Here is a 57,671-nt window from a genome sequence, read left to right on the forward strand (position 1 = left end):
TCTTTATTCTTTATTCTTTATTCTTTATTCCTTATTCTTTATTCTTTATTCTTTCAGCAAATTTCTAGAGATAACTAATTTTTGAATTTCAGTAGTTCCTTCTCCAATTGTACACAACTTAGAATCCCTGTAGAATTTCTCTACTGGAAAATCTTTTGTATAACCATAGCCACCGTGAATCTGCACTGCTTCATTTGCAATTTTAACGCACGCTTCTGAAGCATACATTTTTGCCATTGCACCCAATGTTGTTACCGGTTTATGCTGCTGTTTTAAATATGCCGCTTTGTGCAGTAATAATTCTGAAGCTTCGATTTCTGTTGCCATATCGGCCAGTTTAAATGAAATTCCCTGAAAACTACTGATTGGCTGACCAAACTGATGTCTTTCTTTTGAATATTTTAGTGCAGCTTCATAAGCGCCTTTTGAAATTCCTAATGATAAAGCTCCAATAGAAATTCGGCCTCCGTCTAAAATTTTCATTGCCTGAACAAATCCTTGTCCCACTTCGCCTAATCTGTTTGCATCTGGAACTCGGCAGCTGTCAAAAACCAATTCGGCAGTTTCACTTGCACGCATTCCTAATTTATTTTCTTTTTTACCAGATGAAAATCCTGCCATTCCTTTTTCTAAAACAAAAGCAGTCATTCCTTTAGAATCTCCTTTTTCTCCTGTTCTAACAATTACAACCGCTACATCTCCAGAAATGGCATGTGTAATAAAGTTTTTAGCACCATTAATAATCCACGAGTCCCCGTCTTTAACAGCTGTTGTATTCATTCCTCCTGCATCAGAACCTGTATTATGTTCTGTTAAACCCCAAGCTCCGATATATTCTGCTGTAGCTAGTTTTGGCAAATACTTTTTCTTTTGTTCTTCGTTTCCAAAGGTCAAAATATGGTTGGTACAAAGCGAATTATGCGCTGCAACTGATAAACCAATTGAAGGATCTACTTTTGAAATCTCTTCGATAACAGTAATATATTCGTGGTAACCTAATCCAGATCCTCCATATTCTTCGGGCACTAAAACTCCCATAAACCCCATTTCTCCCAATTTTTTAAATAAATCAACCGGAAAAATCTGGGCTTCATCCCACTCCATTATAAAGGGCTTAATATTTTTTTCTGCAAAGTCTTTTATAGATTGAGCAATCATCGACTGCATTTCGTTATAATCAAAATTCATTATGTACTATTTTTTTAGAACTCCAAATATAAACTAATTATTTTTGCTTTTTCAACAGGAAAACCTTTAATTTTTGACAAATCCTCAATATTATTAAAATTTCCGTTCATGCTTCGATAGGTGACAATTTGTTTTGCAAGTGTATATTTAAAGTACGGAAACTGTGATAATTCCTTTAATGTCGCGTCATTTATGGCTATCTTCTTAAAACCTGACGGCATAATTACTTTAAAATGGCTATTAAGTTGGGCTATAACTTCTGGAGAAAGTCCCCAAACTTCTTCAAGCTGTTCCATAGAAACGAAACCCCCTAAAACTTCTTTTTGTTTTAATATTCTTGAAGACAATGCTTCGCCAATACCATATATTGCAATTAAATCTTCCTGACTGGCTTGATTTATATCTTTAATTATTATGCTTTCTTTTTTGAAAGATGCTTTTTGAACGTACTCTTTTTTCTCTGTTTTAAAATCGTTTTTCTTTTGTGTCCAATCCGGAAATTTAAATAAGGGAGACATTACCTTTAATAATGAATCTGAAATTTGTGTTACTTTTTGAAATTCTTCGGCTGAGTTTACGTATTTATCTTGCTTTCGGAAAGCTAATAAACGATCTATTTCTTGAACAGACATTCCGAGTTTGTATCCTTTATAATCAGAAATAAAATTTGGGTTGAAAGTATACACTTTTTGTTTGTCCTTATATTTTGTCTCTTTCGCTGCATCTATTTCTTTTTGTAAGGAGAGCCATTTATTCTCTTCAGGAAAAGTTTTTTCATACTGGTTAAAATCGGCAAAGAAATAAATTAACTGTAGTGTAATGATAATTATAAAAAGTAAAAAAATACCGATTCTTTGCTGGCTTGTAAATTTAAAATATTGACTGAACATCTTGAAATTTGAGATTATTATAAATGTATTGCTATTATAAAAAGTATAAAATACGGGATAAAATTTATATTTATTAGGAAAAATACTAAAAATATTATTTGTAAATTTGATACTTTAAACTCAATCGATATAATAGAGATTAAAATAAACTCAGCTCTTACAGAACATTGCAAACAGAATAAATCAAAAATTTAAATATTTTATAACTTAAAATATCATAATTGTTTTTATTTTTTACAAAAAACGATACATTTGGAGCTTAATAACAATAAACCAATAAAATAGTATGTCAATTTGGAGAGTTAAACCAATATCTGCCTTTGAGGCCGATATGAAAAAAAGTGATTTAAAAAGAGTTCTTACAAGATGGGGTTTAACTTCATTAGGAATTGGGGCAATCATAGGTGGAGGAATTTTCACTTTAACAGGAATCGCAGCTCATGATTATGCGGGTCCAGCTTTGGCTCTATCCTTTGTTATTGCAGGTATAGGCTGTTTATTTGCTTCTCTTTGTTATGCTGAATTTGCTTCAGTATTACCGGTAGAAGGTTCTGCATATGCTTATGCATACGGAACAATCGGCGAAATTTTTGCCTGGTTCATTGGATGGAACTTAATTCTTGAGTACATGATGGGTGCCACCACCGTCGCCGTCGCCTGGAGCGGGTACTTTGTAAAACTTCTCCATTTATTTGGAATTAACATCCCAATCTGGCTCTGCAACGATTTGCATACTGCTACAGAAAAAATCATCGAACATAATAAAGAGTTTCCTCACGATTTAATCGATCTTCCAAATTTTGCTTTTAACTTACCTGCTTTTTTAATTACATGGGTTGTAACTGCGATTCTTGTAAAAGGAATTAAAGAGGCTGCAAGTACAAATAATATTATTGTAATAGTAAAAATTGCTGTAGTTCTTTTTGTAATTGTTTGTGGTGCTTTCTACATCAATACTGAAAACTGGCATCCATTTATTCCTACTGAAGTTCCTGCTCTTGATGCATTAGGAAATGCAACTGGGAAGATGAATTTCGGATTTGGAGGAGTATTAACGGCTGCAACAATTGTATTCTTTGCTTATATTGGTTTTGATGCTGTTTCGACTCAGGCCGGAGAAGCAATCAATCCTAAAAAAGATGTACCATTTGCTATTATCGCTTCTTTAATTATTTGTACAATTCTATATATTCTGGTTTCATTAGTATTAACCGGAATGGTTCACTACGATCAATTAGACAAAGCTGCTCCGGTTGCTTCTGCTTTTAGTGAAAATGGATTAACATGGGCTGTATTTATTATCACAATTGCTGCAACTGCAGGTTTAACATCTGTAATGCTTGTAATGATGCTTGGACAAACTCGTATTTTCTTAGGAATGTCTAGAGATGGTTTATTACCTCCATTTTTCAGCAAACTTCACACAACTTTCAAAACACCTTATAAGAGTACCTATTTAGTTGGAACAATTATTTCGATTGTTGCTGCACTTACTCCAATTGAAAAAGTGAGTGAAATGTGTAGTATGGGAACATTATTAGCATTTGGAATGGTATGTGTTGCCGTTATGATTTTAAGATATAAAAAACCAGAATTAGAAAGACATTACAAAACTCCGGCGGTTTATTTAGTTGGAACTTTAGGGGTATCTTTCAACTTATTCTTAATGACTCAGGTAAGACACGATACTTGGATCGCTTTTTTAAGCTGGGGAACTTTAGGTATTATTGTTTATTTTGCTTACAGTAAAAAACGAGCAAAACTTAACAATCCTCAAAACGAAACTGAAGAAATCTAAAAAGATTTATCATAAAAAAACCTGTTCAATTGAACAGGTTTTTTTATTTTTTATATCGTCAACTTTTGAATTATAAATCAAAAACAGAAGTCCTTTTTGCACGGATTAAATCTTTAAGGCGAATCCAAAAAGCTAATGTTAGGTAAACTCCAAAACCTAAACCAGCCGTTACAAACGAAATATAAATAAAAAATAACCTTACGCTTGTGACACGCATTCCCAGTTTATCAGCCAGTCTGGATGATACATGAAAACCGTATTTTTCAAAAAAGAATTTTAATTTTAAAATAGCAGACATTTTTTGATTTTAGATTTAAGACATTAGATTTTAGATTTCTTTGACTTGCTTAAGGCAAAAGTACAAATTATCTCATTATCACATTTTCTAATTATCTAATTATTTTTAAGCAGCTCCATTCCTATTGCGCATTTTAAACAAGCTTTATGGTTGCAATATTCATTTTTAAGTTCTAATAAAGTTTGGGTTTCGAATGCATTTTTAGATTTTATTCCGAAGGAAGTAAACTTGTCGATAATGGCATTTTTTTCTGGTGCGACCTCATTCAAAAAATCAATTAAATCTTCTGAAACAGAATCTCCCATTATGTTTGAATATGCAAACTGAATTGGAATTATAGTGTTTATGATTACTAAATCAACGAATGATTTGGATAATGTTTTCGCTTTCTTCGGGCTTTCTTTATCAAATTGATAATGATTCTGCCAATAGGAACTTGCAGAGACATTCAGCAAATCATACACGTTTTTAGCTGATTTTAGCGCAATTATTTTCGAAAACAAGTTTTGATGTTTGTGATATAAATTAGCAAGCTGAGAAAGCCGAATTGTTGGAAAATTATCTGGTCGAAGTTTAAAAAACTGAACGGGATCTATAAATGTTTTTTCTAACTGATATTTATGCAGCAGATAAAAATATCTAAACTTTAAATCTTTAAAATAAACATCTTCCTTTTCTCCATCTAATAAATTTAAAGTTCCTAAAAGTAAAGACTCCAGATTTTCTACTTCAAAACTTTCTTTTCTGATGATGGAAAAAGGAATTGATTTTGACATTTGAAGAAAGGCCGATCCGTTTGTATTTAAACCGAAGTTCTTCGCCAAAAGACAAAACAAAACCGCTTCCCAATCCTGATTAGTTTCTTCCAGCAATTCGTAAACAAACTTTGATTTGCGTTCTAATCGTTCAAAAAATAATCTTTCCTGCCAGTTTTTAAAAACAAAGCTGTCTATTTCATGTATTTGCTTTTCGCACGAAATCCATGTTTTAGGAGAAACCAATGCGTTGTAATTCTCTAAAACTTCTTTTTCGACATAATCTTTGAGAATCAAAACCGGAATTTCGGTATTATTTTCTCTAAAAATTGCGGTGTCGTTTTCCCAAACTACATGAAGAATTACATTTTCGTAAGCGGCATCTTTTTCATGATTATGCAGATACCAATCGGAAGATTTTACATGAATCTCTACATTTCCAGCCCATTTTTGATCACCGATTTTAATGTGCGCGTTAAAAAAATCAGGTCCTGAAAGTTCTAAATAATCACCTGTTTTAATAATGGTAATAGATTCATTTTGAGCAGTTACAAGATTCAAAGTATCGAACTTTTTGAATCTCCATAAGTAATGAAGAAAGTCTTCTTTCATTTTTAGATTTTATATATTTCAAAAATCTAAAAATAATAAATTTAATATTATTCTTACAAATAATACAATTTATTTACTGAAGCATATATAACTTAGCACAAGCTCTTGCATCCGAAAGTGCTTCGTGGTGATTTAACTGTATTTTCATTTCGCGACAGCAATCACTTAATTTTGTTGGCTTTAAACCTTTTGCCTTGTAAATTTTAACGGTACATTCCCATTTTGGAGCAATATTTAAATCTTCATAATTTAAACCGTGCAGCAGCATTGACTTCATTAAAACATTCCGGTCAAAACTTTCGTTGTGCGCCACCACAACTCTATTTTTTAATCTTTTCTCGATTTCAGGATACACCTGAAAAAAAGATTTTGCGTTAGCTGTGTCTCTTGGATAAATACCGTGAACTCGAATTGTAAACGGATTGTATTCGTTATTAGGCGGTTTAATTAAAGTAACGAATTCATCTACTATAATCCCGTTTTCAACAGTAACAATTCCCACAGAACACGGATGATGCCCCGTTGCTGTTTCAAAATCTATGGCGGTAAAAGTCATTCTTTAATCATTTTTAAAAGATAAAATCCATAAATCTAACTGTTCAAAAGCTAGATTTATGGATGAAAATTATTTTGATAAAGTTCTTATTTAATAGAACCTATAATGTCATATTTAGTAATAATATGATGGTTTCCGTTTCCTAAATCAATTAAAACGGCATCATTTTCTTTTGTAAATAATTTCGAAACTTCTTCGATTGGAGTTCCTAATTTTACAATTGGGAAAGGTTTTCCCATTACTTCTTTAATTGGTTTTTCGGCTACATTTTTATCGGCAACATAACTTCTAAACAAATCTGTTTCATCAACAGAACCCACAAATCCGTTGATATCAACAACCGGAATCTGTGAAATTTTATATTTACGCATACGTTCAATCGCGTGCGAAACTAATTCTTCTGTACGAACAACGATTAATTCTTTATCGATATGATCTTTAATAACATCTTCTGCTTTTGTAACGTTTTCTTCTAAGAATCCGCGTTCGCGCATCCAGTCGTCATTGAACATTTTACCTACATAACGGCTTCCAGAATCATGAAATAATACCACAACAACATCATCTGGCTTAAAGTGCTCTTTTAACTGCAATAAACCTTTGATACAAGCTCCGGCAGAGTTTCCAACAAAAATAGCTTCTTCCATCGCAATTTTTCTTGTGTAAACCGCTGCATCTTTATCGGTTACTTTTGTGAATCCGTCAATTAAAGAAAAGTCAACATTTTTTGGTAAAATATCTTCTCCAATTCCTTCTGTTATATATGAGTAAATTTCGTTTTCGTCAAAAATTCCGGTTTCGTGGTATTTTTTAAAAACAGAACCATACGTATCAATTCCCCAAATTTTAATGTTCGGGTTTTTCTCTTTTAAGTATTTTCCAACTCCGGAAATTGTTCCACCAGTTCCAACTCCCACCACAAAATGCGTGATTTTACCATCTGTCTGTTTCCAAATTTCTGGTCCCGTCTGCTCATAATGTGCCAATGAGTTTGACAAATTATCGTATTGGTTTACATACCATGAATTTGGAGTTTCCTCTGCCAAACGTTTTGAAACTGAATAATAAGAACGAGGATCTGTAGGTTCAACATCTGTAGGGCAAACGACTACTTTTGCGCCAACAGCACGCAGAATATCCATTTTTTCTTTAGACTGTTTGTCTGAGATTACACAAATCAATTTGTAACCTTTTATAATTGCAACAAGAGCAAGTCCCATTCCGGTATTTCCAGAAGTTCCTTCAATAATAGTTCCGCCTGGTTTAAGTCGTCCGTCAGCTTCGGCATCTTCAATCATTTTCACGGCCATTCTGTCTTTTACAGAATTTCCAGGATTAAAAGTTTCGACTTTTGCTAGTACTAACGCATCAATTTCAGCAACAATTTTGTTGAGTTTTACCAATGGCGTATTACCAATTGTTTCTAAAATATTATTTGAAAAGTCCATTTTTATTTAAGTTTAATATTTGGTTTTAAAGTAAAGTTACGTTTCGTTTCGTTTTCTATTGGAAGAAATTCCAGACTAACCCAAATCTGATTACAAAATCACGATACGGGCTATTTGGCGTAGAGTAATAATTACTGCTTGAAAATAAAGCGTTTAAATGTTCTCCTTTGATATAAAAACGCGTCTGGCGAATTCTTGCATTTATGAAAACATCAAAAGTGGCATAATTTCCAATTTCTTTTTTATCCTGCACAAAAAACTCCCCAATAACCGGGTTGTAATCATTAGCATAATATTTAGTAAAGTAATTAAATACAACACCTGCCTGAGCATATAATGCTTTTTTGAAATAATAATTTGAGTAATAAAGTGTATTTCTGGTTACGAAATCAGGTACATTTAAAATCAAATCTGATTGATCTACTTTTTGGTATAAAAGTGTATTGTCTAAAGCAAAGTTTCCAAATTTAAATTCTCTATTTGCTTTTATTTCTAAATAATTAATGGCGTTTCCGTATTGAGCCGGTTCTATGAGTTGAGTTCTTACTGCATCGTCATCAGCATCAGATTTATCTCTAAAATATAAATGATCATTTAAAACAGTATAATTAACTTCTGCATTTAACCAAGGCGTATAAATATTTGCTCCTAATGTATTGATCTTTTCATTTTTAAAATCATTCGACCAGTTGTAGGATACATAACTGCTTTGGTATAAATTATAGTTGTTGTTTGGCAGTTTATTGATATTTCTGTATCTAAAATCAAACTGAATCTTGTCGTTTAATGTATAACGTAATTTTGCATCAAGATCAGAAAGTGATTGATTCGTAATCGATCTTGTGTACAAGAATCGGCCATTCCATTTATTTTTTTGATATTCGTACTGTCCACCTACATTGTTAATCTGTAGAAATAAATTATCCTGAATAATTCTGCCATCTTTAAAAATAATAATTTTATCATATTGATAATTAGACCTGTAATCATCAATAAAGAAATTAAATTTTCCTAAAAGAGAATTTTCATAAGCAGCTCCAACTTTGTTGTAAAGTCTTTCAAAATGTGTTTGATCATTTATATTGCTAGTCACATACGATTCACCAAAACGTTTTACAGGATCTTCGATTCCATCAACTGCAGAAAGTACTGTTGGCTGGTTGTATTCGAAAAATTTATTCTCGTAATTTAATTGATGGTTTATATATAAATTATTGTCTCCATGTGTAGGATTTATTCTAAAAGCGTGATCAAAAAATAAACGTCTTCCTTTTAAAAATGACTTGGCATCGGTTAAATAAACTTGCAGACGCTGACGGTTTTTAAAATCGGGATCGTCGCTTTCAAAATCTTCCGGAGTTGTAATTCCTCCGTTTTCTTCATTCGAATTATCCTGATACGTATAATGTGCATTCAACGCATACCTTCTGTTCGTTGTCGCGTAACTTGTTGTAAATCTAAAATTTCCGGCGCTTACTAATTGGTTTATATAATCTCCTTCTGAACGTAAACCTCGGTATGCAATAGAAAAATTAAGGTTTTTAGACACGTTTAGCGTAATGAACGAATCAACATTTTGTCCTTTATTAATCGTTGTATTAAAAAACAATTCTGTAAAAGGTGTCGCTGCTGAGTAATATCTAACTTCGTCTGCTTGTATATAATTCGAATGCATGGCACTAAAACCAATTTCCGGATACGGCGAAAAACTCGTTAAACTATATTGTAATGTATTTAACGGCTGACCAATATTAGAAGATTCTAAAAGTCCAAAAAGATCTTTTCTAAGATGATTTTGTTTGTAAGCACCTTTTATTGTCAGCGACGTATCGGCATAAATAGTATCATGTTCCAGCGTAATAATTTGGTATTGATCTATCGTTGCAATTTTTGCCTTCTTCTTTTTAACAGTATCTGTTATACTAGAATATTGCGTATTCATATCTAAATTATTTTTAGAAGCTGGTTTTGGTTTTTCCTGAGAAAACAATAATGCTGGTACAATTAATAGATATAGAAAAATGAATATTCTCATTTGATGGCTTTATATGTAATTATTTCGACAAAATTTGTTGAGCAAAGGTAAAAGATAAATATGTATAAATAAAAAAACACTTCAATTTATACAATTACCTTGGCAGACAGTATGAAAACGAATATTTTTGTATAAAATTTTATCATATTTGCCTTTTAAAATTTCAAAAAGATGCTTGCAAAAAATTTCTCGGGATTTGCTTTAGAAACTGGAACTGACGAGGCTGGGCGCGGCTGTCTTGCGGGACCTGTAACTGCCGCAGCCATAATTCTGCCTGAAGATTTTGAACACGAAATTTTAAATGACAGTAAACAATTGTCTGAAAAAATGAGATTTTTTTTAAAACCCATTATTGAACAACATGCTGTGTGTTTTGCTGTAACACATTTATTTCCAGATGAAATTGACGAAATCAATATTCTGAATGCTTCGATGAAAGGAATGCAGGAATGTATTTTAAAATTAAAGCATGTTCCTGAATATATTATTGTGGATGGAAACCGCTCAATAAATGCAAAATTGGGTTTGAAAAACAGTTTTGGAAAACAATTTTCCAAGGAAGAAATCGCATTGCTAAAATCAATTCCGAATCAAAGTATTATAAAAGGCGATGCTAAATTCCTGAGTATTGCCGCAGCTTCTGTTTTAGCAAAAACGTACCGCGACGAATATATGGATCAAATTCACGAAGAATTCCCAATGTATAACTGGAAAAAAAATAAAGGTTATCCAACAAAAGAACACCGCGAAGCCATTAAAAAATATGGCCCAACAAAATACCATAGAATGAGTTTTAGGCTTTTGCCTGATCAATTAGAACTCAATTTCTTTGAAGAATAAAAAAGGCTTATCTAAATTGATAAGCCTTTTTCGTTTTAAAAATCTGCCCCAACACATTCTTAACTAAAACTGAAATTTATATCCAAAATCTGGCGAAAAACCAATTTGGTCTTTTTGGTTTACGCTATTTGTTAATCTGTTATATTCTCTTGTAAACACGTTTGTATTATTGGTTACGTTTTGAAGATCAATATAAAACTGGTGGAATCTCTTTTTGGTTTTACTGTTTAATTTAATTCCGAATTTTACATCCAGTCTCAAATAAGCATCATATTGCTTGCTGAAAGCATTTGCATCATCTCTAATTTCATAACCCGCATTATTTGATGCAGCTAAATCAACAGGCGTATAATAACGTCCGCCTGCAGTTGTAAACTTGGTATCGATCGAAAATACATTTCTTTTTGCTTTGCCTACTTTAAACTCTTTTCCGCCTAAAAGATTGATTACGTAGCCATTATTAAAAGGAGAATTTCGTTCGATATTATCGCTTCCTTTATATTTACTTTCAAAAAGCGAAGTCGTAAACAAAGCATAATAACCTTCACTAAAGAATTTTTCAACTGTAAATTCAATTCCCTGATTAAATCCCGTTCCTTTACTTACCAAAGAAGTTTTATCGATAGAATAACCAAAATCTGCGCCTTCTGTTAGAGAAGAATAACTGCTTGGAAAAGATTCAACCGCAGCTTTGCTAATATCCTGATAATACAATTCGACTTTTCCACGCCATTTATTCGCCAAACGAACATCATAACCTAAAACATAGTGCTGACTTTGTACTAAATCCAGATTTTTATTGGTTTGAACCTGAGATCCGTTTACAAATTCATTCAAAAATAAAATAGGAACAGGAACACTTTGATGGTGAATTCCGAAACCAAAACTTACCGTGTTTTTAGGATTTAGGGCGTATGATAAAGCTGTTCTTGGCTCAAAAACAAACTGTTCATTGATCGAAAAATACTGCCCGTGAATTCCTGCGTTGAAAGTTAATTTTTCCGTCAAGCGGAATTGCCCCTGCGCAAACGGCTGCACAACATTATAATTTCCGTTGTTATTGATTAACGGAACAAAATCTGGAAAACCGTCTCCGTCTGAATCCTGCTGTCTGTCTCTGGAAGACATTTTTGCATCGAGCGTATAATTTTCATAAAGCAATCCTGCTCTAAAAGTTATCTTTTTATTGATTTTAGAATTGAATAAAGTCGAAAACGTAAATCTGTTTTCATCGTTTTTAATATCCGAAAACGGAAGTCTGTTTTCTGTTGGCATACCATAATTATAATAACGGAAATTTTTATACGAGTTATTGGCATTCGAATAACCTACAATGGTTTTTAGATACGATTTTGATCCAATCTCCAGATTATGTTTTAATCCGAAAGAAGCAAATCCAGACGTTACATAACTGTCTTCGTCCTGCGCTGCAAAAGGATCTTCTTTGTCGATTTTATCGCCAAGAAAATCAATATCAGAAACACCGTAAATTCCAAAAACAGAAAAATTACCCAATTTACTTTTTCCAAAATCAACATTAAAACTAATATCGCTGTAATTAGGCTGTGCATCAGTTCCTGCTAATCCGGTAATGCCCACAAAACCATATCTTGCCGCGGCAACAAACGATCCGCCTTTTTTACCCAGCGGACCTTCTGCCATAAACTCTAATCCCGGATAAGCTCCGGCACTAATCATATATTCGTATTCGTCAGGATTTCCTTTTCTAAAACCTAAATCAAAAACACCCGCAATTGCGTTTCCATATTCTGCCGGAAAAGCCGAAGTCAGGAAATCAGAATTTGCCAAAAGATTTGGATTTAATGCCGAAACCGGCCCGCCCGTTGTTCCTAAAGTTGAAAAGTGATTCGGACTCGGAACCGGCATTCCTTCAATTCTCCATAACATTCCCGATGGAGAATTTCCTCTCACAACAATGTCATTTCGGCTGTCGTCTCCGGTAGAAACTCCGGCAAAATTAGAAACCAAACGCGCTACGTCGCTACGTCCGCCCGCAAATCTGGTCACTTCTTCTGTAGTAAATTGTTTTGTCGAAACCAATGCCATTTTATTTAACGGCTTTGCTTTATTCGTTCCAGATGTTACGACGATTTCATCAAGCGTATTAAACTTTTCAATCAGCGAAACAGTCAGCAGGTTATCTTTTCCGGTGGTAACATCAAGATCTGAAACTGAAGTATTTTCATATCCCGTAAAACTTATATTGATGCTCTGCCTCCCAAGCGGAATATTGATTAACCTAAAACTTCCTTCTGAATCTGATTCTGTTTGAATACTTTCATCTGCAGCCAAATAAATTAGGGCTCCGACGATAGGTTTCTCAGATTGCTTGTCTATTATTTTTCCTCTTACAACGCCCGTTTGAGCATAGGAAATCAAGCCCAAAAGGCTTAAGACAATTGATATTATATTCTTCATTTTATTTTTGCTTTATTGGTTATAAAAGCAAAAATAGAATGCTGAGATTTCTTAAAAATTGACTTCGGTTAAGATTTACTGCTTAAAGTAATTCGGGTTCGAATTCGGCTTAAACTTTCCGGCTGAATTCCTAAATAACTCGCAATGTGTTTTAAGGAAACTCTTTCCACTACTTTTGGACAGTATTTTAAAAAACGTAGATAACGTTCCTCCGGAGATAATAATGACATGGCCATATTTCTTCCCGTTAAACCTTTAATCGTGCGTTCCATCATAATTCGCAGGAAAGAATTAAAAACAGGATATTGTAAAACTAATTTTTCAAAGTCTTCTTTGTAAGCCAAATAAACCACCGAATCTTCAAGAGCTTCAATATTTAATAAAGAAGGTTTGGCGTATAAAAAACTTTCAAAGTCTGAATACCAATCGTTTTCAAAAAAGAAATTTCCGGTTGATTCTACACCGTCAACCAAATAATAATAACGAATACTTCCTTCAGCAATAAAAATTCCGAAATTACAAATATCTCCTTCTACCAAAAGATGTTCGTTTTTTTTGACAGTTTTAAAGCGAAGTATGCTTTCAAAAGCCAAGCTTTCTTCTTCATTAAATTCTATCATTCGGGATAAATCTGTAATAACACATTCCATGATTATCAAGGTTTTAGATATGAAATAGTTTTTAGTTGTTAAAATAAATAACTAAAACTATCGAAAAAAATTGCGCTAAAAACTTTAATAAACAGAAACATAACATATTACACCGTTATTTAACTTCCCGTATGTTATTTTCTGCTTTTTAAGAATTCCGCAAATTGTTTAGTATCAAAATAAAATGGCCTGATTGCGGTAATTTTTCCGTTTTTCAAATCAAAATGTTCTGAAATAGGCATTGAAAGATATTTACCAGATTTTTTTGATTTGCATTTTATGGTAAAATAAATAATAACTTCATTTTTAGTTGCATCGCTAAAATAAGTAGGTTCTTTTTCAATTTCTAAATCAAAAAACTCAGTAGATTTAGCATACATTTTAGTCCATTCATTAAAGCCAACGTAAGTTCCGCCGTAAGGCAAACCTTCTGCTTGATTGTAAACTGCACCATCTTCAATTAATGCCGCCATTTTTACAAAATCCCTTGTTTTAAAAAGGCATTCGTAGTATTGTGCTACAACTTTATAGTTATCAGCTTCAAGGTTTTGTAAAACTTCAGCATCAGATAAAGTAACCTCATTATTCCAAAAACCAATAATTTTACTTACCTGACCTTTCCCATTTAATCTGGCAAAATCGCGTCCTCCCATTATAGGTTCTTTTTTCTTGGCATCAATAATTTTCCATTCCCAGGTTACGTAATTGTCTTTTACAACTTTTGCACCCGATGTCAATACCGCATCAGGAAACTTTTTATAAAATTCATTTATAACATTATTTAAAGCAATCTGCCCTTTTATAGAAGCTGAAGGATCTTCAAAAGTACTGTCGTCCAGCCAAATTGATTTGATCAGTTTTAATCTTGCATCACTATTTTTTTCCTGCCAAACTTTTTCGTAAACCGCAATTGGATTTAATTTTTCTTTCTTTTGAGCAAAAAGACCATTAAGCATAAATAGGAAACATACAAAGTAGATTTTTCTCATAAGTTGTTAGATTAGATTTAGTTAAAAGCTTATATTTTAAGTATAAAACCAAATTTACCATAAAAACATTAGAAAACCACGATAGTGCTGCAATTTACCATCAATTCAAAATCCTGAGCGTTTACTGACCATTTTTAGATTTTTTGCAATTATTCTTTTGAAAAATAAATTTCTATTGAAAAACAGAAACTTCGTCAACTAGTTTAAAAGCATTTTTAAGTTCATTTTCCCATTCTAAAACGCTTTCTACCGAGGCTCTATCTGCCTTGTCGAAATAAAAGTGCTGTTTGATTTCAAACCCGCAATATTTGAAAACTCCAATATCTGAAGTTAATTCCAAAGCTTTGTCCATTCCCATTGCTTCATGTTCAGCGTTTGATTTTCCGTGAGAATTTACAATAATGGCTTGTTTTCCTGTCAGCAGACCTTTTTGAACGCCCTGATCGTATCGATACGCAAATCCGTAACTAAAAACGCGGTCAATATAACCTTTCATAATAGCCGGCATTCCAGTCCACCAAATTGGGTAAACAAAAATAATTTGATCTGCCCATGAAATAAAATCCTGTTCTGTTTTGATATCTTCCGCAACTTGCCCCATTCTTTGTCCCTGCATATCCTGCAAAGATAAAACCGGATTAAAATTGATTTCGTTTAAATCGCGAACCACAATTTCTTGTCCTGATTTTTCTAAAGATGCTACGATTGAATTTTTGAAGAAATGGTTTAAACTTGCTTCGTTTGGATGTGCGTAAATAATTAAATTTTTCATGTTTTCTAGTTTTAAAGATTGAACATGACAAATGTATAACGCAAGTTTGGGGAGTAATTGTAAGAAAACGAAATTGCCTTTATTGAGGTTTTGAACTGCAGATATCGTTTTGAAATTTGAGGAACTTTGTTGGCGAAATATTCATATAATATTTAAAGTCATGAATAAGCTGACTTTGATCGTAATATCCACATTCGTCAACAATTGTTAGCCAGTCTATTTTTAACTCGTTTAGAATATTTTTCTGAATTTGATCAACGGCTTTTAAAAACCGTTCATAACGGTTGGCTTCTTTAACGGAATAACCAAAAACCTTTTTTTGATTGAGCTGAATGTTTCTTTCGGTTTGATTGATCTGCGAAGCAATCGCTTTTATGGGATTTAAGTTCTGATCCTGAAAATCGTTTAAAAGAGTTGTAATTGCCGTTTGTTCCCGCAAATAAGGTTTGCAGAAATCTAAAATATAATCGACACGTTCTTTTGGATCAGGAATATTTTGAAGTTCTTCCCATAAAACCGTAAAACAGTTTTCATTAATTAAATCATCGGGATGAATGGGCATTGAATCAAAAAGTGCGTTGCCAAAGAATCTGTAAAAAGCATCTTCTTTAAAATTGGCTACCAAAATCTGTGAGCCGGGTTCTAAAGTATAATCAAAAGCTTGTTTGATTGGTCCCAAAACAATACATTTTTCAACTTCTAAAAAAGTATTCTGCTGCGATTTTAAAGAGGATTTTGTTCCGAAGTTAAAAGCCAGAATGCTTTGAAAACTTGGTAATAATGTTTTGGTTATGGGAAATTCCGTTTTATTTTCGGCAAAGTAGAAATGCGAAAAAACAGTTTCAAATGCTGAAGGAACGGCAATTCTGTAATTGTTATTTTCTTCAGCATTTTTCATACTTTATCTTCTAAAGTTTTTTAATCCGTTTCTGTATCTAAAAAAATTAAACACATATAAACATAGCTTTTCAATGTGTAAAAAAGGGAATCAAGAGAAACTCATTTCTCACACATAGTATCTATGCGTATTTAGAGTAAGTGAAACGCCTTTTTTAAAGTAGCAAAATCTATGTTTCTATGTGTTAAAAATTATTCAACGTTTTTATTTAATAAACTCCGCTTCAAATAAATTAGCTACATGTTTGATAATTTTAGCCTTTACTTCTTCTTCGTCAACTTTTGCTACGCCAAGTTCTACGTTTAAAGAGGTAACGCCTTTTCCGCGAATTCCGCACGGAATGATATTGTCAAAATAACCTAAATCGACATTTACGTTTAAAGCAAACCCGTGCATGGTAACCCAGCGTGAAGCGCGAACGCCCATTGCACAAATCTTGCGTGCAAACGGAGTTCCAACTCCAAGCCAGACTCCGGTTTCGCCTTCGCTTCTGCCCGACTCTAAACCGTATTCTGCTAAAGTTAAAATCATTGCTTCTTCCAGAAAACGCAGATATTTATGAATATCCGTAAAGAAATTTTCTAAGTCAAGAATTGGATATCCAACAATTTGTCCTGGCCCGTGATACGTAATATCACCGCCGCGATTGATTTTATAAAAACTTGCTCCTTTTGCTTCGAGCTGTTTTTCGTTTAATAATAAGTTTTCCAGATCGCCGCTTTTGCCTAAAGTATAAACATGCGGATGTTCTACAAACAACAAATAATTTGGTGTTGGCAAGTCAAGTTCTTCTCTTCTGTTTTTGATTTTTAAGTCAACAATATCTTGAAAAAGCTCTTCCTGATATTCCCAAGTCGATTTATAATCTCGGTTTCCAAGATCTTGAAGTTGAATTTTTGTATTCATTTTAATTATTTTTCAAACTCAACGTCAAAGTTAAGTTTGTCAGGATTCTCCATATAATCCGTGAAAGTGTATTGAATTGTAATTGATTTTCTATCGTCGCTGAATAAGGCATTCGGATTCGATACTTTTTTTATTTTCTTCGGAAAGTGATATTTGATTATATAATTCGATGAAGCAAACATCATTTTAGACATATCTGGTGCCGAATCTTTTTTTACTTCTGCCAGTTTTTGCTTGTCAATTATTGCTTTTCTTGTAAATTTCTTTCCGTCGTAAGTATAACTTAGTTTGCTGTTATTGTTTCCAAAATTACTTCCCATTGGACTTGCCGCTGCTGCTCCGCCTTCTAATTTTTGAAGTGTACTTGCCGTTTGCAAAATATCCTGAAGCTCGTTTACACTTTTAAAATCAGTCTCCAAAGTCATTAAAAACTGTTTTTTCTCAGCGCTCATTTTGGTATGAACTACAAAATTTTCGAGTTTTTTAATTTCTTGCTGTGCTTCGGGAGACATTTTTGCGATGCTGTCTTTTTTATCTGCAAATAATTGTTTGAAGGTAAAAGTAGAATCAATGTCTTTTTTTGCGTTAGCCCCCATCTGACTGCCAACTTGGTCGCCCGCCATTTCCATCAATGCAGAACCATCCATGTCTACAGAGAATTTTCCGCTTCCGTTATCGTTAATGTAAATATTTTCAGTGAAAGTACAGCTTGTTAATGTCGCTATTAAAAAAGAAAAACTAAGTAGTTTGTATAATTTCATTGTAGTATAATTTTTTATCAAAGATACGAAGACTATTTTATTTTAAAGATACTAAGGTTCTGAGATTCTAAGGTACTGAGATTGGAGCGTGGTTTTTAATGTTTAAGTGGAAAATTGGCCACAAATTTTACAGATGAAACGGGTTTACACAGGTTATTGTTTAGCCTGAACTTTGTCAAAGTTTTAAACTTTGACAAAGTTGCCTACAGTAAAAAAAGAAATCAGTGTAAACCCGTTTCATCCGTAAAATCCGTGCGCCATAAAACCTACTCTAAAACTACTTCCAGATTTGTCATTTCGGGATCACGTAAACAATCTGAAAGCTGGAATTCTAAGGTTAGAGATTTTTTATCAGGGCTGATAACCACTTTTTCATTTGAAACTGATTTTATCTTTTGAGGAAAACTATATTTTAAAGTGTAAGTCTGGACTAATTTTAAGTTTCCGTATTTAGATTCATAGTTTTTATATCCGTCTTTTGCTTTTTGGAGTTCTTCTGCATTGATAATCGAAACGGAACGTTTAAAAACTTTTCCGTTAAAATCATACAAAATCTTGTAATAATGAGTTTCGGCGGTTAACGCATAATTATTTTGAAGATCGTCTGCATAATCTTCTGTTTTATACAAATCCGGAATTTCTGAAACTTTATTAAAATGAAGCGAAAAAACGCTTCGAAATTCTTTCTCAAACGAACTCTTTTTGAGATATACTTTTATATTGGTATATTTTTGAAACAGCTTTTGCTCTTCGGGTGTATATTTTAAAAATGTTTCCTTGTATTTTTCGATGTATTCCTTAAAAACATATGTTGTATCCTCAAATATATTTTCACGTCCGTACGATTCTCCCGCCAATTGCATATAACTATTTTCTTCGCGAAGCTGCTCCACTTTGATGTCTCCGCTTCCGTCAGGATTAATTGTAATGGTTTCGGTAATTTGACAGCTTGTTAAAAGAATTAGAAACAAAAAGGCTGATAGGTATTTCATTTTTTCGGGAAGGTTCTGAGGTTCTAAGTTGCTAAGATACTGCCTTTTTAATTTAATTTCTTACAGAAATTTCGGTTTGTGTGTCCTTGCGAGGAACGAAGCAATCTCACGATCAAAATGAAAACAATCCATCCATTTTCCCATTCATTTTAAAGATTGAAATCCAATAAATTGCTATTACAAAAAATCTAAAACCTGCATTCTAAAATCTACATTCTTTTCTTTATCTTTGCACACTTAAAAAAGAGCACAAAATGGCATTATCAGAACAAGAAATCATCAGAAGAGAAAAACTTCAAAACTTACGCAGTCTGGGAATCAATCCTTATCCAGCTAATCTTTTTCCTGTAAATCATACTTCTAAGCAAATAAAGGAGTCATTTGAAGAAGGTAAGAAGGTTATCGTTGCGGGTCGTTTGATGAGCGTGAGAGATCAGGGAAAAGCTTGTTTTGCTGAATTGCAAGATAGCGAAGGACGTATTCAATTGTACGTCAATCGCGATGTTTTGTGTGAAGGTGATGATAAAACTTTATACAATCAGGTATTTAAAAAATTAACTGATTTAGGTGACTTTATTGGTATTGAAGGAGAATTGTTTACTACACAAGTTGGTGCAAAATGTATTCGTGTAAGCGGATTTACTTTCTTAAGTAAAACATTACGTCCGCTTCCTTTACCAAAAGTAGATGAAGAAGGCAACGTTCACGATGCATTTAATGATGCTGAGTTACGTTACAGAATGCGTTATGTAGATTTAACAGTGAATCAACATGTTAAAGAAACTTTCATCAAACGTACCAAATTATTTAGCGCTATGCGTGGATATTTTAACGACGCTGGATATCTTGAAGTTGAAACTCCGGTTTTACAGCCAATTCCGGGTGGAGCTGCAGCGCGTCCGTTTATCACGCACCATAATTCGCTTGATATTCCGCTTTACATGCGTATTGCAAACGAATTGTACTTAAAAAGATTAATTGTTGGTGGATTTGAAGGTGTTTATGAGTTCTCTAAAAACTTCCGTAACGAAGGAATGGACAGAACGCATAATCCAGAATTTACTGCAATGGAAATATATGTAGCTTACAAAGACTACAACTGGATGATGGAATTTGCTGAAGGTTTATTGGAGCATTGTGCAATTGCCGTAAATGGAACGAGCGAAGTTACTTTTGGAGAACACCAAATCAACTTTAAAGCGCCTTATGCACGCGTTACAATGACAGATTCTATCAAGCATTTTACTGGATTTGATATCTCAGGAAAAACGGAAGAAGAATTGTTTGAAGCTGCAAGAGGTATGGGAATTGAAGTTGACAAAACAATGGGTAAAGGGAAATTAATTGATGAAATTTTTGGCGCTAAATGCGAAGGAAATTACATTCAGCCAACTTTCATTACTGATTATCCTAAAGAAATGTCGCCTCTTTGTAAAGAACACCGCGACAATCCTGAACTTACAGAGCGTTTTGAATTAATGGTTTGTGGTAAAGAAATCGCAAATGCTTATTCTGAATTAAACGACCCAATTGATCAGCGTGAGCGTTTTGAAGATCAAATGCGTTTATCTGAAAAAGGTGATGATGAAGCAAACGGTGTTATTGATGAAGATTTCTTAAGAGCGCTTGAATATGGTATGCCTCCAACGTCTGGAATGGGAATTGGAATGGATCGTTTGATTATGTATTTAACAAACAATGCTTCTATTCAGGAAGTTTTATTATTCCCGCAAATGCGTCCGGAGAAAAAACAAGCTCAAATTGAACTTTCTGACGAAGAAAAAGTAATCATTACTTTATTGAAAGGAAATGAAAATAAAATGGAATTAGGACAACTAAAAGTTACTTCTGCTTTAAGCGGTAAAAAATGGGATGTGTCTATGAAAAACTTATCGAAACATGGTTTGACTAAAGTTGTCGTTGACGGCGAGTTTAAAACTGTGGAATTGGTGGAGTAATTTTTAAAAAATCCAATTTGGAAATTACAAATTCCAAAAATTGAATAATATTCAAACCCGACAGGTTTAAAAAACCTGTCGGGTTTATTTTTTTATATCTTATTGATGTCGAATTAGATTGTGTAGACGCACTGCTGTGCGTCTCTACGGAATATCTTTGTCTATATTTTACTTACAATACATATATCCAACTGAAACCTCATCAACTGGACTGAAGTCCAGCCCTACAATATAAATCAAGCTGAAGCTTTTTTTCTAGTTCCGAAGGAACAAATTATATTGTAGAGCTGGACTTCAGTCCAGTTTAAATAAATTTATATTTACATTAAAATTGGAATTTAAAACGAATACCTCTCCAACTTCTTATCATAAATATCCAAAACCTTAGTACTTTCTTTTGGAAGATCACCTTTCCATTTTTCTTCAATAGATGGATTTGCTGGATATTTTCCGTTTTTCATTTTTAGATGATGAAATAAACCTCCGCTTTTCATTAAAAGATCATAAAATTTTTCTGTTGATGAAGTCGTTACATAAATTGGAAAATCGGTAACGGTGAAATGATTTATTACACTTCCGTCGTTATTTAAAATATATCCTGAACAGCCTCCGCTTCCGCAGAAATAGGAATTGGAGAAACCAACAAAATATTCATTTTTCCGATCATTATTTAAATCAAAAGCTTCATAATAAAAGAATCGGTCTTCTTTTGTCATTGCGTGAATATCTTTCTTTAATAAAATATTCAATTGCTTCCGAATCAATTCGGCTGCTTTATCATCTTTTGCGGGAGCATTACTTACATCAGCAGTTCCTCCAATTGTTTTATACAAAGTATCCTGAACAATTGTTTTAATGATATTTTTTGATTCCGTTTTACTTTGACAAGAATACAATGCCAAAATCCCAATTAGAACTAAAATTTTATTTTTCATAATCTGATATTTTTATAAATAATTTCCAAACCCGACAGGTTTTTAAAACCTGTCGGGTTTAACGTAACGGATAATTTAAATTAATAAAGCCGTTTTATTTTCAATATCATTTTGCGTCAATAATGATTTTATATTATTAAAAGTTACCAAAGCAATCTGCGTTAAAGCTTCATTGGTAAAAAACGCCTGATGCGCCGTTACCAAAACATTCGGAAAACTCATCAAACGTTGAATCGCATCATCCTGAATAATATCGGCAGAAAGATCCCTAAAGAATAGTTTTTCTTCCTGTTCGTAAACATCAATTCCTAAATACCCAATTTTACCTTCTTTTAAACCTTCAATAACGCAGGCAGTTTCAATTAATCCGCCGCGGCTTGTATTGATAATCATAACGTTTTCTTTCATCAAAGCAATCGAATCTTTATTAATGACATGCTTTGTTTGATCGTTTAGCGGACAATGAAGCGAAATAATGTCACTCGATTTAAATATTTCTTCTAAACCAACGAAAGAAACACCATCTTTTATCATTTCATCATTGGTAACAATATCATACGCCAAAACTTTACAGCCAAAACCCAAAGCGATTTTAGCAAAAGCTTTTCCAATATTTCCCGTTCCGATAATCCCGATTGTTTTTCCGAATAAATCAAAACCTAACAATCCGTTTAAAGAAAAATTTTGTTCACGAACTCTGTTGTAAGCTTTATGTGTTTTTCGGTTTAAAGTTAAAATCATGGCCATGGCGTGTTCTGCAACGGCTTGTGGCGAATAAGCCGGAACTCGGCACACTTTTAAATTGTATTTTTTAGCAGCTTCTAAATCAACATTATTAAAACCTGCACAGCGTAGTGCAATGATTTTTACCTTTTTCTCTGCCAATTGTTTAATTACAGCTTCGTTGACAATGTCATTTACGAAGACACAGACAATTTCTGCTTTTTCAATTAAAATTACCGTTTGCGGATTTAATTGTGTTTCGAAGAAATCCAGTTCAAAACCAAAATCGGCATTGTATTTATTGAAAAACGTTTTATCGTAGGGCTGTGTTGAAAAGAAAGCTATTTTATGGTTTGAAAAAGAAGAGTTCATGATAATTTATTTTTGGATTGCATTTTATTGGTTTCCTAAAAATAAGAAAATATTTTCAATATGCAGGAAAGCCTCAACCTTAAATATTTACATTTCAAAAAGTTAAATAAACAGCAATTCAAACAATATTAATTAAACCTATTCAGTTTAATAAAGTCTAAACACTATAACCTTAAAAGAACAAATCATGAAAAAATTATTTATCGCAGCTATGCTATTGATCGGAATAGCAAGTTTTGCACAAGATGGCGATCAAAAACCGGCACGTGAACAAAGAGAAAAATTAACTCCCGAACAACGTAACGAAAAACAATTACAAAAGTTAACTACAGAATTGGGTTTAGATGCTAATCAACAAGCACAGGTAAAACAACTACTGGCTGAAAGAAGCGCTAAAGCAGAAAAATTCAGAGAAACAAGAGAAGCAAGAAAAGACAGCGATGTAAAACCAACTGATGCTGAAAAAGAAGCTTTTAAAAATGAATTAAAAGCAGAAAAAGAAGGTAACGAAGCAAAAATGAAAGCAATCTTAACTGCTGATCAATATACAAAATGGCAATCTTTAAGAGAAAAAAATAAAGAAAAAGCCAAAGACAAAATGAAAGATTACAAAAAAGAAAACAACTAAATATAGTTTACAAAAAGAGGCCATTGAGCCTCTTTTTTGTTTTCAGATCTTATTATGTTTTCCTTAATAGTTTCTGTTAATTAAAAGATAAATCTGACAATCTCATTAAACTTAATAAATCTGTTGATGTCTAATTGCTATAAACCTTTAAAAAAGACGAAAATGAAAAAATTATTTATTGCAGCTTTATTATTCGTTGGAATAGTAAGTTTTGCGCAAGACATCAATCAGAAAACAGCACGCGATCAAAGAGAAAAATTAACTCCGGAACAGCGTAATGAAAAGCATTTACAAAAACTAACTTCTGATTTGAATTTAGATAAAAAGCAACAGGAACAAGTAAAACAGCTTTTGGCTGAAAGAAGTGCTAAAGCAGAAAAATTTAGAGATTCAAGAAAAGACAGTAAAACTAAACCTACTGATGCAGAAAGAGAAGCTTTTAAAAAACAAATTACTGCCGAAAGAGAAGAAAATGATGCTAAAATGAAAGCGATTTTAAATGCTGATCAATACACAAAATGGACGGCTCTAAAAAAAGAACATGAAGGCCACAGCCGAAAAGGAGATCATAAAGATCATAAAACACCGCAGGAACGTAATGAGGCACATTTGCAAAAGTTAACAACTGATTTAAACTTAAATGCTGATCAGCAAAAACAAGTAAGTGAACTTTTATCTGAAAGAAGTACAAAAATGGAAATGCTTAAAAAAAGCAGAAAAGATGCTGATGCAAAACCAACTGACGCTGAAAGAAAAGCCATGAAAAAACAAATGGAAGAAGATCACAAAGCTGCCGATGAAAAAATGAAATCTATTTTAAATGCAGATCAATATAAAAAATGGACTGCCATTAAAAAAGAGCATAAAGACAAAATGAAAGACCACCGAAAAGACAAAATGTAATTGAGATCAAAAAAAAGAGGCTTTTTAAAGCCTCTTTTTTGTTTTTATAAACACGGATTTCACAAATTGACACCAATTTTTTGTTGCAATAAATTCCACAAACTAGGTTAAATGAAAATTTGTGAAAATTTGTGAAATTTGTATTATCTGTGGGCTTTTAAAGCCTCCTTTTTATTTTAAAATGTTTTCGAAACTTTGTCGATCGCATTAATTGTAAAGTCTAAATCTTCGTAGGTTAATGCATCTGTAATAAACCATGTTTCGTATGCAGATGGTGCAATGTAAATTCCTTCCTGCAATAATCCGTGGAAAAATTTCTTAAACGTTTCATTATCTCCTTTTGCAGCAGTTTGGAAATCTGTAACTGGATTGGCATCAAAATGAACAGAAATCATAGAACCTACTCTATTGATTGTAAAAACAACATTATTTGCTTTTAAAACTCTATCAATTCCCGCTTCTAAATAAGCTGTTTTTTCTTCTAAACGAGTAAAAATTTCACGATCATTATTCAACGATTGTAACATTGCTAAACCTGCCGCCATTGCTAATGGATTTCCAGATAATGTTCCTGCCTGATAAACCGGACCAAGAGGCGCTAAATAATTCATGATTTCTTCGCGTGCAGCAAAAGCTCCAACCGGAAGTCCGCCGCCAATTACTTTTCCGAAAGTTACAATATCAGCATTGATATTATACAATTCCTGAACTCCTCCGCGAGCTAAACGGAAACCTGTCATAACCTCATCAAAAATCAATAAGATTCCGTTTGCTGTACACAATTCTCTTAAGCCTTCTAAGAAACCTTTTGCTGGCGGAATACAACCCATATTTCCTGCAACTGCTTCGATAATTATCGCAGCGATTTCATCTTTATTCGCTTCGATTAGAGTTTTTACATTCTCTAAATCATTGTATTTAGCTAACAAAGTATCTTTTGCAGTTCCTTCTGTAACGCCTGGACTATTTGGAGATCCAAAAGTTACAGCGCCACTTCCCGCCTGAATCAAAAATGAATCAGAATGTCCGTGGTAACAGCCTGCAAATTTTATAATTTTATCTCTTTTTGTAAATCCGCGAGCCAAACGAATCGCACTCATACAAGCTTCTGTACCAGAATTTACAAATCGAATTTTATCAATATTCGGAACCATAGAAACAGCCAAAGCTGCGATTTCTGTTTCCAGTTCTGTTGGCATTCCAAATGAAGTTCCCAGTTTTGCTTTTTCGATTACCGCATCAACAACCGGCTGATAAGCGTGTCCCAAAACCATTGGTCCCCAAGAGTTAATATAATCTATTAATTTGTTCCCATCTTCATCATATAAATAAGCACCTTTGGCACTTTTTACAAAAATTGGAGTTCCGCCAACCGCCTTAAACGCTCTTACTGGTGAATTTACTCCTCCTGGAATTACTTTTTCTGCTTCAGCAAAAAGCTGACTACTTCTTTTATATAACATTCTTATTTTTGATTTTAGAGTTTTGATTTTAGATTTAGTTTACCGACTTAAACCTTGATCTAAAACAAACTCATTGAAATATTTTTGATCTATTTGTTCCTCTTTTGAAAGCTCTTCTATTTTTTTATCAGACATTCCTATCGGTGAAAAAAAAGTCCATTTCAATGTCGGGCGATGTTTTATGAAAAAATGTTTTCCTGCAAATTCATCATGAACATAAACTCCACAAAAAAGTCTAACGATTAAAAGCGTTGCAAAAATAAAAATTCCTAATATGATTTTCTTTTTCATTTATAATTAACAACTAACAATTGATAATTACTTAACCTTAAGCCTCTGCCCTATCGAAATTGCATTATCGGTTAAATTATTTTTTTGCTTTAAGTCCTCAACTAATAAATTGAATTTTTTTGAAATTGAATATAATGTATCTCCTTGCTGTACTTCGTACAAATTAGGATCGTTTGAATTTGAATTCGAACTTTTAACCGGAGTTGTATTTTTAGTTGGACTTGCAGTTGTTTTACTAATTGGCGTATAATTTTTTCCGGTTACTTGACAATCATATTGATGCAGATTATAACGTTCAATATAGCTGATTAATTTATCGGGATAATTCGGATCTGTTGCGTAACCTGCCGCTCGCAAACCTTTTGCCCACGATTTATAATCGTCTTTTTCGTAAGTAAATAAAGTTGCATATCTATTTTTTCCAACTAAAAATAAAGCATGATCTCTATATGATTCTGCCGCTTCGGGATATTTTCTAAAACATTCTTGTGCCGAATCATCGTCGTGACGAACACTTTCACCCAGCCAGTCTTTATGACATTTAATTCCGAAATGATTATTCGCTTCAAGCGCTAAATCTCCTTTTCCCGCTCCCGATTCTAAAATTCCCTGCGCCAAAATTATACTAGCAGGAATCCCGTAGGTTTTCATGTTTCCCATTGCAATATCTTTGAATTGCAAAATGTAATTATTGATTAAATCGCTGGTTACAACTGTTTTTGAAGTAGATTGAATAACCTCAGTTGTATTATTTGTAGAAGGGTAATTTTTAACTGCTGGTTTGCTGTAGGTTGGTTTTTTCGTCGTCGCTACTCTTGGCTTTTGAACCGTCGTTTTTTTCGTCGTAGCGACAGCTGGTTTGCTTGACGAACAGCTTGCCAAAACTAGTATTGTAAAGAGCAGTACAATTTTTTTAATCATTTTTTTTGAGTATTGGTAATTTTTTCTGCTTCAACTTTATATTCATTCCTTCAATTCCCTGTAATCCGCCGGTGTGAATGAGTAGTATTTTTGAATGTGCAGGAAAATAATTTTTGTTGATTAAATCTATAACGCCAAAAACCATCTTTCCCGTATAAATTGGATCTAAGGGCACTTTTGTTTCTTCAAAAAAACCATTGATAAATTCGATTAATTCCAAATTTATCTTGCCATAACCTCCAAAATGATAGTCAGAAATTAAATTCCAGTTATCTTTTTTTGCAAAAATACGAATTTCATCGGTTAAAAAGTCACCTTTTAACGCCGGAAAGCCCAAAATTTTCTGATTTTCCTTAGCACTATTTATTAATCCCGAAATTGTTCCGCCAGTTCCAACAGCGCAGCAAACGTAATTAAAAACCGAATCTTCATCCGTTAAGATTTCTTCGCAGCCTTTTACGGCGAGTTCATTTGTTCCACCTTCGGGAACTAAATAAAAATCGCCAAACTTCTCTTTTAGTCTTTCTATATAGGAAGTTTCACTTTTTAAACGATACTCTTCGCGAGAAACAAATTCAAATTGCATTCCGTTTTCCTGAGCGAATTTTAACGTTGGATTTTCTTCGATTTTATCAAAAAGTTCATCACCGCGAATAATGCCAATAGTTTTAAAACCCTGCTCTTTTCCTGCAAAAGCCACCGCCGCAATATGATTGGAAAATGCACCGCCAAAAGTCAGTAAAGTATCTTTGTTTTCGGCTTTCGCCTGAAGTAAATTGTATTTTAATTTTCTGAATTTATTTCCCGAAACAAACGGATGAATTAAATCTTCGCGTTTTATTGTCAAAGAAATATCATTGGGGAAATCGATAGAAATATGTTGATTGAAAACTGGTTTCATTTTAATTTAAGGTAATGTAGAAACTGAAAAAATGATCGGTTTTTTAAATAAGTAAAATCGGTTTCTTTGGCGTAAGCTTCTCTTTCAAAACTGATATTTCGATAGGCCAATTCTGCATTTTTATATTGAAGTAAACGAATTAAATATTCCAGAAAATACCAGACAAAAAACGGAATTATTAAAAGTTCTAACTGCTGTCTTAAATGGATTTTTTCATGATTCACAAAAACTGTATTTGCTTTATCAAAACCATATTTTACAATCACAAACGGAAATACAGCCATTCCGCGATATCCTTTCGGAATTAAATATTTGGCAACAATCAGAAACATTGGCTGTAAAATTTATAAATTTGTAGCTATAAAATTGTTCGATTTCAATAAAATCATAATCAAATATTTATATTTTTGATTTTTAAAGTTACCGAAACACGAACGCGAAGCAGATTTATGAAAGAGCAAAGTAATGAAAATAAATTAATCGAAGGCGAAGATTTTTACTATACACCCGAAGGTTACAAATGCTTTACTGAAAAACATCATTTAAAAAGAGGCTATTGCTGCAAAAGCGGCTGTCGTCATTGTCCGTACGGTTTTGATAAAAGAACAGGCGAAATCAGAAAATCAAATCCCAAATTTTAAATTCCAAATTCCAAATTCCAAATTCCAATCTAAAATCTAAAATCAACAATCTAAAATATCATATGGATATCCATTCAAGAAAATTCAGGATTAAAATCCACAAGTCTTATCACAGGTCGGATATCCGTTATCCCTAGTTTTTTAATATAAATTCCAATCCCGAAGTCTCGGGATAAATTCCAAATTCCAATTGCATCAATTAACCGTTGGTTGCATTTGAACTTCAAAGGAATACATAATTAAAAAAACAAAAAATTAATCTGTTGTTAATCTAACTAAAATACCTTAGCAACTCAGCATCTCAAAAAAAATGACTTTTCAAGAAGAAATAAAACAGGGAATTCCAAATATATTACCTCAAAAGACAGCATACGATCCGGCTATTAATCACGCTCCGAAAAGAAAAGAAATCCTTTCGGCAGAAGAAAAAAAGCTGGCTCTTAAAAACGCTTTACGCTATTTCGATCCAAAACATCACGCTGAATTAATTCCTGAATTTTCAGAAGAATTAGAAAAATACGGACGTATTTATATGTATCGTCTTCGCCCTGATTACAGAATGTATGCACGACCAATTGACGAATATCCGGGAAAATCATTGCAGGCAAAAGCGATTATGCACATGATTCAGAACAATTTGGATTATGCTGTGGCGCAGCATCCGCATGAATTGATTACATATGGCGGAAACGGAGCTGTTTTTCAAAACTGGGCACAATATTTATTGACAATGCAGTATTTGTCTGAAATGACAGACGAGCAGACTTTAACGATGTATTCTGGACATCCGATGGGATTATTTCCTTCGCATAAAGAAGCGCCAAGAGTTGTGGTTACAAACGGAATGGTGATCCCAAATTATTCGAAACCGGACGATTGGGAAAAAATGAATGCGCTTGGAGTTTCGCAATACGGACAAATGACGGCGGGAAGTTATATGTACATTGGTCCACAGGGAATTGTACACGGAACTACAATCACGGTTTTAAACGGTTTTAGAAAAATAAAACAAAATCCAGAAGGAAGTTTATTCGTAACTTCTGGTCTTGGCGGAATGTCTGGCGCACAGCCAAAAGCCGGAAATATTGCGGGATGTATTACGGTTTGTGCCGAAGTAAACCCAAAAATTACTAAAATCCGTCACGAACAAGGATGGATTAATGAAGTTGTAACTTCTACAGATGAATTAGTTACCAGAGTAGCTTTGGCGAAAGCCAATAAAGAAACCGTTTCGATTGCTTATTTAGGAAATGTGGTGGACGTTTGGGAACGTTTTGATCAGGAAAATATAAAAATTGATTTAGGTTCAGATCAGACTTCGCTTCATAATCCGTGGGCTGGAGGTTATTATCCGGTTGGGATTTCTTTTGAAGAAGCAAATGATTTGATGGCTAATAATCCAGAATTATTTAAAGAAAAAGTTCAGGAAACATTACGTCGTCACGCAGCTGCAATCAATAAACATACGGCAAAAGGAACTTACTTTTTTGATTACGGAAATGCGTTTTTATTGGAAGCTTCACGCGCTGGTGCAGATGTAATGGCGGCAAACAATATCGATTTTAAATATTCTAGTTATGTTCAGGATATTATGGGACCAATGTGTTTTGATTACGGTTTTGGGCCTTTTAGATGGGTTTGTACATCAGGAAAACCAGAAGATTTACAAAAAACAGATACTATTGCAAGTCAGGTTTTAGAAGAATTAGCGAAGACTTCTCCAAGTGAAATTCAGCAGCAAATGCAGGATAACATTAAATGGATTAAAGGCGCGCAGGAAAATAAATTGGTTGTAGGTTCTCAAGCGAGGATTCTTTATGCTGATGCCGAAGGTAGAATTAAAATCGCTGAAGCTTTTAACCAAGCGATTGCAAAAGGTGAAATTGGCGCTGTTGTTTTAGGACGCGATCATCATGACGTTTCCGGAACCGATTCGCCTTATAGAGAGACTTCAAACATTTATGACGGATCTCGTTTTACGGCCGATATGGCGATTCAAAACGTAATTGGAGACAGTTTTAGAGGAGCAACCTGGGTATCGATTCATAACGGCGGAGGAGTTGGCTGGGGAGAGGTTATAAACGGCGGATTTGGTATGGTTCTTGATGGTTCTAAAGAGGCTTCAAAGCGTTTAGCATCAATGCTTTTTTGGGATGTGAACAACGGAATTTCAAGAAGAAGCTGGGCCCGAAATGACGAAGCTATTTTTGCTATAAAAAGAGCTATGCAAGTCGAGCCTTTATTAAAGGTAACTTTACCTAATATTGTTGACGAAAGTTTGCTTTAACGTTTGTAAAAGAAATTTTAAAGTAACCATAATGTCATCCTGAGCGAAGTCGAAGGCTTATAGAAACAAAAAGGCTTCGACTCCGCTCAGCCTGACAAACGTAAAAGTTGTTTTATGATAAAACAACCAGAACAAGAACATTTAATTCTAATAATATGAAAACATTCAAGTTAGTTCCGATTTTTCTGCTTTTGATACTTTCATCCTGCAGCAGTGTTACTGTTTATTCTGATTACGACAAAAATGTCGATTTTGCGCCTTATAAAACTTATGCTTTCTTTAAGCCCGGAATTGACAAAGTTGAGATTTCAGATTTGGATATAAGACGTATTCTTCACGCCATTGATAATGAAATGGCGGCAAAAGGTTTCACAAAAAGTGATAATCCTGATTTATTAGTAAACATTTTTACTAAATCGAGAGAACAAGTAAATGTAAACCAATTTAGTGCTGGCTGGGGTTACGGCTGGGGCTGGGGTTGGAATCCTTATATGATGTACGGCGGACAAACTACTGTTTCGACTTCTACAGAAGGAACTTTGTACATTGATTTAATCGATGCTAAAAAGAAAGAAATGATCTGGCAAGGTGAAGGTTTAGGAACTTTGACTAAAAACGTCGATAAAAAAGACGAAAAAATTGCTGAGTTCGTAAATAAAATTTTAGCTCAATATCCGCCTGTTAAAAAATAGTATTCAGTTTTCAGTATTTAGTATTCAGTTTTTTTACAAAACCGCTGTTTATTACTTCGAAAAAAATAAGTACATTTGTTACTCTATCAGTTAAAAATGAAAAACTTTAATAACATTATTATCGCGATTATCAGCATTATTGCAATTCAGCAATGATGGCGAGGTGTTATATAAATAAGTAAAATATAATTTATAAAAACCTCCCACATCGGGAGGTTTTTTATTTTAAAAGAATAATTAAAAATCGCCACGAATTACACGAATTTCCACGAATTATTTTTCTTTGGGATAATAAAAATTAGTGCAAATTCGTGCAATTCGTGGCAAAAAAACAACCAAATTATGAGTTTATTTAACGAAGTACTTAACGCAAAAAAGCAACTCGAAAATGTAGTTGCCGCGACGCCCCTTACCCAAAATTTAAATCTTTCAGACGAGTTTAAATCTACTATTTTATTAAAAAGAGAAGATTTACAAATTGTTCGTTCGTATAAAATTAGAGGCGCTTACAACAAGATTTCTACGTTAAATGATAAAGAAAAAGCAAACGGAATTGTTTGTGCCAGTGCAGGAAATCATGCGCAGGGCGTTGCTTATTCCTGTAATCTGCTGCATATAAAAGGCAAAATTTACATGCCAAAAACAACTCCAAAACAAAAGGTAAAACAAGTACAATTGTTTGGAAAATCATTTGTAGAAATTGTTTTAACCGGAGATACTTTTGATGATGCTTATGCTTCGGCAACGGCAGATGCAATTAAAAACCATAAAACCTTTATTCATCCTTTTGATGATGAAAAAGTTATTGCCGGACAAGGAACTGTTGGACTTGAAATTTTAGAAAGTTATACAAAACCAATCGATTATGTTTTTGTTCCGATTGGCGGCGGCGGACTTGCTTCTGGTTTATCGGAAGTTTTCAGGCATTTAAGTCCGAATACTAAAATTATCGGCGTTGAGCCAAAAGGCGCTCCTTCGATGAAAACTTCCATTGAAGAAAATAAAAATACAGCACTGAAAACAATAGACAAATTTGTTGATGGCGCGGCTGTAAAACAAGTGGGCGATAAAACTTTTGAAATCTGCCGTTATAATCTGGAAGATATTATTTTGGTTCCCGAAGGAAAAGTCTGCACGACCATTTTACGATTGTACAATGAAGAAGCCATGGTTGTTGAACCTGCGGGTGCGTTGACAATTGCAGCTTTGGATTTTTACAAAGATAAAATTAAAGGTAAAAATGTAGTCTGCGTTGTGAGCGGAAGTAATAATGATATTGAAAGAACGGCTGAAATAAAAGAACGTTCGTTACTTTACGAAGGTTTAATGCACTATTTCATGATTCAGTTTCCGCAGCGTCCCGGAGCTTTAAAAGAATTTGTAAATAATATTTTAGGACCGGATGATGATATTACTTATTTTCAGTTTGCTAAGAAAAACAGCCGTGAAGTTGGTTCTGTTATTGTTGGTTTAGAATTGAAAAAGAAAAAAGACATTCTGCCTATTAAAATGAAAATGACACAATACGGATTTGAATTTCAATATTTAAACGATAATCAGGATTTGTTTACACAACTAATTGGATAAAAAAATAAAAGGCTGCCTAAAAATTAGACAGCCTTTTAAACATCAATATAAAATTACTAATTGAATTCTCGATTTGTAATTATTTCTTTAATACTTTTTTAGAATAAGATCCCTGACTATCGGTTACTCTTACTACATAAACTCCTTTTGGAAGTCTAGAAATTTCGATTTCTGCCTGATTTCCTTTTACAAAGTTTACATTCTTTTTTAAGATGCTTTGTCCCGCAATATTAAATATTGCTACATCGGCACTTCCTTCATGATTGGTATCAATTTTTAAATAATCGTTTGCCGAATTAATGAAAATTGCCATATCGTTTGTGCTTTCAGCTTCTTCCGTTATTGTCAAAGCTTTTTTTGCTGTCGATTCAACCTGAACAAACTGCCATTGCTGATTCAATCCGCCTGTATAATCCCAAACCTGAATATTAGCTCCATTTGCTGTAGAAACATTTTCAACATCCAGAGCTTTATTGCTGTTTACGTTGATAATACTATAATATCCTCCACCAAGATTATTAACAGTCCATTTGAATTCATTAGAAGATGAGAAAGATTTTTGCTGTACTTTCAGTCCATTTGCTGTTCCATTATTTTCAACTGCCAAATACATGCTGGTTGATTTTACAATGATGTAATAATTTCCGCTTCCCGCAGAAACAAATTTCCATCTTTGGTTGCTTCCTCCTCCGCCAGTAACATCATACTGCTGAATTCTTCCTCCGCTTGTTGTTGAATTATCGGCAACATCTAAACCTTTATTACTGTTTCTTGAAATAATATTATAATATCCCGGAAATCCAGTTGTTGAAGCATTTACCGTAATCGCACTTGTTGCTATTTTAGCTCCGTCTACCGTTGTAACTGTAATTGTAGCATTTCCTGCAGCAACTGCCGTAACTAATCCGTTTGAATTTACGGTTGCTACAGAATTGTTGCTTGAACTCCAGTTTACTGCTGTATTTGTAGCATTACTTGGCGAAACTGTCGCTGTTAATTGTTGTGTTTGTCCTGCTGTAATTGTTGCAGAAGTTGGGTTCACACTTACTCCCGTTACAGCAACCGGATTTGCTGTTCCCCAAGTAAAAGTAACTGCAGATGATCCCGGAACTGTGTAATTAAATGCCGATGATCCTGAAACTACTTTTATCGTATTTGATCCTCCTGAATTGTAAATTACAAGTGCAGTTGAGCCATCAGGGTTTTTGAATCCTACTGATAAAATACTGCCGTTTGTACTTGAAGAACCAATTCTTACTGCGCCCGGTTTCACGTATTTAGAGATTTGACCAATAATATAAAAAGCTACATTTTTAGTATAACTCGTACTATTATTTACTGTTATAGCTCCTAAACAAGTATTACATCCCCCCGGAGTTCGTGGTCCTAAACTTGAATTGTTTGCAGCATTCCATTCTAAAACAGTTTTCGACCAGTTGTTTGTACTTCCAATAACAACGTTTTGCATGTGCCAGCCAAAATCTCCGGCAAAGCTTCCACCAGAACCTGTGTATTGTTCCGTAAAATAAACATTTTTGTTTGTTTGCGTTTTTACAGTTGACATCGCTGAGATATTTCCTAAATACAAGTGAAACGCCGCTCCGTCAACATAACTGCTGTTGTTTAAAACATCAATTGGATAAGCTGTATTATCGCAATTGTGATCAAAAGCAATAATTTTAACGCCTCCGTATCCAGCCGCAGCCATTTGAGGTCCAAGTTGTTGATTGATGAAATTCTTTTGTTCTGTAGAATTCATCAGCATACTTGGTTCGTTGTTTGGATTTTCTGGTTCGTTTTGCGGTGTGATTCCCCAAATCGGAATTCCCTGTGCCTGCATTGCAGCAATGTATTTTACAAAATATCTTGCATAAGCAGCATAATATTGTGTCTGCAGACTTCCGCCAACCCAAGATCCATTGGTTTTCATCCAGCGTGGTGCTGACCAAGGTGTTGCCAAAATTTTAATGTTTGGATTTATCAGTTGAATTTTTTTGATAATCGGAATCAGATACGTTAAATCCGGTCCGTTTAAACTAAAGTTATTCATATTAGTATCTCCGGAAGTTTCGTTATAACTATAGGAAGAGTTACTTAAATCTGAAGCTGCAATACTAATACGAATTACACTTGCGTTTAATCCTGTATTAGGATTGTACAAATCATTCAGTAATTGGTTTTGCTGTGTTGCCGCCATTCCGCTGATTACTTCGGCACTTCCTTCGGTAAGAGTGTAACCAAAGCCGTCCATTGTTTGATACGTTGTACCTGTATTTACAGTAACTGTAGAAGGATTTGTTCCTGAGTTTGTTCCGAAACTTACAGTTGCCTGCTGTTGTAATAATCTCGTTTGATCACCTGATGTTATGAAAGGTGTAACCGTCTGTGCATTTGTTTTGGTAATAAATAAAAGCATTATAATAATGACTTGTGTCATAAAAGCTCTTACTCGGTTTGTAGGTTTTTGAGTAATTTTGTGCATCTTTTTTGTGGTTTTTGTGGTTTGTTGATAGTTAAATTTTTCTCATTTTATTATGATTATTTTTATTAAAACGATTCAAAAATATATCAATTTTCACGAAATCGTTATAATTGCAACTTTACAAATACACATCATTTGTAAATATTACCTTAACAAAAACACATCTTTATTTTTTATAAATAATTAATTATCAATTATTTAAAATATTAAAAACCATAAAAAACTTACATTTAAATTTCAGCATTTACAAAACTTTTAAAATCAGCAGTTTAATTATGGTTTTTGATTCCAAAATGCAACTTATAATTATTTCATAAATGACAAATATCATGGATCGAACCTGAAGTTATATCGTATTTTTGCATTTCAATTTTATTAGAAAACATGGAAACGCTTAAAGATATTTCGACCATAGAAGATATTAAACAAATGGTGAACAGCTTTTATGATAATGTTAGAAAAGACGATCTTATTGGTCCTATTTTCAATGATAAATTACAAGATCGCTGGGAACCGCATTTGCAAAAAATGTATGGTTTTTGGCAGACTATTTTATTTGATGTTCGCGCTTATTCAGGAACGCCTTTTCCTCCGCACAAACAATTGCCTGTTGACAAAACTCATTTTGACCGCTGGATTCAGATTTTCAATACTACAATCGATGCACAATTTGCAGGAGTAATTACCGAAGAGGCTAAAATGCGTGCCACAAATATGGCCTTTATGTTCAATCACAAAATTGAGTATTTTAGAAATGCCGAAAATGAGTTACGAAATTCATCGGGTAAATCTTAAAATAGCTGACAAATTAAATTTGGATACTATTTTAAATTAGATAAATTTGATTGACCCAAAAGCTATCAAAAACCAATCAACTATTTAAAATGAAAAAAGTTATCCTGTTCTTTATAATCTGTTTCTCTTTTTTTAATTTCTTAAACGCTCAATCACAAGCTCCTGCTTTTAATTCATATAAAGGAACTGTTGATGGAAAAACTCCAATAACAGTTTATATTAAAACAGAAGAAAATCCATGTACTGCCGATTTAATGTACACGTCTATGTATCGATATGACAAATCAAAAAAATGGATTCAGCTTAATATTACGCAAAATAAAAAGAAAGAAAATGAATTTGTTTTAGTCGAACATGGTTTTAGCGGTGTATTAATTTTAAAGAAAACCGGAAATACTTTTACCGGTTTATGGATTAGTTCTGATGCTAAAAAACAATTACCAGTCGACTTGAAAGAAGCCACAATGACGAAGAAAGAACTGGAAAACTTCGAGAAAACATTGGAAAAAGTTAATTATGAAAATAATGACTGCTAGAATTTGTTTTTCAATCAACTTCAAAAAATCTATAAAAACGCAATAAAAATCACTTTCGAATAAAAATTTTGTGATGAATAGCAAAAAATAGCTACCTAAATTCGTAATTTTACATTCTAATCTACAACGTTTTCGAAATGAATGCATCTATAGAAACCAATCCGTTATTAGAACGATTGCCAAAACATTTAAAGCAATTTATTAAGCCTCAGGATTATAGTGATTACACACCTATTAATCAGGCGGTTTGGCGATATGTTATGCGCAAAAACGTAGATTACCTTTCAAAAGTGGCGCATCATTCTTATTTAGAAGGTTTACGCAAAACAGGAATCGAAATTGATTCTATTCCGAGTATGTACGGAATGAATCGTATTCTAACTGAAATTGGCTGGGCTGCAGTTGCCGTTGACGGATTTATTCCGCCAAATGCTTTTATGGAGTTTCAGGCTTATAATGTTTTGGTTATTGCATCAGATATCCGTCAATTAGAACATATTGAATATACACCCGCACCAGATATTATTCACGAAGGTGCCGGCCACGCTCCTATTATTGCCAATCCTGAATATGCAGAATATTTGAGACGTTTTGGTGAAATTGGCTGTAAAGCAATTTCATCTCACAAAGATTATCAAATGTATGAAGCGATTCGTTTACTTTCTATTTTAAAAGAAGCCGAAGATACGCCGCAGGAAAAAATTGACGAAGCCGAAAAAGCAGTTGCCGATTTACAAAATGATATGGGTGAATTGTCTGAAATGGCTCAAATTAGAAACCTGCATTGGTGGACAGTTGAATATGGCTTGATTGGAACAGTTGAAGAACCAAAAATTTACGGCGCAGGATTACTTTCTTCAATTGGTGAAAGTGCCTGGTGTATGACTGATAATGTAAAGAAAATCCCTTATGATATTTCGGCAGCGAATCAGAATTTTGATATTACGCAGTTGCAGCCGCAGCTTTATGTAACACCTAATTTTTCTTATTTAAGTTTGATTCTGGAAGAGTTTGCCAATAAAATGGCGCTTCGTACCGGAGGTCTTTCGGGAATTAAAAAATTAATTCAATCCAATGCTCTAGGAACAATTGAATTGAGTACAGGTCTACAAGTTTCGGGAGTTTTTACAAATGTTATTGAAGAAGAAGGAAAACCGGTTTACATTCAAACAACCGGAAAAACGGCTTTATCGTACCGTGAAAAAGAATTAGTTGGTCATGGAACTTTAACGCATCCACACGGATTTGGAAGTCCGATTGGGAAACTAAAAGGTTTTAATCTTGCGATTGAAGATATGAGCCCGAAGGATTTACAGGCTTACAGCATTGTAGAAAATGAAACAGTAAAACTGGAATTTGAAGGTAATATTATTGTTGAAGGTGAAATTATTACGGGTTCCCGAAACTTACACGGAGAAATCATTTTGATCAGTTTTAGAAATTGTACGGTAACGCATGGCGAAACTATTTTGTTTCAGCCTGATTGGGGAAATTACGATATGGCAATTGGTAAAAAAGTAATTTCTGCTTTTTCTGGCCCAGCCGATGTAAATAGTTTTGACTTGATTAATATCGTTCCTTCTTCTAAAACTATAAAAGCGAAACATACTGATGAACGTGATGAATTGGAGAATTTATATGCGTTAGTTAGAGATATTAGAAAAAATAAAGGTTCTAAAAAGGAATTGAAATCTATTTTTGAAAATCTAAAAAATAATCATTCAAACGATTGGTTATTATCTGTTGAACTTGCAGAGCTTTTGAAAGATTCTGATGAAAAACAGCTTTTGCAGGAAATTTTGGTTTATTTGGATCAATTGAAAGAAAAACGTCCTGAAATTGCGCATTTAATTTCTGGTGGATTGGATTTGATATTTGATAGTTCTTTGCCACAAAGGCACTAAGACGCGAAGTTTTTTGCCCGCAGATTTTACTGATTTAAGCTGGTATGCGCAGATTTTTTTAATCTTGCAAAGCTTATTTATAATTACATGTAGGTTAGTTTTATTTTTGTAGCGCCATGTTTTTTATAACATTTTAGAAGGCTTTTTAATTGGTTTAACTCTTCTACAAATTTATTTGAGTTTAAATATCCATTATTATATGGATATTCGTGTAATGGGTTTTTCTCATACTCTTTGATTTTTTGCAGATTTTTTTCCATGTCTTTTTTATCAGAAGAATATACATAATCCTCATAAACAGGATTGTACTTTACTTTTTTAAAATAATTTGGATTTGCTTTTATTTTGAATAATAAATCATCAATTGTTTTTTCAAAAACATTAATATTTTTCCAATATTTATTGGGCATTGAAGAGTCTTCAAAATCATATTCCTGAAAAGTGGAAAGATCAATTTTTAAAATTTTCTCAACCTGACTAGCCATGCTTTTTTCTTCATAGCCGCCAACTTGTTCAAAAAAGAAAGACAAACCGGAAGGAAAATCATCTTTGCACGGAGTTTTTACATTTGCTTCGATGTAATAATCCATTCCAAAAAAATTCAGATTTAAGAATGAAATAAATAGTAAAAAAGTGGTTTTCACAGCTAATAATTATTTAAAATATTTATTAAATTGAAGTAGTTTCAATCTTTTCTTCTTTTTTGGTTTTACAATAAAACAATCCGATAAACATTAAAAGCGCAATAAACGACATTACTGAATAATAACAAATACAACTCATTAAATATCTATTATTTGCTATTTCATTTGTGGAAAATTCATTTCTAACAGGAAGAAAAAAAGATGATTTTACAAATATTGCGAAAATATTTAATAGAATAAATACAACTAAAAACACTTTCGTTAATGTTTTTGAGTACCATTTATTTAAAATTAAAATTATAGAAAGAAAAACAGGTAAAAAACTAAAAAGAAAAAAAAATGTTTTAAATAACATTAATCTATTGTATTCTTCTGTTGAACTAATAGATATTTTATCGAATAATAAATATGGGAAAATCTGTTCAAAATAGGGTTGAGAATAAAACTTACTATTATAATATCCCCAGCTTCCCCATCTTATAATAATCTGATATAAAGAATGAATGAGGTTAGCAGCTGATAATATAAGTAAAAGATAACCTATTCGTTTTTGTAAATTTATTGCCATTAATTTTCTTTATTTATATATAAAACACAGATTTCTGATTAGACTAACAGACTCAAACTTTTTAATTGCCTCCTGCTTTAGCTGGAGGAAAAAATAAAGCCAGCTATAGAGGCTTTAGCCAAAGCTTATTTTTTGGCTAAAGCCTTTTTAAATTTTTTCATGCTTACCTCCAGCTAAAGCAGGAGGCAAGTAAAATTATTTTGTTTTTTTATCCCGATAGCCATCAGGAGTGGCAAAAAAAACTTAGCGCCTTTGTGCCTTTGTGGCAAACCTCTACAACTTCAAATCTTGATTTAATTCACTTTCAGATTCAATAGTTTTTCCGTTGTATTGTAGTTTCCAGCCCATTGAATTTGTCATTATTAAGATTTTTGACAATTCGCTTATTAATCTATTTTGGGCATTTGTTTTTAGGGTTGATTTTTCGATTTTTTTCGCCAGATTGGCTTTTACCGATTTGTTGATTTTATTGTAATCATCGCCCGTAAACGGATTCAGTTTACTTTGTTCGACATCATAAAATTGAATATCGGGATTGATTGTGATTTCTTCTTTTGGGATATTTAGAATTGTGATGGTTTTGTTTTTTTCGTCGATATCGTATTTCATTTTATGCAAATCGTAGGCAACGGTAACATTGGCATTTACCACAATAAGCGCCTTTTTTTCGAACGAAATCATATCCATCAAATACTTCTGCTGATTTTTATAAGTGATCACTTCGGAGAAATGCCCTTCGGTTACAACCAATTTTCCAACATTTAAGATTTGTTGCTGAATTAAATTGGTATTATAATCGATTGTAGAGTCGTCATCTTTTTTAAACTGGCAGTATTTAAAAGCCAGAACAATGACTAAAATAGTAATACCGATACTAATAATTCTTTTGATCAAGTTTTGCATTCCAATAAATTATTTAGACGAATTTACTTCTTTTTTTTGAAGCTTACTAAAGTTTTTTTGCCACGAATTTCACTAATTTTTACTAATTCTATGCGCTGTATTTATTGATCAATTCATAAATTAAGCATCACAAAAAAATTAGTGAAAATTAGTGAAATTCGTGGCAAACTTTTTCTAAAAAGGATATCCAATAGCGATATTCAAAATCAGGTTGTCTTTTCGCCATGGTCCACTTCCGAAATTAATATCATCGATTACCCATCTTTGTCCGTCTGGTAGCGCTGGATTTCGAAGAGGGAAAGCCAAATCTGTTCTTAAAACAAGGAACGACAAATCGAAACGCAATCCTGCTCCTGCTCCAATGGCAAGCTCTTTCATAAAATCCTTTGAGATTTCGGCTCCGGGTTTATCAGGATCGGCATTTAAAAGCCAAATATTTCCCGCATCTAAAAATATTGCGCCTCTTACAATGCTAAATAATTTTGCACGATATTCTGTATTGAATTCCAGTTTTAAATCTGCCGATTGATCTGGTGTGTAATTGTTGTTTGTTGTTGGCGGAATAACATAACTTCCCGGCCCTAAAGTTCTGGCTCTAAAGGCACGAATACTATTGGTTCCTCCTACTACAAATTGTTTTGATGTTGGTAATGTATTTGAATTTCCGTAAGCAAATCCGGCACCTACAATTAATCGGCTGGCTAGTTCGCTTTCTTTTCCTAATTTCAAATAATGCCTGAAATCTGATTTGATTTTCACATATTGACTAAACGGAACATCAAATATTTTTATGGTATCGTTTTTCTTAATATTTGCTCCTGTAACTAAACCTGTAAGATTTCCGGCTAAATCTAATTCACCATTAAAGTAGATTGTGTTTTTTCGACGCTTCTGCATCGTATTTGTATAGGTATAACTATATGTCGGGCCAAAAATCAACTGTTTTTCAATCACTTTTCCTAAAGCCGGATCTTGCTGAATATCTTCTAAATATTCGGGCGTAACATGATTTGGACTCACATACGTTATATCCATTACATTTAACTGATGTTCTTTTCGAATATTTTCTTTCCATAAATATCCAAAAGAGGCATTAAAAGAATTCAACGCATATAATTGTGTTCTTTTTTGATATTCATATCGCAAAGTTGCTTTGGTTCTTGGCACATATTCGCTGTTTCCTTCAATATGAAAAGGCGTAATAAACCTTGGCCAGGTCAAACTAACTTCTCCTCCAAGTTTATAAATATTTTTTCCTTTATTGACTCCGCCAAGCTGGAAATCGGCACCGCCAAAAACAGAAATTGTAAATAGTTCTGCCCCTTTAAATATGTTTCGGTTATTCCAGTTTACATTGACTTCAGTACCCGTATAACTAGCTGAATTTGTCTTTCCTAAAACCTCAACACGAATAAACTTTTTAGGCAGAAGCGTTAAGTAGTAATACGAATCTAAAGTTTTTGGAATACTATCTGAAGGTTTAAATTCATTTTTTACAAAACTAAAAGTTCCGAGATTCACAAATCGGTTTAAGGTTAAATTATGGTCTTTTCTGTTATACAAATCCCCTTTTTTAAAATATATCGTTCGATCATAAATCCTTGGTTTAAAGGTTTCTGTTGTATCGATGATCGTAATATCTTTATATTGTGTAATATCCCTTTTTCTATAAACCACACTGTCATTCGAAAGTGAATAATTCGGATACACATAAATATTATTGATTTTATACGCTGTAAGGGCTTTTGGCGGCGTATCGGGCTTTATTACAATTCTAACTTTTACTTCGTGATCGCCTTTACTGCTGTCTACCTGAGCTAAAAGATAATCTGGGTTAAAGTAAAAATATCCTTTCTCTTTAAGTCTGGCGTCAATTCGTTCTCTTTCGGCTTTTATAACGTCCAAATCATACGGTTTTCCAACTTTTAATAAACTTCTTCGGCTTGATCTTCCAATAATTCTGGACATTGCTAATGAATCATCTGGGAAAGTTATACTTTTAATGATATATTGTTTTTTAGGAATAACGGTATATTCTGCCGTAACTCGTTTATTTCGAACGGTCGAATCAGCGCTGACACGGGTTTTAAAATAACCTCGGTTTTCGGTAAAATTTCGTAAAACCGAAGCATTATAATCTAAATCGACTTTGCTGAAAAGTACAGGCGGTTCGCCTACTTTATTACGGAGCCAATATCTGGTTCCTTTTTGTTTTTTAGGTTCTCCGGCAAGGTTGTATATCCATAATTTAGGACGTAATCCTAAAATTTGCTTGTTTGGTTTTGGGCGCAATAAATCTTCTAATTCTTTTTCGAGTGCTTTTCTTTCTTTTTTCTTAATTAAAGAATCTTTGACTTTTACAGAACCTCCCACGTAAAGCAAGTCGCCTTCCGGCAAATATTTTGTATTACTGCAGCCTAAAACAAAAAACAGGCAGAACAGTACAAAATACTTTATATATTGATTTTCTATATGATTATGTTTTTTGTTCATTTCCTTCAATTTGATTTTCCTGCTGATCTTCTTCTAGTTTTTCCTTCTCTTTTGCTTCTTTCTTTTTTTGCTTTTCTTTCTCTTTGCGAATTTTTTCTTCTCGAATCATTTGTTTTTCTTGTTCTGAACGATGAAAAAGTTCTCTGAACTTATTGTAACTCATTGTGATTATAAAAGCAACTCCAGTTTCTACAACCTGACCTTCAACTGCTACCTGATATTGGTTTTTTCTGTAAGCACGTACCATATAACGTCCGTCTTTTGTAAGCTGATAATCCAGTGCAACGTCTCCCGCAATATTGGTGCTTTCTTCGTTGGCACGTTCTGCGCCTTCAACGCCAAAACTGCTTCCTACCGTTACTTTTAATCTGTCATCGAGCAGTTTTTTAGAAACAGCAACATTCAAATCAGTTCTGTTTTGCATGGTTCCAGAAGTATAATCTTCTGTAGATTCTAAATCAAAATTGACTTCAAATCCTGTAATTAATTCGCCGGCAAGATTGTTTAATTGCTGCGAAAGAATTTTGCTCACACTTTGTCTTGCCAAAGATTCTGCATTTGTACCGCCGCTTTCACTTGCAAATGGATTTTCGCCCACAAATCGGTTTAATAATAAAAGGGCAAAAACCTGTTTGTTTAGTTCTGCCGGATCTTGTTCTAATTGTTTCAGTTTTGTCTGCGTAAGTTCAACCACATCTGAAGAAACATCATAATTTCCTTCGGGAAGCACGATTCCAAAAGAAATTTCCGGTTTCATTAATTCTCCCTTCATTTTCAATAAAGTCTGAAACGGAAGTTTTTGTTTGTATGTATTTCTTACTGCCGAATCATCGTTTCCAAGTTGGTTTCCTAATAAATCAATTGGCGCGGCATTTACTTTATAAATTGCCGTGATATTTAAATTTGCCATTGTTGGTTCACCATTCCAGGTAATATAACTTCCTTTTTGGATATCAAATTTTCTTTTGATTCCGTTAAAGTTCATTTCATAGGCACCGTCTGTAAACTCATACTTTCCAGTCAAAGTTGTTTTTCCTGATTTATCTATACCGCCAACTAATTCTGCTTCGCCTTTCAACTTCAAATAATCACCATTTGCTTTATCAATTAACAAAGTGAGTTCTGCTTCTTTATCAATCGAAATGGCGACATTTACATCCATTCCTTTTACATCGGACTGATCAAGTTTATTTTGCAAATCAACCGTTTGTTTCAAATACATATTATCTTCATCGACAAACTCTACAATTCCTTCACGATCTGCAATTGAAGGATCTGACTGCGGCATTACGACTGTAAACTTGGTTTCTTTATTAATTTTAATGGTTCCGTCAACAACCGGACTTTCAAGGTTTCCTTTAATATTCAGTTTTGTATCCAGAAACATATCGCCATAAAACAAATCGTTATCGACTTCTTTAGAATGTATAGCTCTAAAATCATCAGCTGTAACAACTAAATTAAAATTATACGCTTTGAAATCAGGAGACTGAATGGTTCCGTCTACAGATAATTCGTTGTCATTTTCATCATTAAGCGTGAATTTATCAAACGTGATTACATCATTATTAAAAGTGATTTTTTCATTATCTGTTTTAAAGAAAGAGTTCAGCTGTGTAATTCTAAAACCGGCATCATTAAAGTTTAATTCGCCCGCAACTTTTGGACTTGATGCATTTCCTATAATTTTAAAGTTTCCGGATAAATATCCCGTTCCGTCTGTTACGTTGCCCATTGTAAAACCCTGAATACTTTTAACATACAATTTATTGATATCTAAATTGAAGTCAAGGTTTCCGTCGTCCATTTTGTAATTTCCGGTTAGGTTTACTTCGTTTCCTTCTCCGGTTAATGCCACATTTGCATTTAGTAAATTAGTGGTTTTATTATCCACTTTTATTTCAATATCGCCAACCGCTTCTCCTCTAAAAGCAAAATCATCAATTTTTAAATCAGAAGTAAAAGTTGGGCTTGTCATTACGTTTTCAACAACAGCATTTCCGTTAATTAAACCCTGCATCAACAGCTTATCTTTTTTAACCATATTCATAATGGTTTCGATTTTGAAGTTCACAAAATCGACTTGCAATGGCGCATTATCCTGCGTTCCCTGTGATTGAACTTTTAATTCATTTCCGTTATTATTTAGGAAAAATTTATTGATGTAAAGACGTTTATCTCCAAATTCTATGGCATTTTCAGGATCGATATTCCACTTATCGTAATTTAAAATGAAGTTTTCGGCATCTATTTTAAAGATATTTTTAGAATCTTCTGCCTTAAATTCACCTGCAATAAAATATTGAGGTTTTTCTTTTGCATCCTGAACTTCAAGCGCATAAGTCAAAACATTATTTTCTACTTTTCCGGATAAACTGGTAAACGGAATTTTTAATGAACCGCTTTCAATTGTTGCAACAGAAACAGAATATTCTAGGGCATTTTCTTTGGCTTCTATATTAATTTTTCCGTCGGAAATTGTATTGTCTGCGTATACAATTCTCGGAATTATTCCTCTTATTTCTAAAGAATCGGTTACGTTATTGTATTTTCCCGTGATTTTAATTGGTTCTAAACCTGTCAGTTTCGGAATTAGTTTAAAAAGAATTGGATCATTGTCAACCGTTACTGTAAAAGCCAAACGCTGTTCGTCAGATTCTCCGTTTGCTTTCGGAGTTTTTAAGTCGATATATTTTGATAATGATTTTTTTATTGCCGCCGTTAATGTTGTCAATTTGTATTTTCCATCGACTTCGGCTTTTAAAAACTGAGAGGAGATTTTAATATTATTTCGTGTATTGTCTGAAAAAGCAATGACACGAACCGAATCTAAAACGATTGGTTCTTTATCCTGCAAAATCTGAACGTTTGAAAGAAACACTTTTCCGTTTAGGAAATCCGGATTACTATTGGCAATATCAGCATCGACATTACCGCGAAGTTTCATTGGTCCGGCATGAAGATTTAATTTTTCAAGATCGGCAATATCCAGGTTTAGTTTTAATTTAATTGACGGATATTTTTCTTGTGTATTTCCACTTGTAACCAAATCAAAATTCAAATTCGGGTCTTGCATTCCTGATTTTACTGTGAATGAACCGTTTGCAATATTTCCTTTTAAAGCTAAATCTCTGTAGGTATATCTGTTGAAAACTGCTTTTTGAACAATTCCGTCTAATTCTGCTTTTGCTGTTTTCGGGTCTAAACCATTTCCTTTTACTTTCGCTTTAAGCGTAATTTTTCCAATCGAATCGTTTTTGATTAATCTTCCTAAATCAAAATCAAGTAAATAAACCGTTGCATCGTATTTCTCTTTTTTCTTAACACGCTGATCAAATAAAGCATCAACTTTTGCATTTCCGAAACTGCTGTTTAAAGCCAGATTGGTTTTAAAATTCTGCACAGAACCTTTAAATTTTCCCTGCAGGTTTATTTGCGACGGAAGCTGAATGTTTTTCGGAATTGTTCCAGCTGGTACAAACGTATTTATGTCTTTAGAAGTCGTAGCTATTTTTTTGATATCTAAATCATAATACGCTTTTTGCGCATCAGGAAGTCCGGTTATTTTCCCCGAAAGGGAAACTTTTGTAGTGCCAATTCCGCTCATTTCGAATTTCGGAATATTCAAATCTTTTACTTTTCCGCTCACACGGCTGTTTATGTATAAAACGGCGTTTGGATTACTTTTAAACGGATTTGTTTTTTGTAAATCGGGAGCAAATAACAAAATGTCTTTGAATCCTATTTTTGAATCTTTTAAATTGGCATCGACAGCAAGATTTGCAATATCTTTTTGAAGCGCTGCGAGTGATTTGTATTCAACATTGATTTTATCTTTTACAAGTGTTTGCGGCGTTTTTAAATACAGATTATTTAAATGAGCATTTTTTGGCCCGTAGAATAAATCTGTTTTTAAAGACTGAATGTTCAAACCGCTTTTTTCTACTGCTGCGAGTGATTTTATATTTCCAGAAATGGTGTCGTTTCCATAATACAATTTCTCGGCTTCAAGATTGAATTTGCTCAAATCTAAATGGCTATAATCGATTCCTTTTGAAGTTGGTTTCGATTGCATATCATCAAACTTAAAAGCAATATTTTGTATGTTGACTTTATTGAGTTTTGCTTTCCAGCCAGCTTGCTTTATGGCTGTTGTATCTAAACTTGGTGTTTGAATTTGTTTGTCTTTTACTCCTAATCGTAGATTTCCGCTAAGATTTTTTAGTTCGAAAGTATCGAAATCTAAAAGCTGTTTATTTAAATCAATTTCATTAACCGATAAATTTAAATTTCCGAGTTTTATTCCCGAATCTAATTTTGAATCTTTATTGTCATAAGCAACATCAATTTTTGACAAACTGATTTTTCCCAGTTTTAATTTGAAGTCTTTGCGCTTTGAAATGGTATCTACGGTTTTTACCGAAACAACTGCAATTTGTTCCACAACATCCTGATTTAAAACTAATTTTAATCCGTTTAAATCGATATTCGGAATATCAAAATCCATTTTATCCAAATCGAATTTATTGAATTTGGTGTCGAAATGTGTCAGTTTTACAGCAATGTCGTTTTTAGAAAAATCGTCTTTAAAATTAAATTTGACATTATCCAAATTAACTTTTACAACTGATATTTTGAATGGTTTAGCATTTGGATCTTCGACTTTTGGCTCTTTTGATTCGAATGCTTTTATGATATAATCGAAATTGAAAACGCCGTCTTTATTTCGGGAAATATTGGCTTTTACATTTTCGAGCGAAACGGAATTGATTTCGAGTTCACTGCTTACGAGTTTAAAAAGGTCAACATCGACTTCTAAGCGTTTTCCTGCCAGCAATGTATCTTTTTTTTGATCTTCAAAATAAAAACCTTCGAGAACTACATCTTTTGGAAATTTAATGGCAATTCGGTCTAAAGTAACTTTGGTTTTAATTTTTTTATGGAGATAGGAAATCGCTTTGTCTTTGGCGAAATTTTGAACAGATGGAACCTGAATTAAGATGATAAGAAGTAATAAAAGTGCCACTACAGAAACCACGCACCATAATAGTACACGAAGTGTTTTTTTAAAATAATGAATAGTTTTCTTATTCATAGGTCAATAAAATACAGGATTTAATTGCTTCTGAAAAAAGCATGGTTACACATCTTACAAAAATGGAAAATTTAAACCTTTAACAATTTACATAATTATTGGCAATTATTCTAAAATTTCACTGTAAAATAGTTAATTTCTTACTTTTATGATTTAGCCACAAAGGCGCTATGGCGCAAAGTTTTTTTATCCTAAATATTTTATAAAAAATTTGTGCTGTCGCATGGTTGAAACCAGTGCTTGCTGAAAATTAAAATTTAATATGGGAAATCTTTTCTTCTAAAAGATTCATTTTCTGCTGAAGTTTAGCTATGAATTTTTGGTGTTGTTCTGATTCGGGATTGAAGCTTCTGTGGCGCAGGCTTTTTTGGATTTCGTCTACTTCCTGCATTGTTGAAATGCTTTCTTGTGAAATGTAGTTTTCGCTGAAAAGTTTCCAGATATAATCGATCGCAATTTGGTTGGGATGGAGCATATCTTCATTATAAAAACGATAATCGCGAAGTTCGTCCATTATGATTTCGTATGACGGAAAGTATTCAGTGTTCAGTTTAAAGTCTTCAGTATTCAACACAGCATGCAGAGCTGAAAATAAGTGTGATTTGCTTAATTGATTTTCTACAAAACCATCTTTTATATGACGTACAGGCGAAATGGTAAAAATGAAATTGATATTTGAGTTTAAAGTCTGGATTAAACCTATAGTGTTTTGAATACTTTTTTGAATTACTTCGATTGATAATAATTCTTTTAAGAATTGCTTTTGAGGCACTTTATGACAATTGGCAGCGATTTCTGTGCTTTCGATATTTCTGTAAATCCAGGAAGTTCCAAATGTGATTATGATATGTGTCGCTTCTTTGATCTTTTTGTTGGTTTCGGTAATAGCTTTGTTTAGTGTTTCTAATAATTCTTGTCGGTCAGCATTACTTAAGTCTGAATGAACTTCGAAACTATGCCAGCGTTCGTTGTGAAAGAAAACATCTTTTTCTGTAAACAATTCTTCTTTGCAAACCCGGCTAAATAATTTCTCAATCGAAACGGGATTGAATATAATTCCAAACGGATTTGTTTGATTTTGAAATTTGAAATAATCAAATTTCTCGGCCATATTTTCTGCAAAACAAGAACCAATAGAAAGTATCTTCGAATTATAATCGATTGGATTGTTACTTCTTGAAATTGGGATTTGGGTTCTGAATTGCATAATATTGTTTTGTGTAAATTTCGGTTAATTTTTAGAAACAAAAAAGCCAGATGCAAATGCACCTGGCTTTTGATTATAAATATCAATTATCTATTAGTAGAAATATTCTACAGTTTCTTCTTCAACGCTTTCTACACTTTTTGTAGGGTAACCATCCGCATTGTATGTATATGTGTAGCTATACCAAAGTTCTCCTTCAGCTTTATCAGTAAGCATATTATGAAGAACATCGTTTGCTTCTCCATCAGTAAAATTAATTTTGTTCCAGCCTAAAACATTCTTAAACGGATTGTTTTTTGTATCGTAAGTGTAGCTATGGCTGTCATTAAAATCATTAATCATATCAACTACTTCTCCATTAGCAAATTTTATTATTACTGTTGCATTAAGAGAAGTTTGTGTTTTAGAGTCGCCAATATATTGTTTAGAAGTAACTGTACCATCTGCATTGTAAGTGTAAAGTTCTTTATTTCCCCAATCCATTCCAGGATCAATTCTAACAAAAGTTGTTAATTTTCCATCTGTGTAAGCATAAGTATTTATTTGCTCAACTGTACCATTAGGAAGTTTATATTCTATTTTAGTAATTAAATCTCCAGTATAAGTGTAATATGCATTTGATTCTCCCGAATCATCAACATCGCTAACAATCTTATTACCATCGTAAGTATAATTTGTAGTTACTTTTCCTTTAGATGTTGTTGTGATTATTTTTTTTAATAATACTCCATCTGTTGTAGACTCATCAGAAGGTGAATCATCACTAGAACAAGATGTTAAAGAAAGAGCTAAAGCTCCAAAAAGAAGTAAAAGTTTTTTCATTTTTTATAGGTTTGTTATTAATTATTAGAATAAATGTAAATGAAACATTACTTATATTCCAATTATTTTTAAACCTATTTTGTTATAAAAAAATCGTATTGTGGCTGCTTTTTGGTTTGTTTTCACCTAGATAAATATAATACATTAAAAACCAAAGCTGTAAGTAAAGTTTTAATGTTTATAAAAAATACACAAAAAATTAGGCTTCCGTAAAACTACTTAGCTCTTTTCTTAAGTTTTACGCTCAAGCCAAAAAGTTTTTCAAAATTTTTATATTTAAAAATTTACATTTTTAATAACAATAATCAAGTTCAGAAACTAAAACATTTGCTTACTTTTGCATCTTCCATTTTTTTAAACTATCTATGAAATTATTATATTCTTATATAATCAAACACAAAATGCTTTTGCTTTTTGCGTTGATTATGGCCTCTATAAACATTTGTTTCAGTTTATCAGACTCTATTATTACCGGTAAATTAATGCAGGATTGCGGTGTTGGATTACACAAATACGAAGGAAATCCAACTGGTTTTATCAAATCCCTTTCTTTTTGGCTTGGACTTTCGCTTGGTGCTGCGATGATTTCCAGAATTACCAAAAACTTTCAGGATTATTTCACCAATGTGGTGATCCAGAGAACCGGCGCACAAATGTATACCGACGGAATTAAAAAATCGCTCGATTTACCTTACGCCGAATTTGAAGATCAGCGAAGCGGTGAAACTTTGAGTAAGCTAACCAAAGTCCGTTCTGACTCTGAAAAATTAATCACGCTTTCGATTTCTTTGATTTTTCAAACCGTTATCGGATTCATTTTTGTAATTCTTTATGTTGCTCGAATTGATTACCGAATTTCGATTATCTTTTTAATTACAGCACCAATTATTGCTTTGGTAAGTTCTTATTTAGGTAAAAAGATCAAGATTGTTTCTAAGAAAATTGTCAATCAAACGAATGCTTTGGCTGGTTCTACAACGGAGAGTTTACGAAACATCGAATTGGTAAAAAGTCTTGGTTTAACGTATCAGGAAGAGAAACGTTTGAACTTAAACACTTTTAAAATTCTTCAATTAGAATTAGAAAAAATCCGATTCATTCGAAGCTTGAGTTTTATTCAGGGAACAACGGTTCACTTTTTAAGAACCTGTGTTGTTTTCACTTTATATTATTTCCTATTTGGAGGAAAAATTATTGTGGGTGATTTGCTTACAATGGTATTCTTTACCTTTTTCATTTTTGGTCCGCTTCAGGAACTTGGAAATTTCATTATTGCTTTGAATGAAACCAAAGTCTCAATGGAAAATTTCAAAACATTATTAAGCGCTCCAAAAGAATTCCGTCCGAAAAGTCCAAAACATGTTGGAGCAATTCAGTCGTTATTATTTTCGAATGTGAGTTTTCAGCATAAAACGGCAAAATTCAAAGCAGTTGAAAATATCAACTTTGAAATTAAACAAGGTCAAACTGTTGCGTTTGTCGGCCCGTCTGGTTCCGGAAAAACGACTTTGGTAAAACTATTAGTTGGATTGTATACCCCGGCTGAAGGTCAGGTTCTTTATAACGAAATTGATTCTACCGAAATTGATTTACTTGATCTAAGAAAACAATTAGGTTTTGTAACACAGGATGCACAATTATTCTCTGGAACAATCCGCGAAAACTTATTATTTGTTAAACCAAATGCAACCGACGAAGAATTATACGATGCCTTAAAAAGAGCAAGCTGTGATAAACTTCTTAAGCGTGCCGAAGATGGTTTAAACACTACAATTGGTGAAGGCGGAATTAAAGTTTCGGGTGGAGAAAAACAACGTTTATCTATCGCAAGAGCTATTCTTAGAAATCCGAATTTATTGATTTTTGATGAAGCGACTTCGGCGTTGGATTCTATTACTGAAGAAGAAATCAATGCGACAATTAGAAATATATCTGATAAAAACAGAATCACGGTTTTAATTGCACACCGTTTATCTACTGTAATGCATGCTGATAGAATTTTTGTTCTGGAACAAGGTAAAATCATTGAGCAAGGTAAACATGATAATTTAATTGTGGAAAGAGGTTTGTATTATGCTATGTGGCGTCAGCAGATTGGGGAAAGAAAATAGTTTTTGAGGTTCTAAGTTGCTGAGATACTAAGATTCTAAGTTTTTAAATAATGATCCATTAAACGTTTTATTTGTCATTTATCCTTCGACAAAAGGGAATAAAATGAGAAAATACTACAAATACAAAACCCGACAGATTTTTAAAATCTGTCGGGTTTATGTTTTATTTGATAAAATCAATTATAACATTTTGTACTTATTAATAAATGTATTCTGTGATTTTAAATCTTTCTGATACTTTTACAGGATATCCTTCTTCATTATAGACGTATTCTATGTTAGAAGAATTTGAATTTAAATAATTTCCATTCCATAAAACAGATGACATAGTTGTTTTAACTGCATTATTTACAAATACATCCTTCATTAATAAATCAAATCCTAAAACATTTTTAAAAGGATTATTATTTGTATCATATTCATATAAATATTCTGTCGTGTCTGTATCATAATAATTGATATACGAACCCCAACTAATCACCGAAACTCGTTTTGTCAAATTTCCATTGACAAAAGTAAGCTGATCAATATTACGTTCTAACTCGATATCTCCTAATTTCTCTGCTTCAAAAAATTCTAAATCTTTATAATATGTTTTCATTACAGCATTGCTATCAGCATTATACGTGTAAACACTTCTCTCTCTATAGCTTCCATTTGGATATTTAGCTGTAAAATTTTTTGAGTAAGCTGTAGAAACCAATTTGTTGTTTTCATAAGCATATGAATATTCTTCTTTCTTTACATCACTGCCACTTTGAGTATTATACTTAATTTCTTTAACAATAAAATCTCCCTCGTAGGTATAATCAGTCCTTTCATTTTTACTCGTTTTACTTACGATCTTATTTCCATTATAAGAAAGCGTTTCTAAAATTTCAGAAGAATTGTCCGAGTTACTAATCTTTATTGTCTTTGGCAAGACTACAAATTGTTGTCCTAGCTTCATATTATATGTCTTATTATTACTATTAGTATCTTCATCTACAGAAGAACACGAACTCAAGACAACTAAGAAAGCCGTTAAAAAATAAAATAAATTCTTTTTCATAATATTTTGGTTTTAAATTAACCCTCAAAATAATCTGCTTTTCATTTTACTTATTACCCCTAAAAGCTATCAAAATAACATTTTAAGCCATTTCATGTAAATGCAAAAAACCCGACAGGTTTTTAAAACCTGTCGGGTTTACTATAGGAATAAAAAACTTAGTCCCTTAGAATCTTAGCACCTCAGAACCTTATTTAAGAAACTCAATCGCTTTATCCAAAGCCTCAGCAATTCCATTTGCATTTTTTCCTTTTCCAGATGCGAAGAAAGGCTGTCCTCCTCCATTTCCGTCAATATATTTTCCTAATTCTTTGATTACCGCATTAGCATTTAAGCTTTTGCCTGCAACCAATTCTTTAGCGATATAACAATGAATATTTGGTAAACCATCTTCTACAGAAGCCAAAAACACAAACGAATCTGGTTTTGAACTTCCTAATGCAGAAGCCAAATCTTTAGTCGAAGCCATGCTTAAATCAACTTGTTTAGCAAGGAAATTTACTCCGTTTACCTCTTGGAAATCTTTCTCTAATTCTGATTTTAAAGCCCCTACTTTTTCTTTTAATAATTGCTCAATTTGTTTTTTCAACTTAGCATTATCATCCTGAAGCGAAGCAACAGATTTTAAAATATCCTGCGGATTTTTAAGCGTTTCTTTTATCTCTGCCAATGTGTTTTCCTGGTTTAGATAGAAGTTTTTCACTGCATCACCAGTAATTGCTTCGATACGACGAATTCCAGCTGCAACAGCACCTTCAGAAATAATTTTGAAATGCCAAATCTCTGCTGTATTTTTTACGTGAATACCACCGCATAATTCTTTACTATCACCAAATTCAATCATACGAACATTATCGCCGTATTTCTCACCAAATAAAGCCATTGCGCCTTTATCCAATGCTTCCTGAATTGGAATATTTCTGTGTTCAACCAACTGTAATTGTGCTTCAATTTGAGCGTTTACAGAAGCTTCAACTTGTTTAATCTCTTCATCAGAAACTTTGCTGAAATGTGAGAAGTCAAAACGCAGGTAATTCGGATTTACCAACGATCCTTTTTGCTCCACATGCGTTCCTAAAATGCTTCTCAAAGCTAAATGCATTAAATGCGTAGCCGAGTGATTTTTTGAAGTTGAAGTTCTTAAATCAGTATTTACTTTTGCTACAAAACCTGCTTCTACATTTTCAGGAAGCTGTTTTGCAAAATGCAAAATCAAGTTATTCTCTTTTTTAGTGTCGATAATTTCAATTGTTTCGTTTGCCGAAACCAATGTTCCTTTATCACCGACTTGTCCTCCACCTTCTGGATAAAATGGCGTATTATCTAAAACGATTTGGTACAAAATACCATCTTTTTTAGAATCAACTTTTCTAATACGAGTAATTTTTACTTCGTTTTCTGTTTTATCATAACCTACAAATGTTTCTACATTTCCAGGAATCAAAACATTCCAGTCTTCTGTTGAAACTTCAGATGCTGCACGAGAACGTGTTTTTTGTTTTTGCAATTCAACTTCAAATTCTGCTTCATTATAAGAGAAACCTTTTTCTTTTAGAATTAAAGCTGTCAAATCTTTTGGGAAACCAAATGTATCATACAATTCAAAAACCTTAGCACCAGAAACTTCTTTTCCTGTAGTTTCTGTAACTACATTTTCCAACAATTGTAAACCTTGATCTAAAGTTCTTAAGAAAGAAGCTTCTTCTTCACGAATTACATTGGTAACTAATTGCTGCTGTGATTTAATTTCAGGGAAAAATTCTCCCATTTGGTTTGCCAGAACTTCTACCAATTTATTGATAAACGGTTCTTTAGTATTCAAGAATGTAAATCCGTAACGAATTGCACGACGTAAAATTCTACGAATAACATAACCAGCACCAGTGTTTGACGGTAATTGTCCGTCAGCAATTGCAAAAGCAACCGCACGAACGTGATCTACAACAACACGAATTGCGATGTTGGTTTTATTTTGTTCTTCGCTGATGTTTTTTACTTCATCAGATGTATATTTTAAACCTGTAATTTGTTCTACTTTTTCAATAAGCGGTGTAAAAACATCGGTATCATAATTTGATGTTTTTCCTTGCAAAGCCATACACAAACGCTCAAATCCCATTCCGGTATCAACGTGTTGAGCAGGAAGTTTCTCAAGAGATCCGTCAGCTTTACGGTTGAATTCCATGAATACATTATTCCAGATTTCAACTACTTGCGGGTGATCGTTGTTTACCAAACTTTTTCCTGTAACCAAAGCTTTCTCAGCTTCCGGACGTAAATCAACGTGAATTTCAGAACAAGGTCCGCATGGTCCCTGATCTCCCATTTCCCAGAAATTGTCTTTTTTATTTCCAAGAATAATTCTGTCCTCATCAATTAAAGTTTTCCAGATATCCCAAGCTTCCTGGTCAAAAGGAACATTATCTTCTTTACTTCCTTCAAAAACAGAAACATAAAGATTTTCTTTTGGAATTTTATAAACTTCTGTCAAAAGCTGCCAAGCCCAGTTGATCGCTTCTTTTTTGAAATAATCTCCAAAAGACCAGTTTCCTAACATCTCAAACATAGTATGATGATACGTATCAAAACCTACATCTTCAAGGTCATTATGTTTTCCAGAAACACGAAGACATTTTTGCGTATCGGCTATTCTTGGACTTTTTGGAGTTCCGTTCCCTAAGAAAAATTCTTTAAACTGGGCCATTCCCGAGTTATTGAACATTAAGGTTGGATCGTCTTTAAGAACGATTGGAGCCGATGGAACAATAAGGTGTCCATTGCTTTTAAAAAAGTCTAAAAATTGCTTACGTACGTCTTGTGATTTCATATTTAAATTAGAAAATGTATCTGTTTACAAATGTGTCAATTTGATAATGTGATAATTAGAAAAAATCTTAAATTAATAATGCGTTAATTTTAAAATCGAAAATTAAAACTTATGTTTTACAACAATAAATTCCCTATTTTGCGCATTATATAATTATGTAATTCCCCCAAATTATCAAATTATTTTGTTCTTGTAAAAAAGTCGTCAACAACTGAAACATTTAGCACTTTTGTTCGACTAATTGATTTTACAAGCTGCAAAAATAGCGTATTTTAAAATATGGCGAAAGTAAAATATTATTACGACTCAGAAAATCTGGCTTATACAAAAATAAAAACCAGAAAAAGAATCAAAATCGGTTATGCTTTACTGTTTTTAGTGGCTTCGGCATTGTTTGGATTTTTAGTTTTTGTACTTTTAATTAACACACCGTATTTTGAAACACCGAAAGATCGTTTGCAGGCACGAGAAATTGAAAATTTAAAACTGCAATATTCAATTTTGAATAAAAAACTGGACGAAATTGACGCTGCCGCAGATGCATTAGAAGAACGAGACAATAATATTTACAGAGTATATTTTAATAAAGCTGAAATTCCGGATTCTATTAGAAAAGCAGGTTTTAGAAACCCTGAAAGATATAAGATTTTAGAAGGTTACAACAATTCGCAGCTGGTTTTGAATACGACAAAAAGAATTGATAAACTTTCAAAAGAATTAGCAATTCAGTCTAAGTCATTAGACGAAATACTGAAATTAGCCGGTGCAAAAGAAAGTTTATTATTAGCAATTCCGGCGATTCAGCCCGTGCGAAATGAAAATTTAAAACGTGTTGCTTCTGGATTTGGATACAGAATCGATCCTTTCACGAAAGTGCGAAAAATGCACAACGGAATGGATTTTACTGCCAACACAGGAGCGCCTGTTTATGCCACCGGCGACGGTGTTGTGGCAAGGGCTGACAACACGGCTTCGGGCTTTGGGAACCATGTAGTGATCAGGCATGGTTTTGGATATGAGAGTTTGTACGCGCATTTAAGCAAATACAACTGCAGACCCGGACAACATGTCAAACGCGGTGATGTTATAGGTTATGTAGGAAGC

46 protein-coding genes (1 of these 46 running past the window's edge) are annotated in these 57,671 nt (G+C 33.1%); 14 read left to right on the forward strand and 32 right to left on the reverse strand.

What is annotated here, in order from left to right; translation table 11 throughout:
* Positions 1-45: 45 nt before the first annotated feature.
* Both B3C18_RS04280 and B3C18_RS04285 read right to left on the reverse strand, forming a co-directional pair.
* Positions 46-1,188, reverse strand: a complete 1,143-nt coding sequence (locus B3C18_RS04280; RefSeq protein ID WP_291142934.1) for an acyl-CoA dehydrogenase family protein — start codon at positions 1,186-1,188, stop codon at positions 46-48.
* Positions 1,189-1,202: 14 nt separating this feature from the next.
* Positions 1,203-2,078, reverse strand: coding sequence for a ComEA family DNA-binding protein (locus B3C18_RS04285; protein ID WP_291142937.1), 876 nt, complete (start codon positions 2,076-2,078; stop codon positions 1,203-1,205).
* 286 nt (positions 2,079-2,364) lie between these two features.
* Between B3C18_RS04285 and B3C18_RS04290 the strand changes: the two genes are divergently transcribed.
* Complete coding sequence (locus B3C18_RS04290) at positions 2,365-3,876, forward strand: amino acid permease (RefSeq protein WP_291142939.1); 1,512 nt, start codon at positions 2,365-2,367, stop codon at positions 3,874-3,876.
* A 70-nt stretch (positions 3,877-3,946) separates the two neighbouring features.
* Here B3C18_RS04290 and B3C18_RS04295 read toward each other — a convergent pair whose 3' ends face one another.
* The 5 genes from B3C18_RS04295 to B3C18_RS04315 all read right to left on the reverse strand — a co-directional run bounded on the left by B3C18_RS04295 (position 3,947) and on the right by B3C18_RS04315 (position 9,580).
* Positions 3,947-4,174 (reverse strand): PspC family transcriptional regulator, encoded by a 228-nt coding sequence (locus B3C18_RS04295; protein WP_007810860.1) that lies wholly within the window; start codon positions 4,172-4,174, stop codon positions 3,947-3,949.
* 95 nt (positions 4,175-4,269) lie between these two features.
* Positions 4,270-5,541 (reverse strand): DUF2851 family protein, encoded by a 1,272-nt coding sequence (locus B3C18_RS04300; RefSeq protein ID WP_291142960.1) that lies wholly within the window; start codon positions 5,539-5,541, stop codon positions 4,270-4,272.
* A gap of 73 nt (positions 5,542-5,614) precedes the next feature.
* On the reverse strand, positions 5,615-6,097 hold the full coding sequence (locus B3C18_RS04305) for a 3'-5' exonuclease (RefSeq protein WP_291142962.1): 483 nt from the start codon (positions 6,095-6,097) through the stop codon (positions 5,615-5,617).
* An 86-nt stretch (positions 6,098-6,183) separates the two neighbouring features.
* Positions 6,184-7,545: a pyridoxal-phosphate dependent enzyme gene (locus tag B3C18_RS04310; RefSeq protein ID WP_291142965.1), complete on the reverse strand. Its 1,362-nt coding sequence runs from the start codon at positions 7,543-7,545 to the stop codon at positions 6,184-6,186.
* 55 nt (positions 7,546-7,600) lie between these two features.
* Positions 7,601-9,580, reverse strand: a complete 1,980-nt coding sequence (locus tag B3C18_RS04315) for a putative porin (protein WP_291142968.1) — start codon at positions 9,578-9,580, stop codon at positions 7,601-7,603.
* A 171-nt stretch (positions 9,581-9,751) separates the two neighbouring features.
* Between B3C18_RS04315 and B3C18_RS04320 the strand changes: the two genes are divergently transcribed.
* Positions 9,752-10,420: a ribonuclease HII gene (locus B3C18_RS04320; RefSeq protein ID WP_291142971.1), complete on the forward strand. Its 669-nt coding sequence runs from the start codon at positions 9,752-9,754 to the stop codon at positions 10,418-10,420.
* A gap of 63 nt (positions 10,421-10,483) precedes the next feature.
* Here B3C18_RS04320 and B3C18_RS04325 read toward each other — a convergent pair whose 3' ends face one another.
* The 8 genes from B3C18_RS04325 to B3C18_RS04360 form a co-directional block, all read right to left on the reverse strand.
* Complete coding sequence (locus B3C18_RS04325; RefSeq protein ID WP_291142974.1) at positions 10,484-12,859, reverse strand: TonB-dependent receptor; 2,376 nt, start codon at positions 12,857-12,859, stop codon at positions 10,484-10,486.
* 68 nt (positions 12,860-12,927) lie between these two features.
* A complete protein-coding gene (locus tag B3C18_RS04330; RefSeq protein WP_291142977.1) occupies positions 12,928-13,509 on the reverse strand; it encodes a Crp/Fnr family transcriptional regulator in 582 nt (193 codons plus the stop codon).
* A gap of 134 nt (positions 13,510-13,643) precedes the next feature.
* Positions 13,644-14,498, reverse strand: coding sequence for a nuclear transport factor 2 family protein (locus tag B3C18_RS04335; RefSeq protein WP_291142980.1), 855 nt, complete (start codon positions 14,496-14,498; stop codon positions 13,644-13,646).
* Positions 14,499-14,670: 172 nt separating this feature from the next.
* A complete protein-coding gene (locus tag B3C18_RS04340; RefSeq protein WP_291142983.1) occupies positions 14,671-15,270 on the reverse strand; it encodes an NAD(P)H-dependent oxidoreductase in 600 nt (199 codons plus the stop codon).
* Positions 15,271-15,349: 79 nt separating this feature from the next.
* Positions 15,350-16,168, reverse strand: coding sequence for an AraC family transcriptional regulator (locus tag B3C18_RS04345; RefSeq protein WP_291142986.1), 819 nt, complete (start codon positions 16,166-16,168; stop codon positions 15,350-15,352).
* Positions 16,169-16,372: 204 nt separating this feature from the next.
* Positions 16,373-17,074, reverse strand: a complete 702-nt coding sequence (gene lipB / locus B3C18_RS04350; protein WP_291142989.1) for a lipoyl(octanoyl) transferase LipB — start codon at positions 17,072-17,074, stop codon at positions 16,373-16,375.
* A gap of 5 nt (positions 17,075-17,079) precedes the next feature.
* Positions 17,080-17,835: a hypothetical protein gene (locus tag B3C18_RS04355; protein ID WP_291142992.1), complete on the reverse strand. Its 756-nt coding sequence runs from the start codon at positions 17,833-17,835 to the stop codon at positions 17,080-17,082.
* Positions 17,836-18,101: 266 nt separating this feature from the next.
* The gene (locus B3C18_RS04360) at positions 18,102-18,827 is read right to left on the reverse strand and encodes a hypothetical protein (protein WP_291142995.1); all 726 of its coding nucleotides are present in this window, start codon (positions 18,825-18,827) and stop codon (positions 18,102-18,104) included.
* A 254-nt stretch (positions 18,828-19,081) separates the two neighbouring features.
* On the opposite strand from B3C18_RS04360, the gene lysS reads away from it, so the two are divergent.
* A complete protein-coding gene (gene lysS / locus B3C18_RS04365) occupies positions 19,082-20,785 on the forward strand; it encodes a lysine--tRNA ligase (RefSeq protein WP_291142998.1) in 1,704 nt (567 codons plus the stop codon).
* A 338-nt stretch (positions 20,786-21,123) separates the two neighbouring features.
* Here lysS and B3C18_RS04370 read toward each other — a convergent pair whose 3' ends face one another.
* Together B3C18_RS04370 and B3C18_RS04375 are read right to left on the reverse strand one after the other, a co-directional pair.
* Positions 21,124-21,720, reverse strand: coding sequence for a hypothetical protein (locus B3C18_RS04370; protein ID WP_291143001.1), 597 nt, complete (start codon positions 21,718-21,720; stop codon positions 21,124-21,126).
* 75 nt (positions 21,721-21,795) lie between these two features.
* A complete protein-coding gene (locus B3C18_RS04375) occupies positions 21,796-22,815 on the reverse strand; it encodes a 2-hydroxyacid dehydrogenase (RefSeq protein ID WP_291143004.1) in 1,020 nt (339 codons plus the stop codon).
* Positions 22,816-23,002: 187 nt separating this feature from the next.
* Here B3C18_RS04375 and B3C18_RS04380 point away from each other — a divergent pair, with 187 nt between their 5' ends.
* Together B3C18_RS04380 and B3C18_RS04385 are read left to right on the forward strand one after the other, a co-directional pair.
* Positions 23,003-23,443: a hypothetical protein gene (locus B3C18_RS04380; RefSeq protein WP_291143007.1), complete on the forward strand. Its 441-nt coding sequence runs from the start codon at positions 23,003-23,005 to the stop codon at positions 23,441-23,443.
* Positions 23,444-23,605: 162 nt separating this feature from the next.
* The gene (locus B3C18_RS04385; RefSeq protein WP_291143010.1) at positions 23,606-24,346 is read left to right on the forward strand and encodes a hypothetical protein; all 741 of its coding nucleotides are present in this window, start codon (positions 23,606-23,608) and stop codon (positions 24,344-24,346) included.
* 176 nt (positions 24,347-24,522) lie between these two features.
* Here B3C18_RS04385 and hemL read toward each other — a convergent pair whose 3' ends face one another.
* The 5 genes from hemL to B3C18_RS04410 are packed head-to-tail and all read right to left on the reverse strand — an operon-like array spanning position 24,523 to position 28,254.
* Positions 24,523-25,809, reverse strand: a complete 1,287-nt coding sequence (gene hemL, locus B3C18_RS04390; protein ID WP_291143013.1) for a glutamate-1-semialdehyde 2,1-aminomutase — start codon at positions 25,807-25,809, stop codon at positions 24,523-24,525.
* 39 nt (positions 25,810-25,848) lie between these two features.
* The gene (locus tag B3C18_RS04395; protein WP_291143016.1) at positions 25,849-26,100 is read right to left on the reverse strand and encodes a hypothetical protein; all 252 of its coding nucleotides are present in this window, start codon (positions 26,098-26,100) and stop codon (positions 25,849-25,851) included.
* Positions 26,101-26,127: 27 nt separating this feature from the next.
* Complete coding sequence (locus tag B3C18_RS04400) at positions 26,128-27,021, reverse strand: glucosaminidase domain-containing protein (protein ID WP_291143019.1); 894 nt, start codon at positions 27,019-27,021, stop codon at positions 26,128-26,130.
* Positions 27,014-27,922 (reverse strand): 1-aminocyclopropane-1-carboxylate deaminase/D-cysteine desulfhydrase, encoded by a 909-nt coding sequence (locus B3C18_RS04405; protein WP_291143022.1) that lies wholly within the window; start codon positions 27,920-27,922, stop codon positions 27,014-27,016. Before B3C18_RS04405 ends, B3C18_RS04400 begins: the two co-directional genes overlap by 8 nt.
* Entirely contained in the window at positions 27,919-28,254 is a 336-nt protein-coding gene (locus B3C18_RS04410) for a hypothetical protein (RefSeq protein WP_291143025.1), read from the reverse strand. The genes B3C18_RS04405 and B3C18_RS04410 overlap by 4 nt, the downstream gene beginning before the upstream one ends.
* A gap of 117 nt (positions 28,255-28,371) precedes the next feature.
* Here B3C18_RS04410 and B3C18_RS04415 point away from each other — a divergent pair, with 117 nt between their 5' ends.
* From B3C18_RS04415 to ilvA, 4 genes are all read left to right on the forward strand, one after another.
* Positions 28,372-28,563, forward strand: a complete 192-nt coding sequence (locus B3C18_RS04415) for a DUF5522 domain-containing protein (RefSeq protein ID WP_053470521.1) — start codon at positions 28,372-28,374, stop codon at positions 28,561-28,563.
* 310 nt (positions 28,564-28,873) lie between these two features.
* Positions 28,874-30,850, forward strand: coding sequence for a urocanate hydratase (locus tag B3C18_RS04420; RefSeq protein WP_291143032.1), 1,977 nt, complete (start codon positions 28,874-28,876; stop codon positions 30,848-30,850).
* Positions 30,851-31,005: 155 nt separating this feature from the next.
* Positions 31,006-31,542 (forward strand): DUF4136 domain-containing protein, encoded by a 537-nt coding sequence (locus B3C18_RS04425; RefSeq protein WP_291143034.1) that lies wholly within the window; start codon positions 31,006-31,008, stop codon positions 31,540-31,542.
* Positions 31,543-31,884: 342 nt separating this feature from the next.
* Positions 31,885-33,129 carry a threonine ammonia-lyase IlvA gene (gene ilvA / locus B3C18_RS04430; protein ID WP_291143036.1) on the forward strand — a complete coding sequence of 415 codons (1,245 nt, stop codon included), beginning with the start codon at positions 31,885-31,887 and terminating at the stop codon, positions 33,127-33,129.
* Positions 33,130-33,208: 79 nt separating this feature from the next.
* Here the strand turns inward: ilvA and B3C18_RS04435 are convergent, their stop codons facing one another.
* Entirely contained in the window at positions 33,209-35,611 is a 2,403-nt protein-coding gene (locus B3C18_RS04435; protein WP_291143038.1) for an RICIN domain-containing protein, read from the reverse strand.
* 384 nt (positions 35,612-35,995) lie between these two features.
* Between B3C18_RS04435 and B3C18_RS04440 the strand changes: the two genes are divergently transcribed.
* The 3 genes from B3C18_RS04440 (at position 35,996) to B3C18_RS04450 (ending at position 38,846) form a co-directional block, all read left to right on the forward strand.
* Positions 35,996-36,406 carry a group III truncated hemoglobin gene (locus B3C18_RS04440; RefSeq protein WP_053470525.1) on the forward strand — a complete coding sequence of 137 codons (411 nt, stop codon included), beginning with the start codon at positions 35,996-35,998 and terminating at the stop codon, positions 36,404-36,406.
* Positions 36,407-36,495: 89 nt separating this feature from the next.
* Positions 36,496-36,942 (forward strand): hypothetical protein, encoded by a 447-nt coding sequence (locus B3C18_RS04445; protein ID WP_291143041.1) that lies wholly within the window; start codon positions 36,496-36,498, stop codon positions 36,940-36,942.
* Between the two features lie 137 nt (positions 36,943-37,079).
* The gene (locus tag B3C18_RS04450) at positions 37,080-38,846 is read left to right on the forward strand and encodes an aromatic amino acid hydroxylase (RefSeq protein ID WP_291143043.1); all 1,767 of its coding nucleotides are present in this window, start codon (positions 37,080-37,082) and stop codon (positions 38,844-38,846) included.
* 83 nt (positions 38,847-38,929) lie between these two features.
* On the opposite strand, the gene B3C18_RS04455 is transcribed toward B3C18_RS04450, so the two are convergent.
* From B3C18_RS04455 to B3C18_RS04485, 7 genes are all read right to left on the reverse strand, one after another.
* Entirely contained in the window at positions 38,930-39,436 is a 507-nt protein-coding gene (locus B3C18_RS04455; protein WP_291143045.1) for a hypothetical protein, read from the reverse strand.
* Between the two features lie 79 nt (positions 39,437-39,515).
* A complete protein-coding gene (locus B3C18_RS04460; protein ID WP_291143047.1) occupies positions 39,516-40,058 on the reverse strand; it encodes a hypothetical protein in 543 nt (180 codons plus the stop codon).
* Between the two features lie 273 nt (positions 40,059-40,331).
* Positions 40,332-40,961 carry a DUF4230 domain-containing protein gene (locus B3C18_RS04465; RefSeq protein ID WP_291143049.1) on the reverse strand — a complete coding sequence of 210 codons (630 nt, stop codon included), beginning with the start codon at positions 40,959-40,961 and terminating at the stop codon, positions 40,332-40,334.
* Positions 40,962-41,135: 174 nt separating this feature from the next.
* The gene (locus tag B3C18_RS04470) at positions 41,136-43,454 is read right to left on the reverse strand and encodes a BamA/TamA family outer membrane protein (protein ID WP_291143051.1); all 2,319 of its coding nucleotides are present in this window, start codon (positions 43,452-43,454) and stop codon (positions 41,136-41,138) included.
* A complete protein-coding gene (locus B3C18_RS04475; protein WP_291143053.1) occupies positions 43,438-48,549 on the reverse strand; it encodes a translocation/assembly module TamB domain-containing protein in 5,112 nt (1,703 codons plus the stop codon). Before B3C18_RS04475 ends, B3C18_RS04470 begins: the two co-directional genes overlap by 17 nt.
* Positions 48,550-48,799: 250 nt before the next feature.
* Positions 48,800-49,756, reverse strand: coding sequence for a GSCFA domain-containing protein (locus B3C18_RS04480; RefSeq protein ID WP_291143057.1), 957 nt, complete (start codon positions 49,754-49,756; stop codon positions 48,800-48,802).
* 93 nt (positions 49,757-49,849) lie between these two features.
* On the reverse strand, positions 49,850-50,578 hold the full coding sequence (locus B3C18_RS04485; RefSeq protein ID WP_291143060.1) for a hypothetical protein: 729 nt from the start codon (positions 50,576-50,578) through the stop codon (positions 49,850-49,852).
* A gap of 365 nt (positions 50,579-50,943) precedes the next feature.
* On the opposite strand from B3C18_RS04485, the gene B3C18_RS04490 reads away from it, so the two are divergent.
* Entirely contained in the window at positions 50,944-52,689 is a 1,746-nt protein-coding gene (locus B3C18_RS04490) for an ABC transporter ATP-binding protein (protein WP_291143063.1), read from the forward strand.
* A gap of 199 nt (positions 52,690-52,888) precedes the next feature.
* Here the strand turns inward: B3C18_RS04490 and B3C18_RS04495 are convergent, their stop codons facing one another.
* Positions 52,889-53,740: a hypothetical protein gene (locus tag B3C18_RS04495; RefSeq protein WP_291143066.1), complete on the reverse strand. Its 852-nt coding sequence runs from the start codon at positions 53,738-53,740 to the stop codon at positions 52,889-52,891.
* 190 nt (positions 53,741-53,930) lie between these two features.
* Complete coding sequence (gene alaS, locus B3C18_RS04500) at positions 53,931-56,567, reverse strand: alanine--tRNA ligase (protein ID WP_291143069.1); 2,637 nt, start codon at positions 56,565-56,567, stop codon at positions 53,931-53,933.
* Positions 56,568-56,846: 279 nt separating this feature from the next.
* Here alaS and B3C18_RS04505 point away from each other — a divergent pair, with 279 nt between their 5' ends.
* Positions 56,847-57,671 carry the 5' portion of a peptidoglycan DD-metalloendopeptidase family protein gene (locus B3C18_RS04505; protein ID WP_291143072.1) on the forward strand. 153 nt of this gene lie beyond the right edge of the window, so only the first 825 of its 978 coding nucleotides appear in the window; the start codon lies at positions 56,847-56,849; the stop codon falls past the right edge of the window.

Source organism: Flavobacterium sp. UBA7680, assembly GCF_002482975.1.
GTDB lineage: Bacteria > Bacteroidota > Bacteroidia > Flavobacteriales > Flavobacteriaceae > Flavobacterium.

Bases quoted from the DNA above. Each gene is read 5' to 3' on its own strand.
- B3C18_RS04495 (WP_291143066.1), bottom strand. From the start codon at position 53,740: ATGAAAAAGAATTTATTTTATTTTTTAACGGCTTTCTTAGTTGTCTTG.
- B3C18_RS04420 (WP_291143032.1), top strand. From the start codon at position 28,874: ATGACTTTTCAAGAAGAAATAAAACAGGGAATTCCAAATATATTACCT.
- alaS (WP_291143069.1), bottom strand. From the start codon at position 56,567: ATGAAATCACAAGACGTACGTAAGCAATTTTTAGACTTTTTTAAAAGC.
- B3C18_RS04415 (WP_053470521.1), top strand. From the start codon at position 28,372: ATGAAAGAGCAAAGTAATGAAAATAAATTAATCGAAGGCGAAGATTTT.
- B3C18_RS04355 (WP_291142992.1), bottom strand. From the start codon at position 17,835: ATGAAATTATACAAACTACTTAGTTTTTCTTTTTTAATAGCGACATTA.
- hemL (WP_291143013.1), bottom strand. From the start codon at position 25,809: ATGTTATATAAAAGAAGTAGTCAGCTTTTTGCTGAAGCAGAAAAAGTA.
- B3C18_RS04300 (WP_291142960.1), bottom strand. From the start codon at position 5,541: ATGAAAGAAGACTTTCTTCATTACTTATGGAGATTCAAAAAGTTCGAT.
- B3C18_RS04460 (WP_291143047.1), bottom strand. From the start codon at position 40,058: ATGGCAATAAATTTACAAAAACGAATAGGTTATCTTTTACTTATATTA.
- B3C18_RS04375 (WP_291143004.1), bottom strand. From the start codon at position 22,815: ATGAACTCTTCTTTTTCAAACCATAAAATAGCTTTCTTTTCAACACAG.
- B3C18_RS04480 (WP_291143057.1), bottom strand. From the start codon at position 49,756: ATGCAATTCAGAACCCAAATCCCAATTTCAAGAAGTAACAATCCAATC.
- B3C18_RS04455 (WP_291143045.1), bottom strand. From the start codon at position 39,436: ATGGATTATTACATCGAAGCAAATGTAAAAACTCCGTGCAAAGATGAT.
- B3C18_RS04305 (WP_291142962.1), bottom strand. From the start codon at position 6,097: ATGACTTTTACCGCCATAGATTTTGAAACAGCAACGGGGCATCATCCG.
- lipB (WP_291142989.1), bottom strand. From the start codon at position 17,074: ATGAATACAAAAATTCAACTTCAAGATCTTGGAAACCGAGATTATAAA.
- B3C18_RS04295 (WP_007810860.1), bottom strand. From the start codon at position 4,174: ATGTCTGCTATTTTAAAATTAAAATTCTTTTTTGAAAAATACGGTTTT.
- B3C18_RS04410 (WP_291143025.1), bottom strand. From the start codon at position 28,254: ATGTTTCTGATTGTTGCCAAATATTTAATTCCGAAAGGATATCGCGGA.
- lysS (WP_291142998.1), top strand. From the start codon at position 19,082: ATGGCATTATCAGAACAAGAAATCATCAGAAGAGAAAAACTTCAAAAC.
- B3C18_RS04445 (WP_291143041.1), top strand. From the start codon at position 36,496: ATGAAAAAAGTTATCCTGTTCTTTATAATCTGTTTCTCTTTTTTTAAT.
- B3C18_RS04345 (WP_291142986.1), bottom strand. From the start codon at position 16,168: ATGAAAAATGCTGAAGAAAATAACAATTACAGAATTGCCGTTCCTTCA.
- B3C18_RS04400 (WP_291143019.1), bottom strand. From the start codon at position 27,021: ATGATTAAAAAAATTGTACTGCTCTTTACAATACTAGTTTTGGCAAGC.
- B3C18_RS04280 (WP_291142934.1), bottom strand. From the start codon at position 1,188: ATGAATTTTGATTATAACGAAATGCAGTCGATGATTGCTCAATCTATA.
- B3C18_RS04465 (WP_291143049.1), bottom strand. From the start codon at position 40,961: ATGCAAAACTTGATCAAAAGAATTATTAGTATCGGTATTACTATTTTA.
- B3C18_RS04325 (WP_291142974.1), bottom strand. From the start codon at position 12,859: ATGAAGAATATAATATCAATTGTCTTAAGCCTTTTGGGCTTGATTTCC.
- B3C18_RS04290 (WP_291142939.1), top strand. From the start codon at position 2,365: ATGTCAATTTGGAGAGTTAAACCAATATCTGCCTTTGAGGCCGATATG.
- B3C18_RS04485 (WP_291143060.1), bottom strand. From the start codon at position 50,578: ATGAAAAAACTTTTACTTCTTTTTGGAGCTTTAGCTCTTTCTTTAACA.
- B3C18_RS04435 (WP_291143038.1), bottom strand. From the start codon at position 35,611: ATGCACAAAATTACTCAAAAACCTACAAACCGAGTAAGAGCTTTTATG.
- B3C18_RS04335 (WP_291142980.1), bottom strand. From the start codon at position 14,498: ATGAGAAAAATCTACTTTGTATGTTTCCTATTTATGCTTAATGGTCTT.
- B3C18_RS04470 (WP_291143051.1), bottom strand. From the start codon at position 43,454: ATGAACAAAAAACATAATCATATAGAAAATCAATATATAAAGTATTTT.
- B3C18_RS04370 (WP_291143001.1), bottom strand. From the start codon at position 21,720: ATGAAAAATAAAATTTTAGTTCTAATTGGGATTTTGGCATTGTATTCT.
- B3C18_RS04475 (WP_291143053.1), bottom strand. From the start codon at position 48,549: ATGAATAAGAAAACTATTCATTATTTTAAAAAAACACTTCGTGTACTA.
- B3C18_RS04490 (WP_291143063.1), top strand. From the start codon at position 50,944: ATGAAATTATTATATTCTTATATAATCAAACACAAAATGCTTTTGCTT.
- B3C18_RS04360 (WP_291142995.1), bottom strand. From the start codon at position 18,827: ATGAAATACCTATCAGCCTTTTTGTTTCTAATTCTTTTAACAAGCTGT.
- B3C18_RS04285 (WP_291142937.1), bottom strand. From the start codon at position 2,078: ATGTTCAGTCAATATTTTAAATTTACAAGCCAGCAAAGAATCGGTATT.
- B3C18_RS04320 (WP_291142971.1), top strand. From the start codon at position 9,752: ATGCTTGCAAAAAATTTCTCGGGATTTGCTTTAGAAACTGGAACTGAC.
- B3C18_RS04330 (WP_291142977.1), bottom strand. From the start codon at position 13,509: ATGGAATGTGTTATTACAGATTTATCCCGAATGATAGAATTTAATGAA.
- ilvA (WP_291143036.1), top strand. From the start codon at position 31,885: ATGAGTTTATTTAACGAAGTACTTAACGCAAAAAAGCAACTCGAAAAT.
- B3C18_RS04385 (WP_291143010.1), top strand. From the start codon at position 23,606: ATGAAAAAATTATTTATTGCAGCTTTATTATTCGTTGGAATAGTAAGT.
- B3C18_RS04310 (WP_291142965.1), bottom strand. From the start codon at position 7,545: ATGGACTTTTCAAATAATATTTTAGAAACAATTGGTAATACGCCATTG.
- B3C18_RS04450 (WP_291143043.1), top strand. From the start codon at position 37,080: ATGAATGCATCTATAGAAACCAATCCGTTATTAGAACGATTGCCAAAA.
- B3C18_RS04440 (WP_053470525.1), top strand. From the start codon at position 35,996: ATGGAAACGCTTAAAGATATTTCGACCATAGAAGATATTAAACAAATG.
- B3C18_RS04380 (WP_291143007.1), top strand. From the start codon at position 23,003: ATGAAAAAATTATTTATCGCAGCTATGCTATTGATCGGAATAGCAAGT.
- B3C18_RS04425 (WP_291143034.1), top strand. From the start codon at position 31,006: ATGAAAACATTCAAGTTAGTTCCGATTTTTCTGCTTTTGATACTTTCA.
- B3C18_RS04395 (WP_291143016.1), bottom strand. From the start codon at position 26,100: ATGAAAAAGAAAATCATATTAGGAATTTTTATTTTTGCAACGCTTTTA.
- B3C18_RS04405 (WP_291143022.1), bottom strand. From the start codon at position 27,922: ATGAAACCAGTTTTCAATCAACATATTTCTATCGATTTCCCCAATGAT.
- B3C18_RS04315 (WP_291142968.1), bottom strand. From the start codon at position 9,580: ATGAGAATATTCATTTTTCTATATCTATTAATTGTACCAGCATTATTG.
- B3C18_RS04340 (WP_291142983.1), bottom strand. From the start codon at position 15,270: ATGAAAAATTTAATTATTTACGCACATCCAAACGAAGCAAGTTTAAAC.